Below are 56737 nucleotides of genomic sequence, written 5' to 3'. Positions count from 1 at the left end.
CCACTGTCGCGTATTCCATTATTACGGATTACGGCAGCATCAGCCAGACCTGGTCGAAATCAGTCCACTAATACCCCACGCGGACAATTATAATAATCATGTACAGCCATAAAAAGCCGTTCACCTGCCGAATTTCATCACTGCTGGTCATTCTCTGTGGCCTGGCACTGGCGATCTTTGCGCAGCAGGTTTTGGCTGATGATTATTTTAACCCGGCGCTGCTGGATATTGATAATCCGCAACAGGGTAAGACCGATCTGTCAGTTTATGAAAAAGGGCCGGGACAAGCACCGGGTAAATATCAGGTCGCCATTTTTATTAATAACAACAAAATTGATACCCGCGACGTCACGTTCTCATTACGAAAAGATTCACACGGCAACAGTGCGCTTCAGCCCTGCTTTAGCCTGAGCGACTTAAAAAGCCTGGGTATCAAAACCCGAAAATATCCGGCGCTGATGGTAAAAGGCCAGTGCGCTGATTTAACCGCCATCCCGGCAGCCTCCGCGTCGTTTCACGTTCGCAACCAGCAGCTGCTGCTCAGTATTCCACAGCTGGCCCTGGGCCAGGTTCCACGCGGCTATATCGACCCGAAAGAATTCGACGAGGGGATCACCGCAGGCATTCTCAACTACAGCGCAACCGCCAGCCAGAGCCATGCGCGTCAGCCGGGCGAGCAGGACAACAGCAGCCAGTACGTTAACCTGCGTCCCGGTTTTAACGTCGGTGCCTGGCGCGTACGCAACTACTCCACGTGGAATCGCAGCACCCAGGGCAAGGAAGAGCAGCAAAAATTCTCCTCCGTTTATACCTATGCCCAGCGCGATATCGTGGCAATGAAGAGCGATCTCACCGTTGGGCAAAGCTCCTCACCTTCTGATGTTTTTGACAGCGTGCCCTACACCGGCGTGGAGCTTAAATCCGACAGCGACATGCTGCCGGACAGCGAGAAAGGCTATGCGCCGATCATTCGCGGCACCGCACACAGCAATGCGCTGGTGATGGTTCGTCAGAACGGCTACGTCATTTATCAGAACACGGTTGCCCCCGGCGCGTTTGAAATTAACGATCTCTACCCCACCGGCAGCAGCGGCGATCTGCAGGTCACCGTGAAAGAGACCGACGGCAGCGAAAGCCATTTCGTGGTGCCGTATGCCTCCGTGCCGGTACTGCAGCGTGAAAAAAACCTGCGCTACAGCGTGACCGCCGGGCGGTACCGTTCTTACGACAAAGACGTCGAGAAGACGCCGTTTGCTCAGGGCAGCGCGATTTACGGCCTGCCCTATGGTTTCACCGCTTACGGCGGCGTACAGCAGAGCAGCCACTATCAGTCCCAGGCGCTCGGCGCCGGGAAAAACATGGGCGATTTAGGGGCCTTCTCCATCGACGTCACCCGCGCAAAAGCCCTGCTAAAAAAGCAGCAGTCCAGCAAGGGACAATCGTGGCGCATGCGCTACAGCAAAGATTTTGCCGGTTCAGGCACCAACTTCTCGCTCGCGGGCTATCGCTACAACAGCAAAGGATTTTACACCCTGGAAGACACCATGGAGTCTTACACCCGCTCTGACGACTGGTCTGCCCCTCAGCAGCGCCGCGCCCGCACCGAGGCCACCGTCGACCAGACGCTGCCTGAAGGCTGGGGATCTGTCACCCTGAGCATGGTGAAAGAGACTTACTGGAGCCAGAACCAGGACATGACCTCCATGAGCGTCAGCTACAACAACAGCTGGCACGGGGTGAGCTACAGCCTGAGCTACAGCATGAACAAGAACACCAACGACAGCGATGAAAACGGCGATGAGGTGACGAACGACAACCAGTTCTCGCTGAGCGTCTCCGTTCCGCTGGACCACTGGATGCATAACACCTGGGCCACCTACAACCTGAACAATACCAAAGACGGTACCACGCAGAATATCGGCCTGAACGGCACGGCGCTGAAGGAAGACAACCTGAACTGGAATATTCAGGAAGGTTTGAGCAGTACCGGCAGCGGTAGCTCGACCAGCATGAACGCCGATTACAAAGCGACCTATGGCGAAGTGAGCGCAGGTGTCAGTCAGGATAAGTACCAGCAGACCGTTAACGTTGGTTTGCAGGGCGGCGTGGTTGCCCACGCGAACGGGATCACCCTGAGCCAGCCGCTCGGTGAGACCATCGCGCTGGTGAAAGCACCCGGCACGCACGGGACGCATATCACTAACCAGACGGGCGTGGAGACCGATTTCCGCGGCTATACCGTCGTGCCGTTTGTTACCGCGTATCGCCATAACACCATCGCGCTGGATACGGAAACGCTGCCGGACGACGCCGACGTGACGCACGCGGCACAGGTGGTGACCCCAACGCGCGGCGCCGTGGTGCGTGCGAGCTTTACTACCCGCGTGGGCAATCGCGTGCTGATGACGCTCACCCACAACGGCAAACCGCTGCCCTTCGGCGCAACGGTAACCACGGAGGATAAGGACAGCGAGTTTATTGTCGGTAACGACGGACAGACGTACCTCTCGGGTCTGCCACAGCAAGGGCATCTCGCCGTCTCCTGGGGAGAAGATGTGAGCGAGCACTGCGTCGCTGACTATGCGCTAACGGATGAGAAAGAGAAAACCAGCATTATCAACGCTGCGGCGCAGTGTCATTGATGCATCCATCAGGCAAATATTATGCAAATGATTAAACAGTGCTTCTTCTTACTGGTTCTGGGAACCGCCGCGTTATTTATGCCGCATGCGAAAGCGACATGCACCACGCCGGATCTGCCCAAAATGATCAATGTGGCATCCATCTCCGTCCCGACGACGCTGGCGGTTGGCGAGACCATTCCCGGCACCGAACAGAGCACCCATGTCGCCGGTCATTGCGATCAGGCGGTAGAAAGCGGACTGGAAATTGTCTCATGCTATTACGGCACTGGCGCGGAAATCCCGGGTCTGAAAGGCGTCTACGATTCTGGCGTACCCGGAATTGGTGTTGCATTGATGAACGATCGGGGCCAACGCATCAGCGGAGCGGGAGGCGTAAACTGCATCTCAACGGGAACACCGGTCGGTTATGTCTCCAGTGACGGCAATCTCTCTTTTAACTTTGACGTTACGCTTGAGCTGGTCAAAACCAGCGATACGGTGACGTCAGGCACGCTGAATCAAAGTCAGACCCGTTTTGGGATTGGTGTTTATCACCACGATGGCATCGGCGATCCAAACTCTGTCTCCTACGCAGGGAACATCAATGTCCAGCAGGTGACCTGCTCCGTCTCGCCAAAAAGCCTGACCGTGGTGCTGGGCGATTTTCCCGTGAGCCAGTTTTTCTCAACCGGCCTGCTCACCGACGAAAAGGACTTTAACGTTAGCCTGAACTGTAATACGACGGTTCAGCCGGAGCTGAAGATCAGCAGCGCGAACGGCTATGTCCCCGGCTACGAAGGGGTCATTAAGCTGACCCCGGAAAGCGGCGTGGCAACAGGGGTGGGGGTATCTATCGTCTCCGATAACAAGATTCCGGCTTTTGATGAATACTTCACCACCTCAAGCCCCGCAAACGCCAACGAAACGCTAAACATTCCCTTCAAGGTACGCTACGAGCAGATAAGCGATACCGTCACCCCCGGACCGGCCAATACCGTCGCGACCATTACCGTTGCGTATAAGTAGGCTCACAATGAAGAGATATTTGATTTTCCTGACCCTCGGCCTGCTGGCCAACGCTTATGCGGAGGATATTCAGATAGAGATGACCGGCAACATTTACGCCAATACCTGCACGGTCGATAGCGCCAGCCAGAACCTGACGGTCAATCTGGGTCAGGCTGTGGCGGGTAATTTTAAGGACGTGGGGGATACCGGCGAGTGGAAAGCGTTTGATTTGACGCTGTCAAAATGCCCGTCAACCACCACGCTTGCGACGGCGACATTTATTGGCCAGGCCGACGGCGCGCACCCGAATAAATTCGCTAACACCGGTACGGCCGGTGGGCTGGCGCTGGAGCTGGCCGATCGCCCGGATAAGATGCTCATCGCCCCGCAGGCAAGCTTCAGCGTTCTGGTGAATCAGGACGATCATACCGCTGATTTCCCGCTTTCTGCCCGCTATTACGCCACCGCCCTGCCCGTTACCGCCGGCACATTCAGCAGCGTTGTTCAGGTTACGTTTATTTACCAGTAGGACCGCGCCTCTTAGCACGGATGCTTTTTGTACGCCCGGCAGAGGATTTTGCCGGGCGTTTTTTTACTTCCGGTACATCCGGTTGTTCAATCGGGAAAACGGGCAGCGCGTTCAGCAGCCGCTGACCGTAGTTTTTAGTGAGTAAACGCTTGTCATAAATTACCACCTCTCCCCAGCAGCCGTGGCTACGAATCAGACGCCCGACCTGCTGAATCAGGTTAAACGACGCCGCGGGTAAACTCTGCACCTCAAACGGAAAGCGGTTGAGGCTTTTCAGCCATTCGCCTTCGGTGATCACCACCGGGCTGTCGATAGGCGGGAAGGCGATTTTATGGATGTGAACCTGCGTCAGGTAGTCCCCTTTCAAATCCAGACCTTCAGCAAAGGACTGTAGCCCTACCAGCACGCTGCGCTCGCCGTTATCGATGCGCTTGCGGTGGGTTTCAACCAGCCGATAGCGCGGCTGATCGCCCTGCACCAGCAGGAGTAAACGCAGGTCGGTGACGTGCTCCAGGAAGCGCTGCATCGCGCGCCCGCTGGCAAACAGCACCAGCATGCCGGGGTACTTTTTACTCTCGACCTGTTCGCGGAAGTAGGCCGCCATTTCCGCAATGTGCTGCTCCTCGTTGTCGATGAGCGGCTCGAATTTCATGCGCGGAATAACCAGCTTGCCCTGTTCGCAGTGGTTAAACGGCGAGTCCAGCGCCACGAAACGGTCGCCCGCTTTCTCTTTCAGTCCGCTCATCTCCTGCAAACGAGAAAAACTGTTCAGGGAACGCAGCGTGGCGGAGGTGACAACCACGTGCGGCACGCTGCGCCAGATCAGCTTTTCCAGCTGATCGGCCACGCGGATGCCGACGCAGTGGAAAAAGAGGTGAACCTGCCCGTCCCGCACGTCGCGGGTGGCCCATTTGGTGACCGGCGCGCCGGACGCCTGCGCCATCGAGGCCAGCCGCCAGAGCTTGCTCTGCGCTTCAAACATCCCCAGCGAGCGGTTCATCTGCAGCAGAATGCGGTGCAGACGCACCACGTCATGCGAGCCGGTTTTCTCGCTCAGATCGTTTAAGAACATCTCCGCCAGGCCGCGCAGCTTTTCCAGATGCTTCGCCAGCTGCTGGCAGATCTCCATCACCTCTTCCGGTAGCTCTCCCATCGCAAAGCGGTGTTCAGCCTCCTGGGCTGCCGGAAGATAAAGATTCAGGATGTTGTTGAGCGATGAGATCAGGCCGTAGACCTCTTCGCAGTGGTCGCTCAGCCGCTCGGGCACCGCCAGCGGCGGCGTGGTTTTCGGGCGGAACTGCTCCATGCAGGTCGCCACCAGCTTGCAGAAGAGATCCAGCTGCAGGCGGAACCAGGGCGCCGTGATTTCGGCGCTCATCTCCAGCGCGTCCCGCGCCACGTCCGGCAGATGATGGCCTTCATCAAGCACCAGCAGCAGGTTTTTAGGTTCCGGCAGCACCGCTTCGCTCTCGAGCGCGGCCATCACCAGCGCGTGGTTTGCCACTACCACTTCCGCCTCCTGGATCTCACGCCGGGCGACAAAGAACGGGCACTCGCGGTAGTAGTGACAGTTGCGGTTCAGGCAGCTGGCTTTATCGGTGCTGAGCCTGCGCCACAGGTCGTCGCTGATGGCCTGGCTGGTGTGATCCCGCAGGCCGTCCCACTTATAGCCGTCGAGCTCGGCTTTGAGCTTTGCACACTGCTCCTGCTCGGCCTTATTGTTTGGCGTCAGCTCGTCATCCAGAAACGCGAGCAAGTCCTGTTGATTCGGCTCGCTGCTGGCCAGCGCCGCCAGGTTACGCGGGCACACGTAACGCCCGCGCCCAAAGGCTGCCGTAAACCGCAGGTCGGGGATGATTTTGCGCAACAGGGGTAAATCCTTGCTGAAGATCTGATCCTGCAGCGCCACGTTGGCGGTGCTGACCACCAGCGTTTTGTCCTCTTCCCTCGCGATCGCGATGCCGGGAATGAGGTACGACAAGGTTTTCCCGACGCCGGTCGGGGCTTCAATCGCCAGATGTCGCCCGTCGTCCCCGGCGAGCGTTTTTGCCACGTCAGCAATCATCTGCCGCTGCGGCGCTCGGGGGATAAAATCGGGGATCTGCTGTTGTAGCGCCTTATACCATGCGCCAATTTGCGCCTTGAGCGCAGCGGTTAAAGCCATTGGAAAACCTGAAATACTGTATAAACAGCCACTATTGTGGCACTTTCTCTTCGCTGCCGCAAAAAGAAAAGCCCGGCTTTACGACCGGGCTTCCAGATTACTGCGGGTTAGCAGGCTTGCGCGGGCGGCGTCGACGCTGCCCTTCTCCTGCTGGTTTCCCTTCGCCGCTGCGCCACGGGTTTTCACCCGCCGGTTTGCTGTCGTTGTTACGACGCGGCGGTTTGCCGGATGATTTTGGCGCACCACCCTCAGCACGACGCGGCTGCTGACCACGACCGCCGCCGCCCTGGCCACGTCCACCGCCACCCTGACGACCGTTCTGAATCGGCTCGGCTTTAATCGACGGGTCAACTTCGTAGCCCGGGGTTTCGATGCGCGGGATCTCTTTCTTCAGAAGGCGTTCGATATCGCGCAGCAGCTTGTGTTCATCTACGCAGACCAGAGAAAGCGCTTCACCGGTTGCCGCCGCGCGGCCGGTACGTCCGATGCGGTGAACGTAATCTTCCGGCACGTTTGGCAGCTCGTAGTTCACCACGTGCGGCAGCTCTTCAATGTCGAGGCCACGGGCGGCGATGTCGGTCGCCACCAGCACGCGGATGTCGCCGGATTTGAAGTCCGCCAGCGCACGGGTACGCGCGCCCTGGCTCTTGTTACCGTGGATCGCCGCGCTGCGGATACCGTCTTTATTCAGCTGTTCCGCCAGGTGGTTGGCACCGTGCTTGGTGCGGGTAAAGACCAGCACCTGCTGCCAGTTACCCTGACCGATCATCTGGGAGAGCAGTTCCCGCTTGCGCTTTTTATCAACAAAGTGAACGTGCTGCGTCACCTGCTCAGAGGCGGTGTTGCGACGCGCCACCTCCACTTCCAGCGGGTTATGCAGCAGCTTTTCCGCCAGCGCCTTGATCTCGTCGGAGAAGGTCGCGGAGAAGAGCAGGTTCTGACGACGCGCAGGCAGCTTGGCCAGCACGCGACGAATATCGTGGATGAAGCCCATGTCGAGCATGCGGTCGGCTTCGTCCAGCACCAGAATTTCAATGCTATCGAGCTTCACCGCGTTCTGGTGCTCCAGATCCAGCAGACGGCCCGGCGTTGCTATCAGCACGTCCACGCCGCCGCGCAGCTTCATCATCTGCGGGTTGATGCTAACGCCACCGAAAACCACCAGCGAGCGAATGTTGAGATAGCGGCTATAGTCACGCACGTTCTCGCCAATCTGGGCTGCCAGCTCGCGGGTTGGGGTCAGGATCAGGGCACGAACCGGACGACGGCCTTTGGCGTGCGGCTGGTTTTTTACCAGCAGCTCTAACAGCGGCAGCGTAAAGCCCGCGGTTTTACCGGTGCCGGTCTGGGCGCTCGCCATCAGGTCACGACCCTGCAGAACAGCGGGGATCGCCTGCTGCTGGATTGGGGTTGGCTCAACGTAGCCCTGCTCTGCGATCGCGCGCAGAATTTCCGGGTTCAGGCCAAGGGAATCAAAAGACATAAAAACTCCGAACCGCCCCGACCATCACAGGTGTAGTTTTCAGGGAGATATAACGAATAGGGGAGGACAAAAACCACAATGTCGCGAAGGAGCGGAGTGTAGCAGCTTTTGTGACGTGGCGCATAAAATATCCCTCAGCGTTCCCTCGACGTTAGCGTGAATCAGGCATAATCTTAATCAATCGATTGATTAATTTTTAATGCCGCCATGAATACGACACCCACAACAACCAAAGGTGAACAGGCCAAAAATCAGCTTATCGCCGCCGCGCTGGCGCAGTTTGGTGAGTACGGGCTGCATGCAACCACGCGCGATATTGCCGCGCTGGCCGGGCAGAACATTGCGGCGATTACCTACTATTTTGGCTCAAAAGAGGATTTATACCTCGCCTGCGCCGAGTGGATCGCCGATTTTATCGGCACGCAGTTTCACCCGCACGTTGAGGAAGCCACCGCGCTGCTCGGCCAGCCGTCGCCCGATCGCGCCGCCGTTCGCCAGCTTATTCTCAACGCTTGCCACAACATGATCCGCCTGCTGACGCACGACGATACGCTCAACCTGAGCAAGTTTATCTCCCGCGAGCAGCTCTCCCCGACAGTCGCCTACCAGCGGGTACACGATCGGGTGATTGCCCCGATGCATACCCATCTTACCCGGCTGATCGCCGCCTATACCGGGCGGGACGCCGGTGATACTGAGACAATTTTGCATACCCACGCCCTGCTGGGTGAAATCCTTGCCTTCCGTCTGGGCAGGGAAACCATCCTGTTACGCACCGGCTGGACACAATTTGATGAGGATAAAGCCGCGCAGATTGGCCAGGTCATCGCCTGTCATCTCGATCTGATCCTGCAAGGCTTAACGCAAAGGAGCCTGAAGTCATGAAAAAACCTGTCGCCATCATTCTGGTGGTTGTTGTTTTGCTTGCCGCCGGAGTCGGTGGATGGCTGTGGTATCAAAGCCATCAGGATAAAGGCCTGACGCTGTACGGCAACGTGGATATTCGCACGGTGAACATGAGCTTCCGCGTCGGCGGACGTCTCGCCTCGCTGAGCGTGGACGAAGGCGACGCCATTAAAACCGGGCAGACGCTGGGGATGCTGGATAAAGCGCCCTATGAGAACGCGCTGATGCAGGCTAAAGCGGGCGTATCCGTCGCCCAGGCGCAATATGACCTGATGCTGGCGGGCTATCGCGACGAAGAGATCGCCCAGGCCGCCGCCGCCGTTAAGCAGGCGCAAGCCGCCTATGACTACGCGCAGAACTTCTACGCGCGCCAGCAGGGGCTGTGGAAAAGCCGCACTATTTCCGCCAACGACCTGGAGAATGCGCGCTCGTCCCGCGACCAGGCGCAGGCGACGCTGAAATCCGCCCAGGATAAGTTAAGCCAGTACCGCACCGGTAACCGCGCGCAGGATATCGCCCAGGCGAAAGCCAGCCTTGAACAGGCGCAGGCGCAGCTGGCTCAGGCGGAGCTGGATTTGCGCGACACCACCTTAATCGCCCCGTCTGACGGCACGCTGATGACCCGCGCCGTGGAGCCGGGCAGCATGCTCAGCGCGGGCAGCACCGTGTTAACGCTCTCCCTGACCCGCCCGGTGTGGGTGCGCGCCTACATTGACGAGCCGAACCTCGGACAGATGCAGCCGGGCCGCGAGCTGCTGCTCTATACCGACGGCCGCCCGGACAAGCCGTATCACGGTAAAGTGGGCTTTGTCTCCCCTACCGCCGAATTCACGCCGAAAACCGTTGAAACACCGGACCTGCGTACCGACCTGGTGTATCGCCTGCGCATCATTGTCACCGATGCGGACGACGCGCTGCGTCAGGGCATGCCCGTCACCGTAAAAGTAGACAACGGGGAACGACATGAATGACGCGGTTATTCAGCTCAACAATCTGGTTAAACGCTTCGCGGGAATGGACAAACCGGCCGTCGCGCCGCTGAACTGCACCATCCAGAAAGGCTACGTGACCGGGCTGGTCGGCCCGGACGGCGCGGGGAAAACCACGCTGATGCGGATGCTGGCGGGGTTGCTCAAGTCGGATGAAGGAAGCGCCAGCGTGCTCGGTCTTGACCCGATCAAGGACGACGGCGCGCTCCACGCCATGCTCGGCTATATGCCGCAGAAGTTTGGCCTGTACGAAGACCTGACGGTGATGGAAAACCTGAACCTGTACGCCGACCTGCGCAGCGTCACCGGCGAAACCCGACAGAAAACCTTCGCGCGCCTGCTGGAGTTTACCTCCCTCGGCCCGTTCACCGACCGGCTGGCGGGCAAGCTCTCCGGCGGGATGAAGCAGAAGCTGGGGTTGGCCTGCACGCTGGTCGGCGAGCCGAAAGTGCTGCTGCTGGACGAGCCCGGCGTCGGCGTAGACCCGATTTCCCGCCGTGAACTGTGGCAGATGGTGCACGAGCTGGCGGGCGACGGGATGCTGATCCTCTGGAGCACCTCCTACCTCGACGAAGCGGAACAGTGTCGGGACGTGCTGCTGATGAACGAAGGCGAACTGCTTTATCAGGGCGAGCCGACGACGCTGACGCAGAGCATGGCCGGACGCAGCTTCCTGCTGCATAGCCCGCAGGAGTCCAACCGCAGGCTGCTGCAGCGGGTGCTCAGGCTGCCGCAGGTCAGCGACGGGATGATCCAGGGCCGCTCGGTGCGCATTATTCTCAAAAAAGAGGCCACCGCCGACGACGTTCGCCAGGCGCAGGGAATGCCTGAGATCGAGATAGAAGAGACCGCACCGCGCTTTGAGGACGCGTTTATCGACCTGCTGGGCGGCGCGGGTACGTCAGAGTCGCCGCTTGCCGCCATTCTGCATACGGTGGAAGGCACGCCGGGCGAAACGGTGATTGAAGCCAAATCCCTCACCAAAAAGTTCGGGGATTTCGCCGCCACCGATAACGTCAACTTTGCGGTTAAACGCGGGGAGATTTTTGGCCTGCTCGGGCCGAACGGCGCGGGAAAATCGACCACCTTTAAGATGATGTGCGGCCTGCTGGTGCCGACGTCCGGCAAGGCGCTGGTGCTGGATATGGATCTGAAGGTCAGCTCCGGCAAGGCGCGCCAGCATCTCGGCTATATGGCGCAGAAGTTTTCCCTGTACGGCAACCTGACGGTCGAGCAGAATCTGCGCTTTTTCTCCGGCGTGTACGGCCTGCGCGGGCGGGCGCAGAACGAGAAAATCCGGCGCATGAGTGACGCCTTCGCCTTAACCAACATTGCCTCCCACGCCACCGACGAGCTGCCGCTCGGCTTTAAGCAGCGGCTGGCGCTGGCCTGCTCGCTGATGCACGAGCCGGATATTCTGTTTCTTGATGAGCCGACTTCAGGCGTTGACCCCATTACCCGCCGCGAGTTCTGGCTGCACATCAACAGTATGGTGGAAAAAGGCGTGACCGTGATGGTGACCACCCACTTCATGGACGAGGCGGAGTACTGCGACCGCATCGGGCTGGTGTATCGCGGCAAGCTGATTGCCCACGGCACCCCGGACGACCTGAAAAACCAGGCCGCCGATGATGAGGTCCCGGACCCAACCATGGAGCAGGCGTTTATCACCCTCATCCACGACTGGGATAAGGAGAATGCCCATGCGCAGTAATGCCATTTCCTGGCGCAGGGTGCGCGCGCTGTGCGTTAAAGAGACGCGGCAGATCGTGCGTGACCCCAGCAGTTGGCTGATTGCGGTAGTGATCCCCCTGCTGCTGCTGTTTATCTTTGGCTACGGCATTAACCTGGACTCCAGCAAGCTGCGGGTCGGGATTTTGCTGGAGCAGCAGAGTGAAGATGCGCTGGACTTTACTCACGCCATGACCGGATCGCCCTACATTGACGCCACCATCAGCGATAACAGGCAGGAGTTGATCCAGAAAATGCAGGCCGGGAAAATTCGCGGTCTGATCGTCATTCCGGTGGATTTTGCCGCCAATATGGCGCGGGCAAATACCGATGCGCCGATCCAGGTGATTACCGACGGCAGCGAGCCGAACACCGCCAACTTCGTGCAGGGCTACGCGGAGGGGATCTGGCAGCTCTGGCAGATGCAGCGGGCGGAAGACCGGGGCGAGACGTTTGAACCGCTCATCGACGTGCAGACGCGCTACTGGTTTAACCCCGCCGCCATCAGCCAGCACTTTATCATTCCGGGCGCGGTGACGATCATCATGACGGTCATCGGCGCGATTCTGACCTCGCTGGTGATCGCCCGCGAGTGGGAGCGCGGCACCATGGAGGCGCTGCTTTCTACCGAAGTGACGCGGGTCGAGCTGCTGCTGTGTAAGCTCATCCCCTACTATTTCCTCGGCATGTTGGCGATGCTGCTCTGTATGCTCGTCTCGGTCTTTATTCTCGGCGTGCCGTATCGCGGCTCGCTGGTGGTGCTGTTTTTTATCACCAGCCTGTTTTTACTCAGCACGCTGGGGATGGGGCTGCTCATCTCCACCATCACCCGCAACCAGTTTAACGCCGCGCAGGTGGCCCTCAACGCCGCCTTTTTACCGTCGATTATGCTCTCCGGGTTTATCTTCCAGATAGACAGTATGCCTGCGGTGATCCGCGCCGTGACCTACATCATCCCGGCGCGATACTTCGTGAGCACGCTGCAAAGCCTGTTTCTGGCGGGGAATATTCCGGTGGTGCTGATTATCAACACCCTGTTTTTGATGGCGTCGGCGGTAATGTTTATCGGGTTGACGTGGATGAAAACCAAACGGCGGTTAGATTAACGCCGTGCAAATATTTCGCCCGGTGGCGCTACGCTTACCGGGCCTACGATTTGTAGGTCGGGTAAGCGCAAGCGCCACCCGACTGGAGGACGATGCGATGTTTCACCGATTATGGACGTTAATACGCAAAGAGCTGCAATCCCTGCTGCGCGAGCCGCAAACCCGCGCCATTCTGGTCTTGCCGGTGCTGATCCAGGTTTTACTGTTCCCGTTCGCCGCCACCCTTGAGGTGACCAACGCCACCATCGCCATTTACAACGAAGACAACGGCAAACATTCCGTCGAGCTGACGCAGCGCTTTGCCCGTGCCAAAGCCTTTACGCACATCCTGCTGCTGAAAAGCCCGCAGGCGATCCAGCCCACTATCGACACGCAAAAAGCGCTGCTGCTGGTGCGGTTCCCGGCGGATTTCTCCCGCAATCTGGATACCTTCCAGACCGCGCCGATGCAGCTGATTCTCGACGGACGTAACTCCAACAGCGCCCAGATCGCAGCGAACTATCTGCAGCAGGTGGTGAAGGATTACCAGCAGGAGCTGATGGACGGCAAACCGAAGCCCAACAACAGCGAGCTGGTGGTGCGCAACTGGTACAACCCGAATCTGGACTACAAGTGGTTCGTGGTGCCGTCGCTGATCGCCATGATCACCACCATCGGGGTGATGATCGTCACCTCCCTGTCCGTCGCCCGCGAGCGCGAACAGGGCACGCTGGACCAGCTGCTGGTCTCCCCGCTCGCCACCTGGCAAATCTTTGTCGGCAAAGCGGTCCCGGCGCTGATTGTCGCGACGTTCCAGGCCACCATCGTGTTGGGGGTAGGCATTTGGGCCTACCAAATCCCGTTTGCCGGTTCGCTGGCGCTGTTTTACTTCACAATGGTAATTTACGGGCTGTCGCTGGTGGGGTTTGGACTGCTCATCTCGGCGCTCTGCTCGACGCAGCAGCAGGCGTTTATCGGGGTATTCGTCTTTATGATGCCCGCGATTTTGCTCTCGGGTTATGTTTCGCCCGTCGAGAATATGCCGGTATGGCTACAGGATCTGACGTGGGTAAATCCGATTCGGCATTTTACGGATATCACCAAGCAAATCTATCTGAAGGATGCGAGTCTGGATATTGTCTGGGGAAGTTTGTGGCCGCTACTGGTCATCGCGGCCACGACGGGCTCAGTGGCGTACGCGATGTTTAGACGCAACATCGCGTAGCTTTTTCTCTTTGGTCAGCAGCGAGACGACCGCAGGCCCTGCGAGGATAGCCAGACCCGCCAGAGCCAGCAGCAGGTTGTTTTGCAGCACGCGCGACAGCAGCCACAGCACAATCATCGCCGCACCAAAATACCAGGTGGTGGTGAGCTCTTCGAGCACATCACCCACCTCGCGCCAGCGCGCTTCATGGTGGCGCTGTAAGAACAGCATCGACAGCACGGTGACGCCATAAAGGACGCATAGCCCCAGGCCAACACGCACCAGCGTGCCGCTCATCCAGCCCATCACCAGTACGGCCACGACCAGTAAATGCAACATTATCTGCCAGCAACTCAGGCCAGTTGCGACACGAACACGTTGTTGCCACTTCATGGCTTCTCTCCTGAAGGATTTTTCTCTGCTTAATCAGACTACCGCACTTTACGGAAAATTCCGTAACGCCGCATCTTTTTGTGACGCCGACTACACTTTATTTTCATTGGGATAGTCACTCAGGAAGGAGCTTATGACTCAAAAAATGCAGCATTTCTCGCTTAAGGTGCTGACGATAAACATTCATAAGGGCTTCACAGCATTTAATCGCCGCTTCATTTTACCGGAGCTGCGCGACGCGGTACGCACCGTCAGCGCGGATATTGTCTGCCTGCAGGAAGTGATGGGCGCACACGAAGTGCATCCGCTCCACTTTGAGAACTGGCCCGACACGCCGCACTATGAATTTCTGGCCGATACCATGTGGAGTGATTACGCCTACGGCCGCAACGCGGTCTACCCGGAAGGGCATCACGGCAACGCGGTGCTGTCCCGTTACCCCATTGAACATTACGAAAACCGCGACGTTTCCGTCGGGGAGAGCGAAAAACGCGGCCTGCTTTACTGCCGCATTACCCCGCCCGACCTCGAGCGACCAGTCCATGTCGGCTGTGTTCATCTGGGCCTTCGCGAAGCCCATCGTCAGGCGCAGCTGAAAATGCTGGCCGAATGGGCCAACGCGCTTCCCGAAGGTGAACCGGTGGTCGTGGCGGGCGATTTCAACGACTGGCGACAGCGGGCAAACCATCCGTTGAAGGTAGATGCCGGGCTGGAAGAGATTTTTACTCGCGCCAACGGCAGGCCTGCGCGCACCTTCCCGGTCCGTTTCCCGCTGCTTCGGCTTGACCGTATCTACGTGAAAAACGCCCACGCCAGCAGCCCGACCGCCCTGGCGCTCCTCAACTGGCGACATCTTTCCGACCACGCCCCGCTCAGCGCGGAGATCCACCTATGAAATGTTCCTGGCAGGAAGGCAACCGAATCACGCTGCTGGTCAACGGAGACGAGTACTACCCGGCCGTGTTCAAGGCGATTGATAACGCGCAGCAGAAGGTGATCCTCGAGACCTTTATCTGGTTCGAAGATAACGTCGGCAAGCAGTTGCACAGCGTGCTGCTGCGAGCCGCACAGCGCGGCGTCAAAATTGAAGTGCTGCTTGATGGCTATGGCTCGCCGGATCTCAGCGATGCGTTTGTGAATGAGTTGACCTCCGCGGGCGTGGTGTTCCGCTACTACGATCCCGGCCCTCGCCTGTTCGGCATGCGTACCAACCTTTTCCGGCGGATGCACCGCAAAATTGTGGTGGTGGACGAGACGGTGGCGTTTGTCGGCGGCATTAACTACTCCGCTGAGCATATGTCCGACTACGGCCCGGAAGCCAAGCAGGACTACGCCATTCGCATTGAAGGCCCGGTGGTGCAGGACATTTTACTGTTTGAGCTGGAGAACCTGCCGGGTAAAGAGGCCGTTCGCCGCTGGTGGAGACGTCGCCATCGCCCTGAAGAGAACCGGAAGCCCGGCGAAGCGCAGGCCCTTTTCGTCTGGCGGGATAACGGCGAACACCGGGACGACATTGAACGTCATTATCTCAAGATGCTCGCCAACGCGAAGCGCGAAGTGATTATTGCTAACGCCTACTTTTTCCCGGGCTATCGTCTGCTGCACGCCATGCGCAATGCGGCGCGACGCGGGGTACGCGTGAAGCTGATTGTGCAGGGCGAGCCGGATATGCCAATCGTCAAAGTCGGCGCGCGGCTGCTGTATAACTACCTGGTGAAGGGCGGCGTACAGATCTACGAATATCGCCGCCGACCGCTGCACGGCAAAGTGGCGCTGATGGACGATCACTGGGCCACCGTGGGCTCCAGTAACCTCGATCCGCTGAGCTTATCGCTCAACCTTGAAGCCAACCTGATCATTCACGATCGCCAGTTTAACCAGACCCTGCGGGATAACCTGCAGGCGTTGATCGTTAACGACAGCGTGCGCGTGGACGAATCCATGGTTCCTAAACGTACCTGGTGGAACCTGGGCATCAGCGTGGTGGTGTTCCACTTCCTGCGACACTTCCCGGCGATGGTCGGCTGGCTGCCCGCGCATACGCCAAAGCTGGCGCAGGTGGACCCGCCGGTTCAACCCGAAATGGAAACTCAGGACCGCATTGAAGCGGAAGACGGAGGGAAAACCTGATGTCGAAATCGCATCCTCGCTGGAAGCTGGCAAAGAAAATCCTCACCTGGCTGTTCTTTATCGCCGTCGCGGTACTGCTGGTGGTGTACGCGCAAAAAGTCGACTGGGAAGAGGTGTGGAAAGTCATCCGCAACTACAACCGGATGGTGCTGCTGGGCGCCGTGGGGCTGGTTATCGTGAGCTACCTGATGTACGGCTGTTATGACCTGCTGGGCCGCGCCTACTGCGGCCACAAGCTGGCCAAGCGCCAGGTGATGCTGGTGTCGTTTATCTGCTACGCCTTTAACCTGACGCTGAGCACCTGGGTCGGCGGCATTGGCATGCGCTACCGCCTTTATTCGCGCCTTGGCCTGCCGGGCGGGACCATCACGCGTATTTTCTCGTTAAGCATCACCACCAACTGGCTGGGCTATATTCTGCTCGGCGGGGCGATCTTCACCATCGGCGTGGTGCAGCTGCCCGCGCACTGGTATATCGACGAGGCCACGCTGCGCATTCTGGGCATCGTGCTGCTGCTGATCATCGCCGTTTATCTGTGGGCCTGCGCCTTTGCTAAACGCCGCCATATGACCATCAAGGGGCAAAAGCTGGTATTGCCCTCATGGAAGTTCGCGGTACTGCAAATGGTGGTCTCCAGCGCCAACTGGATGGCGATGGGGGCCATTATCTGGCTGCTGATTGGCGAGGACGTGAATTACTTCTTCGTGCTGGGCGTGCTGCTGGTGAGCAGTATTGCGGGCGTGATTGTGCATATTCCGGCGGGGATCGGCGTGCTGGAAGCGGTATTTATTGCCCTTCTGGCCGGGGAGCATGTCACTCAGGGAACGATTATCGCCGCCCTGCTGGCGTACCGCATGCTGTATTACTTCCTGCCGCTGGCGCTGGCAACGGTCTGTTATCTGGCGCTGGAGAGCCGGGCGAAGAAGCTGCGGGCGAAGAATGAGAGGATGTTAGCGAAGTGAACAAGTCGGGTGGCGGCTTTGCCTTACCCGACCTACGGTTCGCGTTTCGTAGGCCGGGTAAGGCGAAGCCGCCACCCGGCAAAACAATCCTAGCGACGGTTGCCGAAAATCCGCAGCAGCATCAGGAACAGGTTGATGAAGTCCAGATACAGCGTCAGCGCGCCCAGAATTGAGTATTTGCGCAGGTTTGAACTGTCGCGTACGTCGATCTGCTCGCCGATGTTTTTCAGCTTCTGGGTGTCATACGCCGTCAATCCAACGAAGATCACCACCCCGATATAGGTCACAGCCCACATCAGCGCGTCGCTCTTCAGCCACAGGTTCACCAGCGATGCCAGCACAATCCCAATCAGCCCCATAAACAGCATGTTGCCGAAGCCGCTCAGGTCACGTTTGGTGGTGTAACCGTACAGGCTCATCACGCCGAACATCCCGCCGGTCACCACGAAGGTGCTGGCGATGGAAGAGTAGGTGTAGACGATGAAAATACTGGAAAGCGTCAGCCCGGTCAGCGCCGAATAGAGCATAAACAGCGTGGTCGCCATTCCGGCACTCAGCTTTTGCACCAGGCCAGAAAGCACAAACACCAGCGCCAGCTGCGCGATAATCAGCCCAAAGAAGGTGATCTTGCTGGAGAAGATAAACATCATCAGCTCCGGCGTGTTCGCCGCATACCACGCGATAAACGCGGTAAGCAGCAGGCCAACCGTCATCCAGCCGTACACCTGAGCCATATACGTCTGCAGGCCGCTACGGGTCTGCTGTACTATTGAATCGGAACGCGGAAATCGGTCCATGATTCACTCCTGATTAAGTTTAAGTAGACACACACGTTAAGATTAACACATCCACGTAAACCGACTACCAACGGCTGGCGGCTTGTTTATCGCTGTCACGCGATTCTACCCAGCGGTCACCTTCCGGCGTGGCTTCGCGCTTCCAGAACGGCGCTTTGGTTTTGAGGTAATCCATAATGAACTCCCCTGCCGCAAACGCGCTGCCGCGGTGTGCGCTGGTCACCCCGACAAAGACAATTTCCTCGCCGGGCCACATCTCGCCGATGCGGTGAATCACCGTGACGCGGCCAAGCGGCCAGCGGCTCCGCGCCTCGTCGACAATCTCCGCCAGCGACTTCTCGGTCATCCCCGGATAGTGCTCCAGCGTCAGCGCCTTCACGCTGTCACCCAGGTTGTGGTTGCGCACTTTGCCGGTGAAGGTGACGACCGCGCCGTCTTCATCGCGTTCCGCCAGCCAGCTGTATTCGGTTCCCACGTTAAAACGCTCGGGGCTCACCAGAATTCGTGTTTCAGCCATCTTAGCCCCCCGTCACCGGTGGGAAGAAGGCCACTTCATCGCCTTCCTTCAGCGGATGGGTGAACTCCACCAGCGTCTGGTTAACGGCGGCCAGCAGCTTGCCTTCGTCCAGCGCCAGCGCCCAGCGGTCGCTTTGTGCCGCCAGATGCGCGCGCAGGGCAGCGACGTTTTCGAAGGACGCATCCAGCGTCAGGCTGTCGGTATTCACCAGCTCGCGCACCTGCGCAAAAAAGAGCACCTTAATCATGGCTGTCCACCTTAAAATCACCGGATTTGCCGCCGCTTTTTGCCAGCAGGCGCACCGGGCCAATCACCATATCTTTCTGCACCGCTTTACACATATCGTAGATGGTCAGCGCCGCCACGGAGGCCGCCGTCAACGCCTCCATCTCCACGCCGGTTTTGCCGGTTAAGCGGCACAGTGACTCAATGCGCACGCGGCTCTGCTCCGGCTGCGCCTGCAGGTTCACTTCCACCTTGCTCAGCATCAGCGGATGGCACAGCGGAATGAGATCCCAGGTGCGCTTGGCGGCCTGAATACCCGCGATGCGCGCGGTGGCAAAGACGTCGCCCTTATGGTGGCTGCCGTCGATAATCATCGCCAGCGTTTCCGGCAGCATGGTGACGAACGCTTCCGCGCGCGCCTCGCGTACCGTTTCAGCTTTGGCGGAAACATCCACCATATGCGCTTCGCCGGCGGCGTTAATGTGGGTCAGTTGTGACATAGCTTATTTCTTTAAATGGGGATGGAAATTACACGGACGGGTACGGGCATCGAGCTGCGGGGCGATGATGTTTTCCCACGCGGTGCGGCAGGCTTTGGTCGAACCCGGCATGGCGAAAATCAGGGTTTTGTTAGCCACCCCGGCAACGGCGCGCGACTGGAGCGTAGAGGTACCAATCTCTTCAAAGGAGAGCATGCGGAACACTTCGCCGAAGCCTTCCACCTCGCGGTCGAACAGCGGGATCAGCGCTTCGGGGGCCTGATCGCCTGCGGTAAAGCCGGTGCCGCCGGTGATCAGCACCACCTGCACCTCATCGCTGGCAATCCACTGCGAAACCTGAGCGCGAATGGCGTAGCGGTTCTCCTTCACGATCGCTTTATCGACGATGCTATGCCCCGCGTCATGGGCCGCCTCGCGCAGCCAGTGGCCGGAGGTATCATCCTCTTCGCCACGGCGGTCGGAAACGGTAAGAATGGCAATGCGTGTCGGGATAAATTCTGCGCTTACCTGACTCATCTTCTAATTCCTTCTTAAGCCTGATTACCCGCCGATGTAAGACAGGTTCTGAGTAATGCCGGTATTGCCCTGATGCAGGAAGTGGGTCTGTTTTTTATGCGTCAGCGCTTCAGAAATGCGTGCTTCAAGCGCGTCCTGCTGCGCATCGTCTTCCAGCAGATCGCGAAGGTCTACGCCGCCGTCGCCGAACAGGCAAAGATGGAGCTTGCCAACGGAGGAGACGCGCAGGCGGTTGCAGCTGGCGCAGAAGTCCTTCTCATAGGGCATGATAAGCCCTATCTCACCTTCGTAATCCGGGTGGCAGAAGACCTGCGCCGGGCCGTCGCTGCGCTGGCGGATCTGGTGGATCCAGCCGCGTTTCAGCAGCGCGTCGCGCAGCACCATGCCGGAGATGTGATGGCGACGGAACAGCTCGCTCCCCTCACCCGTTTCCATCAGCTCGATAAAACGCAGCTGTATAGGGCGGGATTTGATCCACGCCAGGAAGGTATCGAGCTGATGATGGTTCACATCACGCATCAGTACCGTGTTGACTTTGACCTTCTCGAACCCGGCCGCAAATGCCGCGTCGATACCGTCCATGACCTGCTGGAATTTATCCTGGCCGGTAATGGCATGGAACTGACGGGCGTCCAGGCTATCGACGCTGACGTTGATCGCCGTCAGCCCCGCATCGCGCCAGTTCGCCACGTCACGCGCCATGCGGTAACCGTTGGTGGTCACCGCAATCTGGCGGATACGTTCGTTTTCACGCACGGCGGCGATGATGTCGGGAAAATCACGGCGCAGAGAGGGTTCACCGCCGGTCAGACGCACTTTTTCGGTGCCGAGCTCAGAGAAGGCGCGCGTGACGCGGCGCACTTCATCCACGGAGAGAAAGCCGTTATTGGTGACGCTGCCCGGTTTGTAGCCATCGGGCAGGCAGTAGGTGCAACGGAAGTTGCACACATCGGTAATCGACAGACGTAAGTAATAAAACTTACGCGCGAAAGCATCAGTAAGTTGTGAAGCCATGTACACCTTTCCAGATCGGGAGGCACAGTCATTTCTTTCTGTACCCTGGTGGCAAATTCGCCACGGCCAGAGCGCCATATCTTTCGACACAGGCACAAGGGCTAGAGTGTATGTTTTCAATTTTGAAAACGTGGTTAGGACGATAGTAGCGCGGAAATTCTGACGGCGCCATTATCGCTTTACGCTATATAATTATCTATATAGCGTATCAATCCTGCATTTTCGCTACAGAATACCTAAAAACCGCATTTTCACATTGATATACGTCATTTTGCATCGGGTGAGGCATCGTCTTTTAGGGGTAGTTAGGTTACTGTTACGCGATCGAACGTGATAAGGAATACGTATGCGCAATCGCACTTTTGCGGATCTTGACCGAGTGGTCGCTCTTGGCGGCGGGCACGGCTTAGGCCGGGTTATGTCCTCTTTGTCCTCACTCGGCTCAAGGCTGACAGGGATAGTGACCACCACCGATAACGGCGGCTCAACCGGGCGCATTCGTCGTGCCGAAGGCGGCATTGCCTGGGGAGATATGCGCAACTGCCTGAACCAGTTAATTACCGAGCCAAGCGTCGCGTCGGCGATGTTTGAGTACCGTTTTGGGGGTAATGGCGAACTTTCCGGGCATAACCTCGGAAATCTGATGTTAAAGGCGCTTGATCACCTGAGCGTACGGCCTCTGGAAGCCATCAACTTAATCCGTAATCTGCTCAAAGTGGACGCATTCCTGATCCCCATGTCTGAACAACCGGTTGACTTGATGGCAATCGACGCTGAAGGGCATGAAGTTTACGGCGAGGTGAATATTGACCAGCTCCTCCTGCCGCCAATGGAGTTGATGACCTATCCGAGCGTGCCCGCCACGAGGGAAGCGGTAGAGGCCATCGGGGAAGCGGATCTTATCCTGATCGGTCCGGGCAGTTTTTATACCAGCCTGATACCCATTCTGCTGGTGAAAGAGCTGGCGCAGGCGCTGCGCCGTACCCCAGCCCCGATGGTGTACATCGGTAACCTGGGACGTGAACTGAGCCCGGCGGCGGCGAGCCTGTCGCTGTCAGACAAACTCAATTTGATGGAGCATTACGTCGGCAAGAAAATCATTGACGGCGTAGTCGTGGGCCCAAAAGTGGATGTGTCAGGGATTGGCGATCGTCTGGTGGTGCAGGAGCCGCTGGAGGCCAGCGATATCAAGTATCGCCACGACCGTCATCTGCTGCGCGAGGCCCTGGAGAAGGCGATTCAGGCGCTGGGCTAGCAACCCCCCCGGTGGCGCTGCGCTTACCGGGGCTACAAAAGACGCTAACCCCGTAGGCCCGGTAAGCGCAGCGCCACCGGGCAAAACCCACTCACGATGCCGCGATGAAAAGATCCCGCAGCTGATGAAGCTGGTCGCGGATCTGCGCCGCCTCTTCGAACTCCAGGTTCTGCGCGTGCTGCATCATCTGCCCTTCCAGCTCGTGGATTTTCTGCTGCAGCGCTTTCGGCGTCAGCACGACGGTATCTTCTTCCACCACTGAACGCGCCTTGCCGCGACCTTTCGCTTTGGTTTTGGCAATGTTCTGACCCAGCGCCAGAATATCCACCACCTTCTTGTTCAGCCCCTGCGGCGTGATGCCGTGCTCTTCGTTGTAGCGCTGCTGTTTCTCGCGGCGGCGCTCCGTTTCACCGATCGCTTTCGCCATCGACGGGGTGATTTTGTCGCCGTACAGAATCGCTTTACCGTTGACGTTACGCGCCGCACGGCCGATGGTCTGGATCAGGGAGCGTTCAGAACGCAGGAAGCCCTCTTTATCCGCATCCAGAATCGCCACCAGCGAGACCTCCGGCATATCCAGACCTTCTCGCAGCAGGTTGATCCCCACCAGCACGTCAAACTCGCCCAGACGCAGGTCGCGGATAATCTCCATGCGCTCCACGGTGTCAATATCCGAGTGCAGATAGCGCACCTTCTCGCCGTGCTCTTCGAGATATTCGGTGAGGTCTTCCGCCATACGCTTGGTGAGCGTGGTCACCAGCACGCGCTCGTTGATGGCGGAACGGACCCGAATTTCCGAGAGCAGATCGTCCACCTGCGTGGCCACCGGACGAACTTCAATAATGGGATCGAGCAGACCCGTTGGACGCACTACCTGATCGACAACGTCTTCACCGGATTTCTCCAGCTCGTAGTTGCCCGGCGTGGCCGAGACGTAAATGGTTTGCGGCGCCAGCGCCTCAAACTCTTCAAACTTCATCGGACGGTTATCCAGCGCTGACGGCAGGCGGAATCCGTACTCCACCAGCGTCTCTTTGCGCGCGCGGTCACCGCGGTACATCCCGCCGATCTGCGGGATTGTAACGTGGGATTCGTCGATCACCAGCAAACCGTCTGCCGGAAGGTAATCAAACAGCGTCGGCGGTGGCTCGCCAGGCCCGCGCCCGGAGAGGAAGCGCGAGTAGTTTTCAATGCCGGAGCAGTAGCCCAGCTCGTTCATCATCTCAAGGTCGAACTGGGTGCGCTGGCTCAGGCGCTGCTCTTCCAGCAGCTTATTGTTCGCCAGAAGCACCTTACGGCGCTCGGCCAGCTCCACTTTGATCTCTTCCATCGCCTGCACGATACGCTCGCGCGGCGTCACGTAGTGCGTTTTCGGGTAGATGGTGAAGCGCTGGATCACCGACTCAACGTGTCCGGTCAGCGGGTCGAAGAGCGACAGGCGTTCAACCTCTTCGTCAAACAGCTCGACGCGCAGCGCCATATCGTCTGATTCCGCCGGGAAGATGTCGATCACCTCGCCGCGTACGCGGAAGGTGCCGCGCTGGAACGCCTGATCGTTACGGGCATACTGCAGCTCCGCCAGACGACGGACGATGGCGCGCTGATCGATGATCATCCCCTGCGTCAGGTGCAGCATCATCTTGAGATAGAGATCCGGATCGCCCAGACCGTAGATCGCGGAAACCGATGCGACGACGACCACGTCGCGACGCTCCAGAAGCGCCTTAGTGGCCGACAGACGCATCTGCTCGATGTGTTCGTTCACCGAGGCATCCTTCTCAATGAAGGTGTCAGAGCTCGGCACGTAGGCTTCAGGCTGGTAGTAATCGTAGTAGGAGACGAAATACTCCACCGCATTTTCCGGGAAGAACTCTTTCATCTCACCGTAAAGCTGCGCGGCCAGGGTTTTATTGGGTGCCAGCACCATCGTTGGGCGCTGGAGATCCGCAATCACGTTGGCAATGGTGAACGTTTTACCCGAGCCGGTTACCCCCAGCAGCGTCTGGTGCGCCAGCCCGTCTTCCAGCCCCTCCTCCAGACGACGGATCGCCTCAGGCTGATCGCCAGATGGACGGAAAGCAGAATTCAATTTGAACGGTTTACTCATGGGCGACAACCTGATGACGTTAAAAGCGGCAGGTGAGTAATTTTACTCCTTGTTGCCAGGAATGCCAGTAAAAAACACTGGATGAAAAACCAGTAGCATGTCAGGATATTTAGAGTAGCGCCTGAATGATTAGCGCGATAGCGGCCAAAATTTGGGCTGTGACAATATAAAACACCAGTCAGGTCAGGTTATCCCCAGAACTTTTTCTTTTTTAACATTTGTCAAGCCAGGTAATGATAGTTTTGTGGCAACGGGTGACACTTTCATGACGGGAATTGCTTTTATCTAAGCAATTAAATAATAAACGATATTTTCTAAAGCCGCGTTTCGCGCCAATTTGGGCGTAAGCCGCGTCTTCTCTCGCTTATCGCGTGTTTTCTAACTCTAATGCACATGGTTATCCACAGGAATAGTGGATAACTGCTTCCAGCCCATGCAGACTGGCGCTCGGCAAATTCCCGGTTTTTCCCACGAGACGGCTGCAAAAAATTTTTATAGCTATTTTTTGATGATTAACAGTTGCGTCATTCATAACCAACCGATGGGATCTTGCTCACATTTTAATCATTTCGGGTTCTGCACCACAACTCAACACCGCCAGCACTGTCGATGTGCAATCCGGTTTTTTATAAACCGCTTTCCGGTGATTTATTCCTAAAAAAGCCGTTTTTTTAAACACTTTTCGGTTTCTGGCAGGGGTTTTGCAGATTCAAACTCGAGCCTCACCTACACACATTTTAAGGAGAGAAAGATGTTGAGTCTGCGTGCTGTGAATCAGTTTTACGGAAGCCAACATACGCTATGGAACGTGAATTTGGATTTTCCGCAAGGGATGTGTACAGGCGTCGTTGGCCTGCCGGGGATGGGGAAAACCACCCTCATGAATTGCATCGCCGGGAGAGTGCCCGTTGAAAGCGGCAGCATCATCTGGCATGAGGCGGGCGCGCCGCCGCGCGATTTGCTTAACCTGCCGCCAGAACAGCGCTCAGGACCGGGGATAGGCTATGTCCCGCAGGACAGACGGATCTTCTCCCAGCTAACGATTGAGGAAAATCTGCATATCGCCATGCGGGCGATGGGGAAACCCAACCCGGAAGCGAAAAGTGACGTTTATGACCTGTTTCCGGCGCTCTACACACTGCGACAGACCCGCGCCAACACGCTCTCTCCGGACGACCAGTACCAGCTGGCGCTGGCTAATGCGCTGGTGAACCGTCCGCACCTGCTGATCCTCGATGAGCCCCTGCACGGCGCAGGACACAGCTTCGCCCAGAGACTGGGGCAGCTGCTGCTGCGCTTGAACCGGGAGTTAGGTATGACGGTGCTGCTAGCGGAGCAGCAGCTGTCGTTTATCCGTCGGGTGGCGGACCGTTTCTGTATGCTCTATCGAGGGCGTAACGTGGCGCAGGGCCACGTTAACGAACTGGATGACGAGCTTATCGCGCACTGGATGTCGCGGGAAGCAAGACGCTGAGATCGAGATAACGCCCGGTGTCGGCATTTTCCGCGCCGTCAGCAAGCCAGGGAATTTCTCCGAGGCACGGGGCGGGAAGAACGCGCCTGAGCGTCGCCAGATATTCCTGGTGTCGTTTACCCGGTGCAACCACGTCGTTGGCTATCCAGCCCGCCAGCGTCAGCCCGGCCTGCTGTACGGCCTGCGCGGTCAACATGGCGTGATTGATGCAGCCCAGCTTAACGCCGACGACCAGAATGACCGGAAGCTGCTCGGCCTTCACCCAGTCAGCAAACGTCTGCGTGTCCGAAAGCGGCGTAAACCAGCCCCCTGCACCTTCCACCAGCACCCAGTCGGCCTGACTTTCCAGCGTCCGCAACCCGGCTGAAAGCACGGCGAAATCAATCGGACGACCTTCGTCAGCGCTGATAATGTGCGGCGAGGTCGGCTCGGCAAAGGTGTACGGATTGACCGCTGAATAGGCGAGTTCACGCGTGCTGTTTCGCTGGAGCGCCAGCGCGTCGGTGTTGCGTAACCCTTCCGCCGTCATCTCGCTGCCAGAGGCGACGGGCTTATACCCGGCGGTGGTTTTTCCCTGTAAACGGGCAGCCTGCAGCAGGGCCGCGCTGGCAACCGTTTTGCCCACTTCCGTGTCCGTGCCGGTAACAAAATAACGTTCAGTCACGTTCGATAATCCCATGAAAAAGTTGATAAGAGAGCGGGAAATGACCCCGCTGCTGCGGCCAGGCCAGCTCCAGACGCTGCAGCTGGCCCCGGGTCAGCGGTTTTTTCTCCCGCCCGGCATGCAGGTGCGTAGCCCCGATGCCCTTCAGCGAGCGCATGGCGCTGAGCGCATCGCTAAAATTGAGGGTGATGGTCTGCACCGTGCTGCGGTAGCGCCAGCCTGCCAGCGCCTGCGTCACCTGGTCATGCGATAAAAAACGGTTCGCGTGCGGCTGCTCATCCACCGCTTTCCACGCCTGATTCAGCTCCGGCAGCGAACTTTCCAGCAGGGTGGTAAAGGCCACCTTCCCGCCCGGTCGCGCCACGCGATATAGCTCGCGCAGGGCATGCGGCAGGCTGCTGCACCACTGGACCGCCAGATGACTCCAGACCAGATCGAACTGCGCATCCGCCAGCGGAATCGCCTCGATATCGGCCAGCAGATAGCGATCCGCTGCCTCCCTCTGGCGCGCCTCGTCGAGCATCTGGTCTGAGAGGTCGATAGCCGTGACCAGGCTTCCCGCCCCGCGCCAGTAGCGGCTGTTGCTGCCGGGACCACAGCCGGCGTCCAGCACCTGCGGAAAACGGTTCTCGCCAAGCGCGGCCAGAAGCCCCTCCGCGCTCTGACGCTGCAGTTCATCGTGCTGCGAATAGCTCTGCGCGGCCCGGCCAAATGCCGCCGCAACGGCCTGTTTATTCACCGGCATCATGAAGCACCTCCAGCAGCGTCTGGATATCCGGTGATTCATGAGCCGCCGTCAGGGTTAAGCGTAGCCGCGCGGTGCCCGGCGGGACCGTTGGCGGGCGGATGGCGGTCACCCATATGCCGCGCTCGCGCAGCGCCTGTGCCAGCGCCAGCGCGCGGCCGTTTTCGCCAACAATCACCGGCTGGATAGCGCTCTGCGAATCGGGACTGTGGAAGGGCAGCGCCGCTAACCCCTGGCGGAAGCGGGAGATATGCTCCGCCAGCCGCTGGCGACGTTCATCCCCTTCTGCGCTGCGGATCACCGCCAGCGACGCAGACAGCGCCACGGCCTGCGCCGGGGGCATGCTGGTGCTGTAAATCAGGTGTCGGGCAAACTGCAGCAGATAGTCGGCGACGGACTCGCTGCACAGCACGGCGGCGCCGCTGACGCCAAAGCCCTTGCCGAAGGTGACGATCAGCAGCTCCGGCTTCACGTTTTGCAGATGCGCGCTACCGCGTCCTTCGTCGCCCATCACGCCAGTGCCGTGGGCATCGTCCACCAGCAGCCAGGCGTTTTGCCGTTTTGCAGCCTCGTGCAGCGCGGCAAGCGGCGCGCTGTCACCGTCCATGCTGAACACCCCTTCGGTGATCGCCAGCTGCTGTCCGTCGCAGGGTTTATCCAGCAGCGCGGCGAGCTGCCCCGCATCGTTATGGGCAAAGCGGCGCAGCTGCGCCGGGCTTAAGTTTGCCGCCTCCAGCAGCGAAGCGTGGCTCAGGCGGTCGGCGACTATGCGGTCCTCTTTTTCCATCAGCGCGGTAATAACCGCCTGATTGGCGGCAAAGCCGGAGATAAACAGCAGCGCGCGCGGGTAGCCAAGCCAGTCGGCAAGCGCTTCCTCCAGCGCCTGATGCGCCGCGGTGTATCCGCTGACGTGTCCCGAGCCGCCGCTGCCCACGCCAAACCGCTCCGCGCCCTGCTGCCAGGCGCGAATGATGGCCGGATGCTGGCTCAGCCCGAGATAGTCGTTGCTGGAGAAGTTACAGAACTGCCGCCCGTCGTGGGTCAGAAAACGGCCTGCGCCGTTCTCCACTACCCTGCGAACGCGAAACGCCTCTGCCGCCCGGCGTTCGTCCAGCGCGGTATTAATGCGTGCCTGCCAGGTCATACGGTTGCCGCGTTGTAGAACTGGTCGGTGTCGGCGTTGAAAATCTGCTGCTCCAGCTGCTGCTGCTGCTCGTTATCGCCCGTCAGCACCTCGGTCTGGTGCGGATTCAGCCCCAGCTTGCGGAACAGCTGAACGTCTTTGTCCTCTTCCGGGTTCGGCGTGGTCAGCAGCTTGCAGCCGTAGAAGATGGAGTTGGCACCGGCCATAAAGCACATCGCCTGGGTCTGCTCGTTCATCTGCTCGCGACCGGCAGAGAGGCGCACGAAAGAGGTCGGCATCATGATGCGCGCCACCGCGATGGTGCGAATAAAATCAAACGCATCCACGTCGTCGTTATCCGCCAGCGGCGTGCCTTTGACCTTCACCAGCATGTTGATCGGCACGCTCTCCGGCGGGGTCGGCAGGTTCGCCAGCTGCAGCAGCAGGCCCGCGCGGTCTTTCACCGTCTCACCTAAGCCCACGATACCGCCGGAGCAGACCTTGATCCCCGCATCGCGCACTTTATCCAGCGTGTCCAGACGCTCCTGATAGGTCCGTGTGGTGATGATGTTGCCGTAAAACTCCGGCGAGGTGTCGAGGTTGTGGTTGTAGTAGTCCAGCCCCGCCGCGGAGAGGCGCTGCGCCTGCTCGTCGTTCAGCGTGCCGAGCGTCATACAGGCTTCGAGGCCCATCTCCTTCACGCCCTTCACCATCTGCTCCAGATACGGCATGTCGCGATCGTGCGGGTTCTTCCACGCCGCGCCCATGCAGAAGCGGGTCGAGCCGGCGTTTTTCGCCTTACGCGCCGAGTCGAGCACCTGCTCCACTTCCATCAGCCGCTCGGATTCCAGGCCGGTTTTGTAGCGCGCGCTCTGCGGGCAATATTTGCAGTCTTCAGGACAGGCACCGGTCTTGATCGACAGCAGCGTGCTGACCTGAACGTGGCGAGGATCGAAGTGCTGACGATGCACCTGTTGGGCTTCGAACATCAGCTCAAGGAAAGGTTTGTTAAATAATTCAGTGACTTGCGACATCGTCCAGCGTGCGTGGTGAGCCATGGGGCTTCTCCAAAGGGTTTTGTTAATTTTCGGTTCGGTTTATACTCGTAAACCTAAAACTTTTCAAAATGGTTTACAAGTCGATTATGACCCAGGACGATCTCGCCTTCGACAAGCAGCATATCTGGCACCCTTACACTTCCACTACCCGCCCCCTTCCCGTCTATCCGGTGGCCTCGGCCCACGGCTGCGAGCTGCACCTCGCCAGCGGCGAACGGCTCGTTGACGGGATGTCCTCCTGGTGGGCGGCCATTCACGGGTACAACCACCCGCGCCTGAATGCGGCGATGAAGGCGCAGATTGACCAGATGTCGCACGTGATGTTTGGCGGAATCACCCATCAGCCCGCGGTGGATTTATGCCGCCGCCTGGTGGCGATGACGCCTGCATCGCTGGAGTGCGTGTTCCTGGCGGATTCCGGCTCGGTGGCGGTGGAAGTGGCGATGAAAATGGCGCTGCAGTACTGGCACGCGAGGGGCGAAACGCGCCAGCGGTTCCTCACCTTCCGCAACGGCTATCACGGGGATACCTTCGGGGCGATGTCGGTGTGCGATCCGGATAACTCCATGCACAGCCTGTGGAAGGGCTATCTGCCGGAAAACCTGTTTGCCCCGGCACCCCAGAGCCGCTTCGACGGCGAGTGGAACGAGATGGACATGGTCGGCTTCGCGCGGCTGATGGCGGCGCATCGCCATGAAATCGCCGCCGTGATCCTGGAGCCGATTGTGCAGGGCGCAGGCGGAATGCGGATGTACCACCCGGAATGGCTGAGGCGCATTCGCAGGATGTGCGACCGCGAAGGCATTCTGCTGATTGCCGATGAGATCGCCACCGGCTTTGGCCGCACCGGCAGGCTGTTTGCCTGCGAGCATGCGGGCATTGCGCCGGATATTCTGTGTCTGGGTAAAGCGCTGACCGGCGGCACCATGACGCTCTCCGCCACGCTCACGACCCGTCACGTTGCCGACACCATCAGCGACGGCGAGGCGGGCTGCTTTATGCACGGCCCGACGTTTATGGGCAACCCGCTGGCCTGCGCCGTCGCAAGCGAAAGCCTCGCCATTCTGGAGAGCGGCGAGTGGCAGAAGCAGGTTGCGGCAATTGAAGCGCAGCTGAAAGAGGATCTGAGCGCCGCCTCGGGCGCGAATTTCGTGGCGGACGTGCGCGTGCTGGGCGCCATCGGCGTGATTGAAACCACCCATCCGGTGAATATGGCGGCGCTGCAGCGCTTCTTCGTTGATCAGGGCGTCTGGGTGCGGCCTTTCGGCAAGCTTATCTACCTGATGCCGCCGTACAGCATTACGCCGGAGCAGCTGCGTAAATTAACCGACGCGGTTGTAACAGCCGTTAACATTCCTGCGCATTTCACGATGTAACCCTATGCATTACACTTGCTGAACGAGCGATCAACGAGGGTAAACCGTATGAAAATCATCAGTAAAGATCTGCGCGACGGTGAAAAACTGCCGGAACGTCACGTATTCAACGGCATGGGGTATCAGGGAGACAATATCTCCCCGCACCTGGCGTGGGACGAGGTTCCGGCCGGAACCAAAAGCTTTGTCGTGACCTGCTACGACCCGGATGCGCCTACCGGCTCCGGCTGGTGGCACTGGATTGTGGCGAACCTGCCTGCCGACACGCGCGTCCTGCCGCAGGGCTCCGGCTCTGACCTGGTTGCCCTGCCTGAAGGTGCCATTCAGACGCGCACCGATTTTGGTAAAGCGGGCTACGGCGGCGCAGCGCCGCCAAAAGGGGAAACCCACCGCTATATCTTCACGGTGCACGCGCTGAATGTGGAGAAGATTGAGGTCGACGAAGGGGCGAGCGGCGCGATGGTAGGGTTTAACGTGCACTTCCATTCACTCGGGAGCGCGTCGATTACGGCGATGTATTCCTAAAAAAAAGCCGGGTGGCGGCTACGCCTTACCCGGCCTACATTTCGTACCCGTAGGCCCGGTAAGCGCAGCGCCACCGGGCATAAAATCACAGCACCGAAGGCAACAACCCCACCAGCCGTCCTTCCTCCAGAAGCTGCATCGCCTTATCAATATCCGGCGCAAAGAAGCGGTCGTCATCGTAGTGCTTAACGTGCTCGCGCAACGCATGACGCGCCTGCTCCAGCAGCGGGCTGGATTTTAGCCCTTCTCGCAGATCGATACCCTGACTTGCCGCCAGCCATTCCACCGCCAGCACGCCGCGGGTGTTGGCGGCCATTTCCCAGAGACGACGCCCGGCAGCCGGTGCCATCGAAACGTGATCTTCCTGGTTTGCAGACGTTGGCAGGCTGTCCACGCTGTGCGGGTGCGACAGGGCTTTGTTCTCGCTTGCCAGCGCTGCGGCCGTCACCTGAGCAATCATAAAGCCCGAGTTGACCCCGCCGTTACGCACCAGGAACGGTGGCAGCTGGGACATATGTTTATCCATCATCAGCGCGATACGGCGCTCGGACAACGCGCCGACTTCGGCAATCGCCAGGGCGATATTATCCGCCGCCATCGCTACCGGCTCGGCGTGGAAGTTACCGCCGGAGACCACCTCGTTTTCCTGGGCGAACACCAGCGGGTTATCGGACACCGCGTTGGCTTCCACCAGCAGCACCTCCGCCGCCTGGCGCAACTGCGTCAGGCACGCGCCCATCACCTGCGGCTGGCAGCGCAGGGAATACGGATCCTGAACCTTGTCGCAGTTATGGTGTGAATCGGCAATTTCGCTGGTGTCGGTAAGCACGTGACGGTACATCGCGGCGGCATCAATCTGCCCACGCTGACCGCGCACCTCGTGGATGCGGGCATCGAACGGGCGACGCGAGCCCAGCACGGCTTCGGTGGTCAGCGCGCCGCACACCACCGCCGAGGCAAACAGATCTTCCGCTTCAAACAGGCCGCGCAGCGCGAAAGCGGTCGATGCCTGCGTGCCGTTCAGCAGCGCCAGCCCCTCTTTCGCCGCCAGCGTAATGGGTGTTAAGCCGGCTTTTTTCAGCGCCTCTTTCGCAGGCAGCCACTCGCCCTGCCAGCGCGCTTTGCCTTCGCCCAGCAGCAGCAGCGACATGTGCGCCAGCGGCGCGAGATCGCCGGATGCCCCAACAGAGCCTTTTGCCGGGATCCACGGATAGACTTCCGCATTGACCAGCGCCATCAGCGCCTGAATGACGCTCAGGCGAATGCCTGAAAAGCCGCGCGCCAGGCTGTTGATTTTGAGGACCATCATCAGACGGACAATCTCATCGTCAAGCGGCTGGCCGACGCCCGCCGCGTGCGACAGCACCAGCGAACGCTGTAAGTTTTCCAGATCGTGCGTCGCGATGCGGGTCTGCGCCAGCAGCCCAAAGCCGGTGTTAATCCCGTAGGCGGTGCGCCCTTCAGCCACAATGGCTTCCACACAGGCAACGCTGTCATTAATGGCCGCGTGCGCGCTTTCATCCAGCGAAAGGGTGACCGGTTTACGCCAGACGTTACGCAGCTGTTTGAGCGTCAGCGAGCCGGGAGTGAGTGTTAATGCGTTCATTCATGCTTTCCTTGTGTGGCAGGGATCATCGGCAGGTTAAGGCCCTGCTCTTTGGCACAATCAATGGCAATCTCATAACCCGCATCCGCGTGACGCATCACGCCGGTTGCCGGGTCGTTGTGGAGTACGCGAGCGATACGCGCGGCGGCTTCATCGGTTCCGTCGCAGACGATGACCATCCCGGAATGCTGGGAGAAGCCCATCCCCACGCCGCCGCCGTGGTGCAGCGATACCCAGGTCGCGCCGCTGGCGGTATTGAGCAGAGCGTTCAGCAGCGGCCAGTCGGAGACCGCATCCGAGCCGTCGCGCATGGCTTCCGTTTCGCGGTTCGGGCTGGCGACGGAGCCGGAGTCCAGGTGGTCGCGGCCAATGACGATCGGCGCGGAAACTTCACCGCTGCGCACCATTTCGTTGAAGGCCAGACCGAGTTTTTGCCGCCACTCCAGCCCTACCCAGCAGATACGCGCCGGCAGACCCTGGAAGTTAATGCGCTCGCGGGCCATATCCAGCCAGCGGTGCAGGTGTTCGTCATCGGCGACGATCTCCTTCACTTTGGCGTCGGTTTTGTAGATATCCTCCGGGTCACCGGACAGGGCAACCCAGCGGAACGGGCCGATACCGCGGCAGAACAGCGGGCGAATATAGGCAGGAACGAAGCCCGGGAAGTCGAACGCGTTATTTACGCCCATCTCTTTCGCCATCTGGCGGATGTTGTTGCCGTAGTCAAAGGTCGGAATGCCCATCTGGCTAAAGGCCAGCATGGCGGAGACGTGCTCGGCCATGGAACGTTTCGCGGCAAGCACGGTGCCTTCCGGATCGGTCTCCGCTTTTTGCTGATATTCTTCCCACGTCCAGCCCTTTGGCAGGTAACCGTGCAGCGGGTCATGAGCGCTGGTCTGGTCGGTGACCAGATCCGGGCGCACGCCGCGGGCGACGAGCTGCGGGAGAATATCCGCCGCGTTGCCGCACAGGGCAATCGACACGGCTTTCCCTTCGGAGGTGTATTTTTTGATGCGCGCCAGCGCATCGTCCAGATCGGTTGCCTGTTCATCGACGTAGCGGGTACGCAGACGGAAATCAATGCGGCTCTGCTGGCACTCAACGTTGAGCGAGCACGCGCCGGCAAGCGTGGCGGCCAGCGGCTGCGCGCCGCCCATGCCGCCGAGACCCGCGGTCAATACCCAGCGGCCTTTGAGCGAGCCGTTATAGTGCTGGCGACCGGCCTCTACAAAGGTTTCGTATGTGCCCTGCACGATCCCCTGGCTGCCGATGTAGATCCAGCTCCCCGCGGTCATCTGGCCATACATCGCCAGCCCTTTTGCGTCCAGCTCGTTGAAGTGTTCCCATGTGGCCCAGTGCGGCACGAGGTTAGAGTTGGCGATCAGCACGCGCGGCGCGTTTTTGTGCGTTTTAAATACGCCTACCGGCTTGCCGGACTGTACCAGCAGGGTTTCGTCGTGTTCGAGTTCGGTCAGGGATTTTACAATTGCGTCATAGCATTCCCAGTTGCGCGCGGCGCGGCCTATGCCGCCGTAGACCACCAGCTCGTGGGGGTTTTCCGCCACCTCAGGATCAAGGTTGTTCATCAACATGCGCAGCGGGGCTTCGGTGAGCCAGCTTTTGGCGGTGAGCGTGGTGCCGCGCGCGGCGCGGACATCCTGCTGGCGGTATTTACCTGACGACATTGTGTGCTCCTCATAGGGGACAGATGATGCATTTAGATATACTTGTATAGACAAGCACACACAAGGTCGGATTTAACAAAAAAGATACAATTTTGTTATATTGCGTTAGCGATCACGCTTATAAAACTTATGACATGAAGTGGCCCTGCAGCCGGTAGCGATTCCCCGGGAAAAGCAGCCGGGCATGCGACACAATGTGCGACGAGGACCAGGTCCGACGGCGGATCAGCAGGCACGGATCGTGCTCTTTAATGCGCAGCCGCTCGCACTCCTGCGGGGTGGCGCGCACGGCTTCCACAATGTGCTCCCCTTCCGTGAGCGGTGCGACGAGTGAGAGATAGGCGTGCGGCGTGGTCTGGGTGTAATCCTGATTCAGATAGTCCGGTATCCGTTCAGCGTTTACGCAGCGATCTTCAATCTGCACCGGAATGTCGTTTTCGAAATGCACCATCACGGAGTGGAAAATGCGGCTTCCCTCCTTGACGTTAAGCTCTGTGGCCTGCTCGGCGCTGGCCTGGGTCTCTTCGAGCACCAGCACCTCACAGCGGTGCTGATGATTACGCGCGGCAATCTCGTCCGCAATGCTGCGGATTTCAAACAGCGCCGACTGTCCTTTCGGTTCCGCCACAAACGTCCCCACGCCCTGCAGGCGCACCAGAAGCCCTTCGTCGGTCAGCTCGCGCAGCGCCCGGTTGACGGTCATCCGGCTAAAACCGAACTGCGCCACCAGCTCGGCCTCCGAGGGAATGCGATCGTGCGGTCGCCAGACGCCGGTGGCGATTTTTTCGCTGATCGCCTGCTTCACCTTTTCGTAGAAAGGCGCGGGAGGGCTCGACTGCGGCAGAGGTGAGCGTGAAAACATCGTGACTCCTTGAATAGTGTTATGCCCACCAGTGAGCAATTTGCCAGGCCAGACGGGCGGCAAGCTTTGCGCCCTGTCCGTCCCGATCGTACTGCGGGTTAAACTCTACCAGATCGGCGGCCTGTAGCTTACCGCTGCGGCAGATTTGTTCGATAACCGGCAGAAGATCCAGCGCCGGTATGCCTAACGCGGCCGGGGCGGACACGGCAGGCATTTCGCTGGCGGGCAGGACGTCCAGATCGATCGTCAGATAGATACGATCGGTCTGCGCCAGTACCTTTTCCAGCGCGGATAGCGCATCGCGCCTGAAATGGAGATCTTCCACCAGCGTGACGTTCAGGCGTTCGGCCTCATCCCACAGCGCCAGCGTGTTCGCCGCCCGGCTCACGCCAAAGCAGGCGTACTGAAATTCCCGCCCGCGCTCATCGCAGTAGTTTGCCAGCTGGCGAAACGGCGTTCCCGACGTCGCGCGGTCGGCCCTGCGCAGGTCAAGATGGGCATCAAGATTGATAATGACAACCCGCTCGGTCGGGAAGGCGTTCAGCACGCCGCGACCGTGCGCCCACGCGGTCTCATGACCGCCGCCAAAGACCAGCGTACGCATCCCGGACTGCTGGCAAGCCGTTACGGCGTCGCTTAACGCCTGCTGTGCCGCTTCCAGCTCGTCGCCTTCAACGTACACCGAGCCCATATCCGCCAGCCGTTCGTGCCCCTGATGGCTTGCCATATTCGCCAGCGCTTTTCGCAGCATATCCGGCGCCTGCACGGCACCGGGCCTGCCCTGATTGCGTTTTACCCCTTCATCACATTCAAAGCCCATCAGCGCGATGCCGGATGGAAGCGGCGTGAACTGTCCCTGCTGCTTTATCGTCTGGAAAATGCGTGTGGCATTGCTGGCCTCGGAGCTGTCGTCGCGCCCCTGCCAGACCGTTTCGGCTACCGGCCGCCATAACCTCATACTGCCTCCCCACGGAAAATACGTTGATACAGCGGGTTGCGTCCCGGCTCGTAGACCATCTCTACCGGATGGCGAGCATCCCAGACAATGAAATCAGCGACAAACCCTGCCCGCAGCTGCCCGTGGGTTGCGCCACGGCCCAGCGCCTGCGCGGCATGCCGCGTGACGCCAGCCCAGGCTTCTTCAGGGGTCAGACCAAACTGGACGCAGGCCATGTTCATCGCCAGGTGCAGGCTCGCAAACGGGCTGGTGCCGGGGTTATAGTCGGTGGCGACCGCCATCGGCACGCCCTGTTTTCTAAGCTGTTCAACCGGCGGGCGCTGGCGCTCCTGAAGAAAATAGAACGCACCCGGCAACAGGACGGCAACCGTGCCGCTTTCCGCCATTGCCTGAACGCCTGCGCCGTCAAGATACTCAATATGATCGGCGGAAAGGCCCTTATACTGGCTGACCAGCGCCGCGCCGCCCTGATTCGACAGCTGTTCGACATGCCCTTTCACCGGGATACCCAGCGCGGCGGCGGCCTTGAAGAGGCGTTCGGTTTGCGACGGGGTAAAGCCGACGTTTTCACAAAACACGTCGACTGCTTCATATAACTCTTTCTGCCACAGCGTGGGCAGTATCTGCTCGCAGACCAGCGTGAGGTAGGCATCGGGATCCTGCCGGTATTCCGGCGGAACCGCATGAGCCGCCAGCAGCGTTGGGCTGATATCGATCGGGTTATTAAGGCCCAGCTTGCGGGCAACCTGCAGCATCTTCTCTTCGGCCTCGGCGTTGAGCCCGTATCCCGACTTGATTTCAACCGTAGTGACGCCTTCATTCATCAGCCGCTGAAGCCGCTGCTGCGCCAGCTGAAGCAGGGCTTCGGGCGAACTGCTGCGCGTCGCCGTCACGGTAGCATTAATCCCGCCCCCCTGCGCGCTGATGGTTTGATAAGAGACGCCGTTCAGACGCTGCTCCCACTCCGCCGCGCGATCGCCGCCAAATACCAGGTGGGTATGGCAGTCAATCAGGCCTGGCGTGACCAGACGTCCCTGAAGGTCGACACAGCGAGGGTGTCCGGCAGGAATATCAGATTCAGGGATCACGGCCAGAATAGTGTGGCCGCGCACGACCAGGGCATGATGCTCTTTCAGTCCATAAGGCTCAGGTACGTCCAGCGCCATCGTAGCCAGCCGCGCATTTCGCCATATCACATCGTCGGGATGAATCTGCTGCATGGGTATTCCACTTGTCATGGGTTGTATAGACATTTATTTGCATCCACCGTCTACTGTCAACCGCCTTGAAGGAAAATGTTATTTATTTGTGATCACTTACCTGCCGCTCCGGGGCTAAAAATGCAACTTTTACCCTTTTTATCTTCCCGTTTCGCTCAACTTAGTATAAAAAAGCAGGCTATTTCGTCTATCCCGTAAAGACTTGCATACCCAGGAGCTTCACCTTGAACATTTCCAGGATTTCCCGTCTGGCGTTAGCACTCGCCTTTGGCGTGACCTTATCCGCATGCAGTTCAACTCCGCCGGATCAGCGACCTTCTGAGCAGGCTGCGCCCGGTACCGCCTCCCGCCCGATTTTGTCCGCTGATGAAGCGAAGAACTTCGATCGTGCGCATTACTTCTCAGCGATGGATCCTAACGCTGCGCCGTGGACACCCTCTTCTATTAACCTGCCTAAACAGCCTGACTTCGTGGTCGGCCCGGCAGGTGCGCAGGGCGTAACGCATACCTCTATTCAGGCTGCGGTTGATGCTGCCATCACTAAACACAGCGCATCTCGCCAGTACATCGCGATCCTGCCTGGTGAATATGAAGGCACCGTGTATGTGCCGGCGGCCCCAGGCAGCATTACGCTTTACGGTCTGGGCGAAAAAGCGATTGACGTAAAAATTGGTCTGGCGATTGATTCCGAAATCGACAGCAACACCTGGCGCCACCTGGTGAACCCGGCCGGAAAATATATGCCGGGTAAACCAGCCTGGTACATGTTTGATAACTGCCAGAGCAAGCGTTCCGCCACCATTGGCGTGATGTGCTCAGCGGTGGTCTGGTCGCAGAATAACGGTCTGCAATTGCAGAACCTGACCATTCAGAATACCCTGGGTGACAGCGTTGACGCGGGTAACCACCAGGCCGTGGCGCTGCGCAGCGATGGCGACAAGGTACAGATTAACAACGTCAACATTCTGGGCCGTCAGAACACCTTCTTCGTGACCAACAGCGGCGTGCAGAACACCCTGCAGAATAACCGCCTGACCCGTACCCTGGTGACCAACAGCTACGTTGAAGGTGACGTGGATCTGGTGTCCGGTCGCGGCGCGGTGGTGTTTGATAACACCGATTTCCGCGTGGTGAACTCACGTACCCAGCAGGAAGGCTACGTGTTTGCGCCGGCAACCCAGTCTAACCTCTTCTACGGCTTCCTGGCCGTGAACAGCCGCTTTAACGCTGCCGGTGACGGCGTGGCGCAGCTGGGACGCTCCCTGGACGTGGACTCTGCCACTAACGGCCAGGTCGTGATCCGCGACAGCGTGATCAACGAAGGCTTCAACATGGCGAAGCCGTGGGCTGATGCCGCGATCTCCAAACGTCCATTCTCCGGCAATACCGGTGCGGTGGATGATAAAGGGAACGTGCAGCGCAACCTGAACGACGCTAACTTCAACCGCATGTGGGAATACAACAACCGCGGTCTGGGTAGCAAAGTGGTTGCTGAGCCGAAACAGTAAGCTGTTTTGCCGGGTGGCGGCTTCGCCTTACCCGGCCTACATAACCCGTAGGCCCGGTAAACGCAGTGCCACCGGGCATAAAAAACCTCGCATTCGCGAGGTTTTTTTGTTTTAAGCCGCTTAGTGAGCGTTAACGACGACCCACATTGGCCCCTGGCCGACGGCGTAACGTCCTTTCTCTTCCAGCAGTCCCTGCTCGCCTTTAATTTCATACAGCGCGATGTGGTGGGATTTCTGCCCCGCCGCAATCAGGTATTTACCGCTGTGATCGATATTAAAGCCGCGCGGCTGGGTTTCCGTTGGCTGGAACCCTTCAATCGCCAGCACGCTGCCGTCTTCAGAGACGCTAAACACGGTAATCAGGCTGGAGGTACGGTCACAGGCGTACAGATGGCGGCCATTTGGCGTAATGTGGATATCCGCCGCCCAGCGGGTATCGGAGAAGTCAGACGGCATCATATCCAGCGTTTGCACGCACTCAATCTGGCCGTTAGGATCTTTCAGCTCCCAGACGTCCACCGAGCTGTTCAGCTCATTGACCACGTAGGCGTACTGCTGGTTCGGATGGAAGACCATATGACGCGGACCCGCGCCTTCAACGGTAGTCACTTCGGCAGGGTTCTGCGCCACCAGGTGACCATCGTCGCTCAGGGTGAACAGGCAGATACGATCCTGCTTCAGCGCAGGCACCCACAGCGTGCGGTTATCCGGCGTGATATTCGCCGAGTGGCAGCCTTCAAGCCCTTCCACTACATCCACGGTGTCGACCGGAATGCCATCTTCCAGACGCGTTACGCTGACGCAGCCCGCGTTATAAGAGCCGCTGAAGACAAAGTTGCCTTTACGATCGGTAGAGATATGGGTTGGGCTTCCCGGCAGTGGTGCTTCGGCAGTGTACGTCAGCGCGCCATCGTCCGGAGAAATGCGATAGGCCAGCACGCGAAACTCCGGGCGCACACCCACGTACAAGAAACGTTTATCCGGGCTGATGACCATCGGTTGCACCTGGCCTGGCACATCAACAACCTGAACCAGCGTGAGCGTCCCTTCGGTATTTAAACGCCAGACGTGGATCTGCTGGCTTTCAGGACTGGCGGTATAAACGGTTTGTTTCATGAATATTCACTCCTCACTGCGCATGAAAGTAATTAACTTTTGACGGTGAATGCTGAATTGTCGACAGGAATTTTGAAGCGTTCGCCTCTCGGTGTACCATCCCATCAAAACGTAAATTCAATATTAACCCGGGAAAACAGATGACCTCGCGTGTGATTGCTCTGGATTTAGACGGTACCTTACTGACGCCGCAAAAAACCCTTCTCCCCTCCTCCCTTGAGGCGCTTAAACGCGCGCAGGAAGTGGGATATCAACTCCTTATCGTAACGGGTCGACATCACGTTGCCATTCACCCTTTTTATCAGGCACTGGCGTTAGATACACCTGCAATTTGTTGTAATGGCACTTATTTGTATGATTATCAGGCAAAAAAGGTTTTAGCCTCCGACCCGCTGCCGGTTCCCCAGGCGCTGCAACTGATTGATCTGCTGGATGAGCATGCCATTCACGGCCTGATGTACGTGGACAACGCGATGGTGTACGAGCGCCCTACTGGCCATGTGGTGCGCACCAGCAACTGGGCGTTGTCCCTGCCTGAAGCGCAGCGTCCGGTCTTTACCCAGGTTTCCTCCCTGCGTCAGGCAGCCCAGGACGTTGAGGCTATCTGGAAATTCGCCCTGACGGATGAAGACACCACCAAACTGAATACCTTCGCAAAACACGTGGAGCAGACGCTGGGTCTGGAGTGCGAATGGTCCTGGCATGACCAGGTGGATATTGCCCGCAAAGGCAACAGCAAAGGCAAGCGACTGACGCAGTATGTGGAATCTCAGGGCGGGTCGATGCAGGATGTGATCGCCTTCGGCGACAACTACAACGACATCAGCATGCTGGAAGCCGCCGGAACCGGCGTGGCGATGGGCAATGCCGACGACGCGGTCAAAGCGCGCGCCAGCGTGGTGATTGGCGACAACACCACCGACAGCATCGCGCAGTACATTTATACCCACCTGCTGTAATCAGGCGGTGATCGAGACGCTCTTAATTTGCGCGTAAAGCCACAGGCCGGGTTTGATCCCTAACTCATCCCTGGCCCACGGGCTGATGCGCGCCCAGAGCGTCCTGCTGCCGACTTCAAGCTTCACTTCCACCTGCCCGTTATCATCAAAACACTTCGCGACTTTGGCGCGCAGAATATTTCGAATACTGGTTTGCAGCGGCGGCTGCAGCACCAGCGAGACGTCCGACGCCTGGATGCGAATTCTCAAAGCGGACTGTAACGGTTTATCGATCTTATTGACCCAAAGATGCTGGTCGCCCAGCGCCAGGGCAGTCATCGCGTAGTGTGGGTGGTGTTCCAGAACGCTCACTTTCAGGATGCTGCTCTGCTGCTCCCGGGGTAACCACGGGTGCATGACGCTGCTGCCCCACACCTCTTCCAGGTTGCCAAACGCCTTAACGCTGCCCTCTTCCAGCACCAGCACCTTGTCGGCCAGATGGAGGATTTCGTCCAGCGAATGGCTGACGTAGAGCATCGGAATATTAATTTCGCGCGTCAGGCGCTGTAGATAAGGCAGAAGCTCGCGTTTACGCGGAATATCGAGCGAGGCCAGCGGTTCGTCGAGCAGCAGCAGTTCCGGTGCGGTCAGCAACGCGCGGCCAATGGCCACACGCTGTTTTTCTCCGCCGGAGAGCGAGGATGGCAGCCTGTCGAGCAAAGGCTCAATGCCTAAAAGCGTCACCAGCTTGTCAAACTGCCCGGCCATGCTTTTCGCCATGCCGTAACGCAGGTTGCCGCGCACGCTGTAGTGCGGGAACAGGCGCGCGTCCTGGAAAACATAGCCGATGCGGCGCTTATCCGGCGAGAGGTAAATTTTGTTCTCCACGTCATTCAGGACGCGGTCATTCAGGACAATACGGCCAGACTGCGGGCGGGTCAGGCCGCTGATGGCATTAATCAGCGACGTTTTTCCCGCTCCCGACACGCCAAAGATGGCGGTGATGCCGCTTGCAGGCAGCGTCTCGTTAAGCGTCAGAGTATGGTTTCCCAGCGTCTGGGTAAAATGGAGTTCCAGCATGCTTATTTCCCCATCCGCTCGCGGCTGAGCCGCGCCAGCCATTCAGACACCATCAGCGATGCCAGCGCCAGCACAATTGAAATAATACACAGCCGCGCCGCCGCGCCTTCACCGCCCGGCGTTTGAATCAGGGTGTACATTGCCGAGGGAATGGTTCGCGTCTCGCCGGGGATGTTCGACACAAACGTGATTGTCGCGCCAAACTCGCCCAGCGAGCGGGCAAAGGCCAGCACCGTGCCGACGATAATGCCCGGCAGCGTCAGCGGGAGCGTGATGGTCAAAAAGACGCGCCAGCGCCCTGCGCCCAGCGTGCGGGCAGCCTGTTCTAGCTTCATGTCCACGCCTTCCAGCGCGAGGCGTATCGCCCTCACCATCAGCGGGAATGACATCACCGCTGCCGCCAGTACCGCACCTCGCCAGCTGAACGCAAACGTCAGCCCAAACCAGTCGTAGAGCTTCTCGCCGATAAAACCGCGTCGCCCCATCGAAATCAGCAGCAGGTAACCGACCACCACGGGCGGCAAAACGAGCGGAAGATGAAGCACGCTGTCGAGCAGCGTTTTGCCGGGAAACTGACAGCGAACCAGTAGCCAGGCAAAGAAGATCCCAAAGGGCAAACTCAGCGCAACCGCAAGGGAAGAGACTTTAAGGCTCAGCAGCACAGCCTGCCATTCAGGATCGGTTAATATCATCAGTGAGTCGTAAATCCATAACGTTTAAAGATCGCGGACGCCTCCGGGCCCTTCAGGTAATCGCGGAAGGCGGTCACGGTCGCATTTTTGTGTCCATCAACAATCGCAACAGGATATTCCACTTTCTTGTGGGAGTCTTCCGGGAACGTTGCGACCACTTTTACCCCTTTACTGGCAACGGCATCAGAGCCATACACAATGCCCAGCGGGGCTTCGTTGCGTTCCACCAGCGCCAGCGCGCCGCGTACGTCTTCCGCCGGGGCCAGCTTCGGTGACAATGTCTCCCATGCGCCCAGCTTTTGCAGCGCTTCTTTGGCGTAAATCCCGGCCGGAACGTGCTCCGGGTCGCCCACCGCCAGACGGCCACCGTTCAGCAGGCTCGTCCAGTTGGTCTCTTTGTTAATGCTGATGTCCGCCTGCACGCTGGCTTTTGGCGCCACAACAACCAGGCTATTCCCCAGCAGCGTTTCGCGGGTTGTCGCATCAATCGATTTCTTCTCCGCCGCGTAATCCATCCACTTCTGGTCAGCCGAAATGAACAGATCCGCCGGTGCGCCCGCTTCAATCTGGCGCGCCAGCGTCGAGGAAGAGGCAAACGAGGAGACTACCTCAACGTTTTTCTCTTTTTTATACGCCGCCGCGATATCCTGCATTGCATTGGTCAGCGACGCCGCCGCAAAGACCGTGATTTTCCCCTCATCCGCCAGCGCGTGTCCGGTAAGTGAAAGCGTCAGCGTTGCCCCTGCGAAAAGGCGTACCCATGTACGTGCCATCTGTAACTCCTGTGAGTAGCGTTATATACACATTAATATAACGATATCGTCAGGGAGATCCCAGCGTTTAATCGTACCGCTGAAGGGGTAAACCGGTGTGATGCGTTAAATATTATCGGCGAAAATGGGAAAATCTTGAGAGCAAAACGCCCGGACTCGCCGGGCGTTTTGTGGGGAATCAATGCTGCTTTTTAGCCTGGTCTCTGTGACCAATGTTCGAAAAGACGTTGAACACTTCACCCAGGCCGTAGATGGCACCGAGGATGATGGCCATCACTACTGGTACCATGATCACGGCGAATACCAGACTTTTCAACAACTCTAACATGGTTTTCTCCAGATATTGTGAATGGGTCATTCTACCTTGAAAAGCGAGAAAAACATCCCCTTTTGTGCGGTACCCTTTGCGCCCTGCCCCATTTGGGTCACAATACCCTTTTTGCCAGGACACTGTTATGCAGGCCGAAATTCTCCTCACTCTACGACTTCAGCAAAAGCTTTTCGCCGATCCGCGACGTATCGCCCTGCTTAAACAAATAGAACAAACGGGCTCGATTAGCCAGGGGGCGAAAAATGCCGGGATTAGCTATAAAAGCGCCTGGGATGCCATCAACGACATGAATACCCTGAGCGAGCAACCGCTGGTGGACAGAGCCACAGGCGGCAAAGGCGGCGGTGGTGCAATCGTGACGCGCTATGGCCAGCGTCTTATTCAGCTTTACGACCTCCTGGGCCAGATCCAGCAAAAAGCGTTCGATGCGTTAAGCGACGACGATAACGTGCCGCTGGACAGCTTGCTGGCCGCCATTTCCCGCTTCTCGTTGCAAACCAGCGCCCGCAACCAGTGGTTTGGTACGGTGACGGCGCGCGATAATCTCCAGGTACAGCAGCATATTGAGATCCTGCTTGCCGATGGCACCACCCGTCTGAAAGCCGCAATCACGGCGCAGAGTGCAGAGCGCCTTGAGCTGGATGAAGGTAAAGAGGTGCTGGTGCTGCTGAAAGCGCCGTGGGTCAATATCACGCGCCATCCCGACACCGCAAAGACAGCCGATAACCAGCTCCAGGGCGCAATTAGCCATATCGAACGCGGCCAGGCGCACTGCGAAGTGATGATGACCCTCGCAGACGGGCAACCGCTTTGCGCGACGATACCGCTTAGCGAAGCGGAAGGTTTAGAAGAAGGTACTGTCGTCACCGCCTGGTTCAACGCGGACCGGGTGATTATCGCCACATTGTGCTGAGCGCATTGACAATCGCGCCGACAGTGCGTATCCCTGATATCTATTGCTGCAAAAACAGGGATAAATCATGTCATCATTGCATATTTCGCAAGGCACGTTTCGCCTTAGCGATACCCGAACGCTGACGATTGCTGATTTGACGATACGCGCGGGTGAAAGCTGGGCGTTTGTCGGCACTAACGGCAGCGGTAAATCCGCGCTGGCCCGCGCGCTGGCCGGCGAGCTCCCCCTCCTCAAGGGCGAATACCGGGGCGACTTTACGCGCCTGACGCGCCTGTCATTTGAACAACTGCAAAAGCTGGTAAGCGACGAGTGGCAGCGCAACAACACCGATTTACTCAGCCCTGGCGAAGAAGATACCGGCCGTACGACGGCGGAAATTATTCAGGATGAGGTGAAAGATCCTGCCCGCTGCCAGCGCCTGGCAGAACGGTTCGGCATCACCGCCCTGCTGAACCGGCGCTTTAAATACCTTTCTACCGGCGAGACGCGAAAAACGCTGCTTTGTCAGGCGCTGATGAGCGAGCCAGAGCTGCTTATCCTCGACGAACCGTTCGACGGCCTTGACGTGCAGTCCCGTGCGCAGCTGGCGTCCCTGCTGGAGTCGCTCAATCAGCAGGGCTATACCCTGGTGCTGGTGCTTAACCGCTTCGATGAAATTCCGGATTTTATCCAGCACGCGGGCGTACTGGCAGACTGTAACCTGACCGAGACCGGTGAAAAAACAGCGCTGCTTAAGCAGGCGCTCATCGCTCAGCTCGCGCACAGTGAACAACTTGATGGTATTACCCTTCCGGAACCTGACGCCCCTTCGGCCCGCCACGCGCTTGATCCCGATCAGCCGCGCATCGTGCTGCGCGATGGGAGGGTCTCTTATGACGATCGCCCGATCCTTAACCGTCTTAGCTGGACGGTCAATCCCGGCGAACACTGGCAGATTGTCGGACCTAACGGCGCGGGAAAATCCACGCTGCTTAGCCTGATAACCGGCGATCACCCGCAGGGCTATAGCAACGATCTGACGCTGTTTGGTCGGCGTCGCGGCAGCGGCGAAACCATCTGGGATATTAAAAAACATATCGGCTATGTCAGCAGCAGCCTGCATCTGGATTACCGGGTCAGTACCACGGTACGCAACGCGATCCTTTCCGGCTATTTTGATTCCATCGGTATTTATCAGGCGGTATCGGACAAACAGCACAAGCTCGCACAGCAGTGGCTGGATATCCTGGGCATGGACAACCGGGTCGCTGACGCGCCGTTCCATAGCCTGTCGTGGGGGCAGCAGCGTCTGGCCCTGATCGTTCGCGCCCTGGTGAAACACCCTACGCTTCTGATCCTCGACGAACCACTGCAGGGACTCGATCCGTTAAACCGACAGCTTATCCGCCGCTTTGTGGACGTGCTGATTAGCGAAGGCGAAACGCAGCTGCTGTTCGTTTCACACCATGCCGAAGACGCGCCCTCCTGCATCACGCATCGCCTGGAGTTTGTTCCGGACGGTGAGGGTTATCGCTACCTTCTCAGCAACGTTGACTAACTCAGGAGGGCTCTGCCCTCCTCTTTTTCAGATAACTTGCATCAATACATCGCTATCTCTTTGATCTACAATGCCCCACAGCGGCTGAAAATCGGACTTTAAAAACAGTGTAAACGATTCCACTATTTTATCCCATGTCACACTTTTCGCGACTCTGTTATGCTATGGTTATTACATACCATAAGCCCAATGGAGCGAAATATGCGAGTTCTGGTAACAGGTGGTAGCGGTTACATAGGTAGTCATACCTGCGTGCAACTGCTGCAAAACGGTCACGACGTCATCATCCTCGACAACCTGTGCAACAGTAAGCGCAGCGTACTGCCTGTGATTGAACGTCTTGGCGGTAAACAACCCACTTTCGTGGAAGGCGACATCCGCAACGAAGCGCTGATGACCGAGATCCTTCATGACCACGCCATCGAAGCGGTGATCCACTTCGCGGGTCTGAAAGCGGTCGGTGAATCCGTTGCGAAACCGCTCGAGTATTACGACAACAACGTCAACGGTACGCTGCGTCTCATCTCCGCCATGCGTGCGGCCAACGTCAAAAACTTCATCTTTAGCTCCTCCGCCACCGTCTACGGCGATCAACCCAAAATCCCTTATGTTGAAAGCTTCCCGACCGGTACGCCGCAAAGCCCGTACGGCAAAAGCAAGCTGATGGTGGAGCAGATCCTGACCGACCTGCAAAAAGCCCAGCCGGAGTGGAGCATCGCGCTGCTGCGCTACTTCAACCCGGTCGGCGCGCATCCGTCCGGCGACATGGGTGAAGACCCGCAGGGCATCCCGAACAACCTGATGCCGTATATCGCCCAGGTTGCCGTCGGTCGCCGCGACTCGCTGGCGATTTTTGGCAACGACTACCCTACCGAAGACGGCACCGGCGTGCGTGACTACATCCACGTGATGGATCTTGCTGACGGCCACGTGGCGGCCATGCAGCAGCTGGCCAACAAGCCGGGCGTGCATATTTACAACCTCGGCGCCGGGGTCGGCAGCAGCGTGCTGGACGTGGTCAACGCCTTCAGCAAAGCCTGCGGCAAGCCGGTGAACTACCACTTCGCTCCGCGTCGTGATGGCGACCTGCCTGCTTACTGGGCCGATGCCACCAAAGCCGACAAAGAGCTAAACTGGCGTGTAACGCGCACGCTTGATGAAATGGCACAGGATACCTGGCACTGGCAGTCACGCCACCCGCAAGGCTATCCGGACTAAGGATATGTCATGACGCAATTTAATCCCGTCGATCACCCGCATCGTCGTTTTAACCCGTTAAGCGGGCAATGGATTTTGGTTTCTCCGCATCGCGCCAAGCGCCCCTGGCAGGGGGCGCAGGAGACGCCTGCAAAACAGACGCTGCCACAGCACGATCCGGACTGCTTCCTCTGCCCGGGCAACACGCGCGTAACGGGAGATAAAAACCCGGACTACAAAGGCACCTTCGTCTTCACCAACGATTTTGCCGCCCTGATGACCGACACCCCGGACGCGCCGGAAAGCCACGATCCGCTGATGCGCTGCGAAAGCGCGCGCGGCACCAGCCGCGTGATCTGCTTCTCGCCCGATCACAGCAAAACGCTGCCAGAGCTGAGCGTGGACGCGTTGAAAGAGGTGGTCAGCACCTGGCAGGCACAGACCGCAGAGCTGGGGCAGAGCTATCCGTGGGTGCAGGTGTTCGAAAACAAAGGCGCGGCCATGGGCTGCTCTAACCCGCACCCGCACGGCCAGATCTGGGCAAACAGCTTCCTGCCTAACGAAGCCGAGCGTGAAGACCGTCTGCAGAAAGCGTATTACGCGGAAAATAGTTCGCCTATGCTGGTGGACTACACGCAGCGCGAGCTGGCCGACGGCAGCCGCACCGTGGTGGAAACCGAACACTGGCTGGCCGTCGTCCCTTACTGGGCCGCCTGGCCGTTTGAAACGCTGCTGCTGCCGAAGGCGCACGTCCAGCGCATCACCGATCTCAGCGACGCGCAGCGCGACGACCTTGCCCTGGCGCTGAAAAAGCTGACCAGCCGTTACGATAATCTCTTCCAGTGCTCCTTCCCGTACTCCATGGGCTGGCACGGCGCACCGTTTAACGGCGAAGAGAATCAACACTGGCAGCTGCACGCCCATTTTTATCCGCCGCTGCTGCGCTCTGCGACGGTGCGTAAATTTATGGTGGGCTATGAAATGCTGGCGGAAACCCAGCGTGACCTGACGGCGGAACAGGCGGCAGAACGTCTGCGTGCCGTTAGCGACGTCCACTATCGCGAATCAGGAGTCTAAAAAATGAGTCTGAAAGATAAAACACAATCCCTGTTTGCTGAGAAATTTGGCTACCCTGCCACCCACGTTATTCAGGCGCCTGGTCGCGTTAACCTGATCGGTGAACACACCGACTATAACGACGGTTTTGTGCTGCCGTGCGCCATCGACTACCAGACCGTCATCAGCTGCGCGAAGCGCGACGACCGTAAAGTCCGCGTGATTGCGGCGGATTACGATAATCAGACGGACGAGTTTTCCCTTGATGCCCCGATAGTGACGCACGACAGCCAGCAGTGGTCTAACTACGTGCGCGGTGTGGTGAAACACCTTCAGAAGCGTAACAAGAACGTTGGCGGCGCGGATTTAGTTATCAGCGGCAACGTGCCGCAGGGTGCGGGCTTAAGCTCCTCTGCGTCTCTGGAAGTCGCCGTTGGCACCGTCTTCCAGCAGCTTTATCACCTGCCGCTGGACGGCGCGCAAATTGCGCTGAACGGTCAGGAAGCAGAAAACCAGTTCGTGGGCTGTAACTGCGGCATTATGGACCAGCTGATCTCCGCGCTGGGCAAAAAAGAGCATGCCCTGTTAATTGATTGCCGCTCGCTCGGTACCAAAGCCGTTCCCCTGCCGAAAGGCGCGGCTGTGGTGATCGTCAACAGTAACTTTAAACGCACGCTGGTGGGTAGCGAATACAACACCCGCCGCCAGCAGTGCGAAACCGGCGCCCGCTTCTTCCAGCAGCCTGCCCTGCGCGACGTAACGCTCAATGAATTTAACAAAGTGGCGCACGAGCTGGATCCGGTCGTCGCCAAACGCGTTCGTCACGTGCTGACGGAAAATGCCCGTACCGTTGAAGCCGCATCCGCGCTGGCGAAAGGCGATCTGAAACGCATGGGTGAGCTGATGGCGGAATCTCACGCCTCCATGCGCGATGATTTTGAAATCACCGTTCCGCAGATCGACACCCTGGTGGACATCGTCAAGGCCACCATCGGCGACAAAGGCGGCGTGCGCATGACGGGCGGCGGTTTTGGCGGCTGCATCGTTGCGCTGGTGCCAGAGGAGCTGGTTCCTGCCGTACAGGACGCTGTGGCGAAGCAGTACGAAGCAAAAACGGGTATCAAAGAAACCTTCTATGTTTGCAAAGCATCACAAGGAGCCGGACAGTGCTAAATGAAACGCCTACACTCGCACCGGATGGCCTGCCGTATCGCCTGTTAACCCTGCGCAACAGCGCGGGGATGGTCGTTACGGTGATGGACTGGGGTGCAACCCTTCTTTCTGCCCGCGTACCGATGCCGGACGGCAGCGTGCGCGAGACTCTGCTTGGCTGCGCCTCGCCTGAACAGTACATCAATCAGTCCGCCTATCTGGGCGCGTCCGTTGGTCGCTATGCTAACCGCATCGCGAAGAGCCGTTTTGAACTCGACGGCGTGCAGTACGCCCTGCTTCCAAGCCAGGGTGAGAACCAGCTGCACGGCGGTCCGGACGGGTTTGATAAACGCCGCTGGAAAATTGTTCGTCAAAACGACGGGGAAGTGCTGTTCTCGCTGGATTCGCCTGATGGCGATCAGGGCTTCCCGGGGAACCTTACCGCGTCCGCGCGCTTTACGCTAACGGACGACAGCCGTATCGCGATTGAATACCGTGCGACGGTCGACAAGCCGTGTCCGGTCAACCTGACCAATCACGCGTACTTTAATCTGGACGGTAACCAGTGCGACGTGCGTAACCACAAGCTGCAGATCCTGGCGGATGCGTATCTGCCGGTTGACGAGATGGGCATTCCGCATCAGGGCCTCAAAGACGTGAGCGGCACCAGCTTTGACTTCCGCAGCGCGAAATCTATCGCCCAGGATTTCCTGAGCGATGACGATCAGCGTAAGGTAAAAGGCTACGATCACGCTTTCCTGCTGCAGGCCAAAGGCGATGTGAAACAACCTGCCGCGCAGGTCTGGTCTGCGGATGAGAAGCTGCAGATGACGGTTTATACCACTGCCCCTGCCCTGCAGTTTTACTCAGGCAACTACCTCGGCGGCACGACAGCGCGCGAACACGATGAGTACAGCGACTGGCAAGGCCTGGCGCTGGAGAGCGAGTTCCTGCCGGACAGCCCGAATCATCCGGAATGGCCACAGCCGGACTGCGTGCTGCGCCCGGGTGAAGAGTACGTTAGCGTTACTGAGTATCATTTCATTCCGCGCGCTTAATGGCCGGCGGCGCTACGCTTGCACGGGCCTACGGGTAGGCCGGATAAGCGAAGCGCCATCCGGCAAAAAACGCCAGCCCTCACAACGAGGGCTTTTTTCTGCGCGCCTTGCTGAAAATAGCGCCGATCGCAGACAAAATCATAACCCTGGATTCACAAGCATCTTACACTCAGAGACTATTTTCGCTATGGTTAGGGTTAAGCGTTGCTGGTGGCACCGCCACGGCAATATAATGAGAATTGTTATCATTCTAAAAATGCTTGAGGAGTAAGAGATGGCTATTACTAAGCTGGTTCTGGTGCGTCACGGCGAAAGCCAGTGGAACAACGAAAACCGCTTTACCGGTTGGTACGACGTTGATCTGTCCGAGAAAGGCGTAAGCGAAGCAAAAGCAGCGGGTAAACTGCTGAAGGAAGAAGGCTTCAGCTTTGATTTTGCTTACACCTCTGTGCTGAAACGTGCCATCCATACCCTGTGGAACGTGCTGGACGAACTGGATCAGGCCTGGCTGCCAGTTGAGAAGTCATGGAAACTGAACGAACGTCACTACGGTGCGCTGCAGGGCCTGAACAAAGCGGAAACCGCTGAGAAATATGGCGACGAGCAGGTTAAACAGTGGCGTCGCGGCTTCGCAATCACCCCACCAGAGCTGACCAAAGACGACGAGCGCTACCCGGGCCACGACCCGCGTTACGCGAAACTGACCGACGCTGAGCTGCCAACCACCGAGAGCCTGGCGCTGACCATCGACCGCGTTGTGCCTTACTGGAACGAAACCATTCTGCCACGCCTGAAAAGCGGCGAGCGCGTGATCATCGCCGCTCACGGTAACTCCCTGCGTGCGCTGGTGAAATACCTGGACAACATGGGTGAAGACGAAATCCTCGAGCTGAACATCCCAACCGGCGTACCGCTGGTGTATGAGTTCGACGAAAACTTCAAGCCAATCAAACACTACTATCTGGGTAACGCAGAAGAAATCGCGGCGAAAGCAGCGGCTGTCGCGAACCAGGGTAAAGCGAAGTAATTTTCGCCAGACATAAAAAAAGCGCGGAGCATTCCGCGCTTTTTTATTTCTGCATTCGCATTAACCGCGACGCGCTTTTACCGCGTTCGCCAGCTGACGCAGGATCGTATCGGTATCTTCCCAGCCGATACAGGCATCGGTGACGCTCTTACCGTAGACCAGCGGTTCGCTGCCTTCCAGGTTCTGGTTACCTTCAACCAGATGGCTTTCGATCATCACCCCAATCACCGCCTTCTCACCGCCAGCAATCTGCTGGCAGACGTCTGCCCCCACTTCCATCTGCTTTTTAAACTGCTTGCTGGAGTTGGCATGGCTGAAATCGATCATCACCTGCGGTGGCAGGCCGGCTTTTTCCAGCCCGACCTTCACTTCTGCCACGTGTTTCGCACTGTAGTTTGGCTCTTTGCCGCCGCGCAGAATGATATGGCAGTCGCCGTTACCGCTGGTGTTAACGATGGCGGAATGACCCCATTTGGTTACGGACAGGAAGCAGTGCGGCGCGCCCGCTGCGTTGATGGCGTCGATAGCCACCTTCATGGTGCCATCCGTGCCGTTTTTGAAACCCACCGGGCAAGAGAGACCGGACGCCAGCTCGCGGTGCACCTGAGATTCAGTGGTGCGGGCACCAATTGCGCCCCAGCTCATCAGATCCGCCAGGTATTGTGGCGTGATCATATCCAGAAACTCACCGGCCGCAGGCAGGCCGCTGTCGTTGATCTCCAGCAGCAGTTTGCGCGCAATGCGCAGACCGTCGTTGATTTGGAAGCTGTTATCCATATGCGGATCGTTAATCAGCCCTTTCCAGCCCACGGTGGTACGCGGTTTTTCAAAGTACACGCGCATCACGATTTCCAGCTCGTCCTTCAGCTCTTCACGGAGGGTGAGCAGGCGGGCGGCATACTCTTTCGCGGCTGCAGGATCGTGAATAGAGCACGGGCCAATCACCACCAGAAGACGATCGTCATTACCTTTCAGGATCTTATGGATCGCTTTACGAGCATGAGAAACCGTATTTGCGGCATTTTCAGTGGCGGGGAATTTCTCAAGGAGCGCTACAGGAGGTAATAACTCATTGATCTCTTTAATACGTAAATCGTCGTTCTGATAATTCATTTTCTTTCCAGCTCTGCCATATCTTTAGTAATGAAAGCAATCCTTTCAATCTATCTTGTCGACCAGAAAGTGTAAACACGGTTTTACACTTCACGCAGATAATTCCTGGAATTCGCCTAAAAATCGCCACAAAATAGCGAAAAATGAGATCTAACCTAAGCTTTTTAACTGTAACAACCAATTTTAAACGCTTAAACGCGATTCCCTACTGACGTAAGTCCGTAAGGCGGAATCTTTCGCCTCTGAAAAAGATGCACTGTTGGAGAATGTTATCCAGCGTAACGACAAGAACAGGAGCACCATGATGAAAATGACGAAACTGGCACCCCTCTTCCTGACCGCCACACTCACTCTGGCCAGCGGCAGCGTCCTGGCCGCGGAAACGGGCACATCAGACAGCAACGGTGATGCGAATGCCGCTGCGGCAGCAGGCCAGCCCGCACCTGATGCGAAACAGAATATCGCCCCGAATAATGTCGACAACAGCCAGATCAATACCGGTAATACCAACACCGGCGGCACCATGCTGCATCCCAACGGCAGCGGTTCCGGCACCATGAATCATGACAATATGAGTTCGGACGAGGTTCATAAGAACTCAATGTGCAAGGACGGCAAATGCCCCGATCCTAATGACAAAGTAGGAAACGACGCGAATACCAAAACCGATGGCACCACCCAGTAACGGGGGGTTCGGGAAGAAAAAGGAGAGCCCTGGCTCTCCTTTCTTTTTGGAGTAACCTATTAAAAACGCTACACTAAAAACAATAACACATCAGGAAAGCAGACATGGCGCACTCCCATTCCCACTCCCACTCTCCCGGCAACGACAACGCTAAACGACTGATGCTGGCCTTTGGCGTCACGGCAACGTTTATGGTTATCGAGGTCATTGGCGGCCTGATTTCCGGCTCTCTGGCGCTACTGGCGGATGCCGGACACATGCTGACCGATGCCGCAGCACTGCTCTTCGCCCTGCTGGCGGTGCAGTTTGCGCGTCGTCCTCCGAATGCGCGCCATACCTTCGGCTGGTTGAGGCTGACCACCCTGGCCGCGTTTGTTAACGCCATTGCGCTGGTGGTCATTACCGTTCTTATCGTCTGGGAGGCCGTACAGCGCTTCAGACACCCGCAGCCAATCGCCGGCGCGACAATGATGGTGATTGCCGTGGCAGGGCTGCTGGCAAATATCCTGGCCTTCTGGATTTTGCACCGCGGCAGTGGAGAAAAGAACCTCAACGTACGCGCTGCGGCTCTGCATGTTCTGGGCGATTTGCTCGGCTCAGTAGGGGCGATTGTCGCCGCGCTGGTGATCCTCTACACCGGCTGGACGCCTGTCGATCCGATTCTGTCCGTGCTGGTGTCGTGTCTGGTCTTGCGCAGCGCCTGGCGGCTGCTGAAGGAGAGCGTGAATGAACTGCTTGAAGGGGCACCGGCATCGATGGAAATTGACGAGCTCAAGCGCAACCTGCGCCGTACTGTCCCGGAGGTCCGCAACGTTCATCATGTTCACGTCTGGCTGGTGGGGGAAAAACCGGTCATGACGCTGCACGTTCAGGTCATTCCGCCGCACGATCACGATGCGCTGCTTGAACGCATCCAGCACTTTCTTGAACATCACTACGAGATTGGCCACGTCACCATCCAGATGGAGTATCAGCCCTGTAACGGTCCGGACTGCCACCTTAACGAGGCGCAGTCCGGACATTCACATCAGCATCACCACTAGCTGGAAAGCGCGTGAGAACCCCGCTCACGCGCGCTCTTAATCCACATCCGGCTGCCGTTCAGCGCAATGAAGGTCAGCAGCAGATATTCCAGCGACATCGCATAGACGCCCTGCAGGGCGAAGATCGCCACGCTGATCACGTTGATGATGACCCACAGCAGCCAGTTCTCAACGTATTTACGGGTCATCAGGATCATCGCCGCAATCGACAGCACCATCATGCAGGAATCCCAGAACGGGAAGGCATCCGGCTGGAGGACAGGCATCGTCACGTTCAGGCCGAAACCGGACATGACCGAGACGGCAACGCGGGTCAGGAACGCAAAGACCGGGTTGATATAGGCGGTCATTAAGCCAATGGCGACCACGCAGGCGACAAACCAGGCGATGGCTTTCGGTAAGGGCAGCCAGCGGATCTGCAGCTCTGCCTCCTGCTGGCTGTTCTGACGCGACCACGCGTACCAGCCGTAGATATTGGCGGCGAAGAAGAACAGCTGTAAAAGCAGGCTGGCGTACAGCTGGATCTGGAAGAAGATAATCGCAAACAGCGTAACGTTAATCAGCCCGAACGCGTAGTTGCTGATCTTCTCCAGGCTTGCCAGCCAGATACAAAGTAACCCCGCCAGCGTGCCAACGGCCTCAATCCATGACAGGTCATAGCCACCTGCACCAATCGGTATATGAACCAGAATGTTTTGTGTGCTAAAAAAATCCATCTTTTCCCCGGGGCGTTTTGAATTAAGTACGTAGTGTAGCTGCAAAATCCAGCATGCGGTTAAGCGGAATCAACGCACCTTCACGCAGAGCGGCATCCACATGGATTTCATGTGCTGCACCGCCCGTCTCGAGCCCTTCGGCAATGGCCTTCAGGCCGTTCATCGCCATCCACGGGCAATGCGCACAGCTGCGACACGTTGCGCCCTCACCCGCCGTTGGCGCTTCAAGGAGCTCTTTCTCCGGCACGGCCTGCTGCATCTTGTAGAAGATACCGCGATCGGTCGCCACGATGAGCTGCTTGTGAGGCAACGTCCTGGCCGCGTTGATAAGCTGGCTGGTTGAGCCCACGGCATCGGCCATGTCGACAATCGACTGCGGTGATTCAGGGTGAACAAGAATAGCGGCGTCAGGATAGAGCGCCTTCATGCGCGCCAGCGCCTGGGTTTTGAATTCGTCGTGCACAATACAGGCACCCTGCCAGCAGAGCACGTCAGCCCCCGTCTGCTTCTGGACATAATTTCCAAGATGACGGTCAGGCGCCCAGATAATCTTCTCACCCAGGCTGTCCAGATGTTCAATCAATTCCACGGCGATGCTCGACGTGACCACCCAGTCTGCGCGCGCTTTTACCGCCGCGGAGGTATTGGCGTAAACCACCACGGTGCGGTCAGGATGGGCGTCACAGAATGCCGTAAATTCGTCAATCGGACAGCCGAGATCCAGTGAACACTCCGCGTTAAGCGTGGGCATCAGAATGGTTTTTTCAGGGCTGAGAATTTTTGCCGTTTCGCCCATAAAACGCACGCCTGCAACCAGCAGCGTGGAAGCGGGATGTCTTGCACCGAAGCGTGCCATCTCCAGTGAGTCAGAAATACAGCCCCCGGTCTCTTCCGCCAGCTGCTGAATTTCCGGGTCTGTGTAGTAATGGGCCACCATCACCGCATCTCGTTCTTTGAGAAGACGCTTGATCTTCTCGCGGTAGAATTGCTTTTCATCCTGGCTCAGCGGGACAGGCTTTGGCGGAAACGGATAGATTGCGGCTTCAGGATCAAACATCACACTCATTATGGCTTCTCGTTTTACGGGCTTAACAATATTGCCTTTCTTTTGCATGAGATAGCAAAACGCGTGGCAATTGTGTTTTGTATACTAAACAAGATAGCGAATATGAGCGGAAAAGTCACCGGAAATAGGTGCGGATAGCATTTGTCGGGTGGCGGCTTCGCCTTACCCGACCTACAAAAACTGCAGATAGCAAAAAGGCGCCTTTAGGGCGCCTTTCTACACTGGTGGGTCGTGCAGGATTCGAACCTGCGACCAATTGATTAAAAGTCAACTGCTCTACCAACTGAGCTAACGACCC

At 58.2% G+C, this 56737-nt stretch carries 54 protein-coding genes, 1 tRNA gene and 1 riboswitch (1 of these 56 running past the window's edge); of the genes, 27 read left to right on the top strand and 28 right to left on the bottom strand.

The genetic code is table 11. The features are described from left to right. The 4 genes in view from L370_RS08450 to L370_RS08465 are tightly spaced (at most 27 nt apart) and all read left to right on the top strand, a layout consistent with a single transcriptional unit that may run on beyond the window. On the top strand, positions 1–71 hold the 3' portion of the coding sequence (locus tag L370_RS08450) for a fimbrial biogenesis chaperone (RefSeq protein WP_023334991.1). Its footprint begins 604 nt before the window's first position; only the last 71 of its 675 coding nucleotides appear in the window; its start codon lies beyond the left edge, outside the window; the stop codon is at positions 69–71. Positions 72–98: 27 nt separating this feature from the next. After that, positions 99–2642 carry a fimbria/pilus outer membrane usher protein gene (locus L370_RS08455; RefSeq protein ID WP_023334990.1) on the top strand — a complete coding sequence of 848 codons (2544 nt, stop codon included), beginning with the start codon at positions 99–101 and terminating at the stop codon, positions 2640–2642. A gap of 21 nt (positions 2643–2663) precedes the next feature. After that, positions 2664–3650, top strand: coding sequence for a fimbrial protein (locus tag L370_RS08460; RefSeq protein WP_023334989.1), 987 nt, complete (start codon positions 2664–2666; stop codon positions 3648–3650). A 7-nt stretch (positions 3651–3657) separates the two neighbouring features. Next, on the top strand, positions 3658–4161 hold the full coding sequence (locus L370_RS08465) for a fimbrial protein (RefSeq protein ID WP_023334988.1): 504 nt from the start codon (positions 3658–3660) through the stop codon (positions 4159–4161). Here L370_RS08465 and dinG read toward each other — a convergent pair. Together dinG and rhlE are read right to left on the bottom strand one after the other, a co-directional pair. Further along, a complete protein-coding gene (gene dinG / locus L370_RS08470; RefSeq protein WP_023334987.1) occupies positions 4148–6325 on the bottom strand; it encodes an ATP-dependent DNA helicase DinG in 2178 nt (725 codons plus the stop codon). The genes L370_RS08465 and dinG overlap by 14 nt on opposite strands. A gap of 97 nt (positions 6326–6422) precedes the next feature. Further along, positions 6423–7808 (bottom strand): ATP-dependent RNA helicase RhlE, encoded by a 1386-nt coding sequence (gene rhlE / locus L370_RS08475; RefSeq protein WP_023334986.1) that lies wholly within the window; start codon positions 7806–7808, stop codon positions 6423–6425. Positions 7809–8015: 207 nt separating this feature from the next. On the opposite strand from rhlE, the gene cecR reads away from it, so the two are divergent. The 5 genes from cecR (at position 8016) to L370_RS08500 (ending at position 13744) form a co-directional block, all read left to right on the top strand. After that, positions 8016–8693 carry a transcriptional regulator CecR gene (cecR, locus tag L370_RS08480; RefSeq protein WP_023334985.1) on the top strand — a complete coding sequence of 226 codons (678 nt, stop codon included), beginning with the start codon at positions 8016–8018 and terminating at the stop codon, positions 8691–8693. Beyond that, complete coding sequence (hlyD, locus tag L370_RS08485) at positions 8690–9685, top strand: secretion protein HlyD (RefSeq protein ID WP_023334984.1); 996 nt, start codon at positions 8690–8692, stop codon at positions 9683–9685. The genes cecR and hlyD overlap by 4 nt, the downstream gene beginning before the upstream one ends. Then, a complete protein-coding gene (locus L370_RS08490; protein ID WP_023334983.1) occupies positions 9678–11417 on the top strand; it encodes an ATP-binding cassette domain-containing protein in 1740 nt (579 codons plus the stop codon). Before hlyD ends, L370_RS08490 begins: the two co-directional genes overlap by 8 nt. Continuing rightward, positions 11407–12540 carry an ABC transporter permease gene (locus tag L370_RS08495; RefSeq protein ID WP_023334982.1) on the top strand — a complete coding sequence of 378 codons (1134 nt, stop codon included), beginning with the start codon at positions 11407–11409 and terminating at the stop codon, positions 12538–12540. Before L370_RS08490 ends, L370_RS08495 begins: the two co-directional genes overlap by 11 nt. A 97-nt stretch (positions 12541–12637) precedes the next feature. Next, positions 12638–13744 (top strand): ABC transporter permease, encoded by a 1107-nt coding sequence (locus L370_RS08500; protein WP_023334981.1) that lies wholly within the window; start codon positions 12638–12640, stop codon positions 13742–13744. Here the strand turns inward: L370_RS08500 and L370_RS08505 are convergent. Next, positions 13706–14116, bottom strand: coding sequence for a YbhQ family protein (locus L370_RS08505; protein ID WP_023334980.1), 411 nt, complete (start codon positions 14114–14116; stop codon positions 13706–13708). The genes L370_RS08500 and L370_RS08505 overlap by 39 nt on opposite strands. 133 nt (positions 14117–14249) lie before the next feature. Between L370_RS08505 and L370_RS08510 the strand changes: the two genes are divergently transcribed. From L370_RS08510 to L370_RS08520, 3 genes are read left to right on the top strand one after another with little or no spacing between them, the layout of a single operon-like run. Further along, positions 14250–15011 carry an endonuclease/exonuclease/phosphatase family protein gene (locus tag L370_RS08510; protein WP_023334979.1) on the top strand — a complete coding sequence of 254 codons (762 nt, stop codon included), beginning with the start codon at positions 14250–14252 and terminating at the stop codon, positions 15009–15011. Continuing rightward, positions 15008–16246 (top strand): cardiolipin synthase ClsB, encoded by a 1239-nt coding sequence (clsB, locus tag L370_RS08515; protein WP_023334978.1) that lies wholly within the window; start codon positions 15008–15010, stop codon positions 16244–16246. The genes L370_RS08510 and clsB overlap by 4 nt, the downstream gene beginning before the upstream one ends. Next, positions 16246–17208 (top strand): lysylphosphatidylglycerol synthase domain-containing protein, encoded by a 963-nt coding sequence (locus L370_RS08520; protein WP_023334977.1) that lies wholly within the window; start codon positions 16246–16248, stop codon positions 17206–17208. The genes clsB and L370_RS08520 overlap by 1 nt, the downstream gene beginning before the upstream one ends. An 89-nt stretch (positions 17209–17297) precedes the next feature. On the opposite strand, the gene L370_RS08525 is transcribed toward L370_RS08520, so the two are convergent. From L370_RS08525 to moaA, 6 genes are all read right to left on the bottom strand, one after another. Further along, a complete protein-coding gene (locus tag L370_RS08525) occupies positions 17298–18005 on the bottom strand; it encodes a Bax inhibitor-1/YccA family protein (protein WP_023334976.1) in 708 nt (235 codons plus the stop codon). Between the two features lie 64 nt (positions 18006–18069). Further along, positions 18070–18522, bottom strand: coding sequence for a molybdopterin synthase catalytic subunit MoaE (gene moaE, locus L370_RS08530; RefSeq protein ID WP_023334975.1), 453 nt, complete (start codon positions 18520–18522; stop codon positions 18070–18072). Between the two features lies 1 nt (position 18523). Beyond that, positions 18524–18769: a molybdopterin synthase sulfur carrier subunit gene (moaD, locus tag L370_RS08535; RefSeq protein WP_023334974.1), complete on the bottom strand. Its 246-nt coding sequence runs from the start codon at positions 18767–18769 to the stop codon at positions 18524–18526. After that, on the bottom strand, positions 18762–19247 hold the full coding sequence (gene moaC / locus L370_RS08540) for a cyclic pyranopterin monophosphate synthase MoaC (protein ID WP_023292962.1): 486 nt from the start codon (positions 19245–19247) through the stop codon (positions 18762–18764). Before moaC ends, moaD begins: the two co-directional genes overlap by 8 nt. Positions 19248–19250: 3 nt before the next feature. Beyond that, positions 19251–19763, bottom strand: coding sequence for a molybdenum cofactor biosynthesis protein B (moaB, locus tag L370_RS08545; RefSeq protein WP_023334973.1), 513 nt, complete (start codon positions 19761–19763; stop codon positions 19251–19253). Between the two features lie 24 nt (positions 19764–19787). Continuing rightward, entirely contained in the window at positions 19788–20777 is a 990-nt protein-coding gene (gene moaA / locus L370_RS08550; protein WP_023334972.1) for a GTP 3',8-cyclase MoaA, read from the bottom strand. Next, a riboswitch (molybdenum cofactor riboswitch) is annotated at positions 20765–20898 on the bottom strand. Its footprint overlaps the gene before it by 13 nt. 225 nt (positions 20899–21123) lie before the next feature. Between moaA and yvcK the strand changes: the two genes are divergently transcribed. After that, positions 21124–22032 (top strand): uridine diphosphate-N-acetylglucosamine-binding protein YvcK, encoded by a 909-nt coding sequence (gene yvcK / locus L370_RS08555; RefSeq protein WP_023334971.1) that lies wholly within the window; start codon positions 21124–21126, stop codon positions 22030–22032. A 91-nt stretch (positions 22033–22123) separates the two neighbouring features. On the opposite strand, the gene uvrB is transcribed toward yvcK, so the two are convergent. Beyond that, positions 22124–24139, bottom strand: coding sequence for an excinuclease ABC subunit UvrB (uvrB, locus tag L370_RS08560; RefSeq protein ID WP_023334970.1), 2016 nt, complete (start codon positions 24137–24139; stop codon positions 22124–22126). A gap of 751 nt (positions 24140–24890) precedes the next feature. Here uvrB and L370_RS08565 point away from each other — a divergent pair. After that, entirely contained in the window at positions 24891–25613 is a 723-nt protein-coding gene (locus L370_RS08565; RefSeq protein ID WP_023334969.1) for an ABC transporter ATP-binding protein, read from the top strand. Here L370_RS08565 and bioD read toward each other — a convergent pair. Genes bioD through bioB form a run of 4 tightly spaced genes read right to left on the bottom strand, consistent with a single transcriptional unit; the run spans position 25576 to position 29203 of the window. Next, positions 25576–26277, bottom strand: coding sequence for a dethiobiotin synthase (gene bioD, locus L370_RS08570; RefSeq protein ID WP_181012993.1), 702 nt, complete (start codon positions 26275–26277; stop codon positions 25576–25578). The genes L370_RS08565 and bioD overlap by 38 nt on opposite strands. Then, a complete protein-coding gene (gene bioC, locus L370_RS08575; protein ID WP_023334967.1) occupies positions 26270–27025 on the bottom strand; it encodes a malonyl-ACP O-methyltransferase BioC in 756 nt (251 codons plus the stop codon). Before bioC ends, bioD begins: the two co-directional genes overlap by 8 nt. Continuing rightward, on the bottom strand, positions 27009–28166 hold the full coding sequence (bioF, locus tag L370_RS08580; RefSeq protein ID WP_023334966.1) for an 8-amino-7-oxononanoate synthase: 1158 nt from the start codon (positions 28164–28166) through the stop codon (positions 27009–27011). The genes bioC and bioF overlap by 17 nt, the downstream gene beginning before the upstream one ends. Beyond that, positions 28163–29203 carry a biotin synthase BioB gene (gene bioB / locus L370_RS08585; RefSeq protein WP_023334965.1) on the bottom strand — a complete coding sequence of 347 codons (1041 nt, stop codon included), beginning with the start codon at positions 29201–29203 and terminating at the stop codon, positions 28163–28165. Before bioB ends, bioF begins: the two co-directional genes overlap by 4 nt. Before the next feature lie 68 nt (positions 29204–29271). On the opposite strand from bioB, the gene bioA reads away from it, so the two are divergent. Further along, the gene (bioA, locus tag L370_RS08590) at positions 29272–30579 is read left to right on the top strand and encodes an adenosylmethionine--8-amino-7-oxononanoate transaminase (protein WP_023334964.1); all 1308 of its coding nucleotides are present in this window, start codon (positions 29272–29274) and stop codon (positions 30577–30579) included. Positions 30580–30627: 48 nt separating this feature from the next. Next, complete coding sequence (locus tag L370_RS08595) at positions 30628–31104, top strand: kinase inhibitor (protein WP_023334963.1); 477 nt, start codon at positions 30628–30630, stop codon at positions 31102–31104. A gap of 85 nt (positions 31105–31189) precedes the next feature. On the opposite strand, the gene hutH is transcribed toward L370_RS08595, so the two are convergent. From hutH to hutI, 5 genes are all read right to left on the bottom strand, one after another. Next, positions 31190–32710, bottom strand: a complete 1521-nt coding sequence (hutH, locus tag L370_RS08600; protein WP_023334962.1) for a histidine ammonia-lyase — start codon at positions 32708–32710, stop codon at positions 31190–31192. Then, on the bottom strand, positions 32707–34395 hold the full coding sequence (gene hutU / locus L370_RS08605; protein ID WP_023334961.1) for a urocanate hydratase: 1689 nt from the start codon (positions 34393–34395) through the stop codon (positions 32707–32709). Before hutU ends, hutH begins: the two co-directional genes overlap by 4 nt. A 127-nt stretch (positions 34396–34522) precedes the next feature. Then, positions 34523–35257 (bottom strand): histidine utilization repressor, encoded by a 735-nt coding sequence (locus L370_RS08610; protein WP_023310841.1) that lies wholly within the window; start codon positions 35255–35257, stop codon positions 34523–34525. 19 nt (positions 35258–35276) lie between these two features. Beyond that, positions 35277–36215 (bottom strand): formimidoylglutamase, encoded by a 939-nt coding sequence (hutG, locus tag L370_RS08615; protein WP_023334960.1) that lies wholly within the window; start codon positions 36213–36215, stop codon positions 35277–35279. Then, a complete protein-coding gene (gene hutI, locus L370_RS08620; RefSeq protein ID WP_023334959.1) occupies positions 36212–37435 on the bottom strand; it encodes an imidazolonepropionase in 1224 nt (407 codons plus the stop codon). Before hutI ends, hutG begins: the two co-directional genes overlap by 4 nt. 224 nt (positions 37436–37659) lie before the next feature. On the opposite strand from hutI, the gene L370_RS08625 reads away from it, so the two are divergent. Then, positions 37660–38943, top strand: a complete 1284-nt coding sequence (locus tag L370_RS08625) for a putative acyl-CoA thioester hydrolase (protein ID WP_023334958.1) — start codon at positions 37660–37662, stop codon at positions 38941–38943. 120 nt (positions 38944–39063) lie between these two features. On the opposite strand, the gene pgl is transcribed toward L370_RS08625, so the two are convergent. Beyond that, positions 39064–40059, bottom strand: coding sequence for a 6-phosphogluconolactonase (pgl, locus tag L370_RS08630; RefSeq protein WP_023334957.1), 996 nt, complete (start codon positions 40057–40059; stop codon positions 39064–39066). Between the two features lie 140 nt (positions 40060–40199). Between pgl and L370_RS08635 the strand changes: the two genes are divergently transcribed. Next, on the top strand, positions 40200–41018 hold the full coding sequence (locus L370_RS08635) for a pyridoxal phosphatase (protein WP_023334956.1): 819 nt from the start codon (positions 40200–40202) through the stop codon (positions 41016–41018). Here the strand turns inward: L370_RS08635 and modC are convergent, their stop codons facing one another. From modC to L370_RS08655, 4 genes are all read right to left on the bottom strand, one after another. Beyond that, entirely contained in the window at positions 41019–42077 is a 1059-nt protein-coding gene (gene modC / locus L370_RS08640; RefSeq protein WP_023334955.1) for a molybdenum ABC transporter ATP-binding protein ModC, read from the bottom strand. It abuts the gene before it with no gap. 2 nt (positions 42078–42079) lie between these two features. Beyond that, positions 42080–42769, bottom strand: coding sequence for a molybdate ABC transporter permease subunit (modB, locus tag L370_RS08645; RefSeq protein ID WP_023334954.1), 690 nt, complete (start codon positions 42767–42769; stop codon positions 42080–42082). Then, positions 42769–43542, bottom strand: a complete 774-nt coding sequence (modA, locus tag L370_RS08650; RefSeq protein WP_023334953.1) for a molybdate ABC transporter substrate-binding protein — start codon at positions 43540–43542, stop codon at positions 42769–42771. The genes modB and modA overlap by 1 nt, the downstream gene beginning before the upstream one ends. 178 nt (positions 43543–43720) lie before the next feature. Then, positions 43721–43870 carry an AcrZ family multidrug efflux pump-associated protein gene (locus L370_RS08655; RefSeq protein ID WP_008501118.1) on the bottom strand — a complete coding sequence of 50 codons (150 nt, stop codon included), beginning with the start codon at positions 43868–43870 and terminating at the stop codon, positions 43721–43723. Between the two features lie 127 nt (positions 43871–43997). Between L370_RS08655 and modE the strand changes: the two genes are divergently transcribed. The 7 genes from modE (at position 43998) to gpmA (ending at position 51816) form a co-directional block, all read left to right on the top strand. Beyond that, positions 43998–44786, top strand: coding sequence for a molybdenum-dependent transcriptional regulator (gene modE, locus L370_RS08660; RefSeq protein ID WP_023334952.1), 789 nt, complete (start codon positions 43998–44000; stop codon positions 44784–44786). Between the two features lie 67 nt (positions 44787–44853). Further along, on the top strand, positions 44854–46326 hold the full coding sequence (gene modF / locus L370_RS08665; protein ID WP_023334951.1) for a molybdate ABC transporter ATP-binding protein ModF: 1473 nt from the start codon (positions 44854–44856) through the stop codon (positions 46324–46326). A gap of 201 nt (positions 46327–46527) precedes the next feature. After that, a complete protein-coding gene (gene galE / locus L370_RS08670) occupies positions 46528–47544 on the top strand; it encodes a UDP-glucose 4-epimerase GalE (protein WP_023334950.1) in 1017 nt (338 codons plus the stop codon). Between the two features lie 9 nt (positions 47545–47553). After that, positions 47554–48600, top strand: a complete 1047-nt coding sequence (gene galT / locus L370_RS08675) for a galactose-1-phosphate uridylyltransferase (RefSeq protein WP_023334949.1) — start codon at positions 47554–47556, stop codon at positions 48598–48600. Positions 48601–48603: 3 nt separating this feature from the next. Next, positions 48604–49752, top strand: coding sequence for a galactokinase (galK, locus tag L370_RS08680; RefSeq protein WP_023334948.1), 1149 nt, complete (start codon positions 48604–48606; stop codon positions 49750–49752). Continuing rightward, positions 49746–50789, top strand: a complete 1044-nt coding sequence (gene galM, locus L370_RS08685) for a galactose-1-epimerase (RefSeq protein WP_023334947.1) — start codon at positions 49746–49748, stop codon at positions 50787–50789. Before galK ends, galM begins: the two co-directional genes overlap by 7 nt. A gap of 274 nt (positions 50790–51063) precedes the next feature. After that, a complete protein-coding gene (gpmA, locus tag L370_RS08690) occupies positions 51064–51816 on the top strand; it encodes a 2,3-diphosphoglycerate-dependent phosphoglycerate mutase (RefSeq protein WP_023310804.1) in 753 nt (250 codons plus the stop codon). Positions 51817–51876: 60 nt separating this feature from the next. Here the strand turns inward: gpmA and aroG are convergent, their stop codons facing one another. After that, the gene (gene aroG, locus L370_RS08695) at positions 51877–52929 is read right to left on the bottom strand and encodes a 3-deoxy-7-phosphoheptulonate synthase AroG (protein ID WP_023334946.1); all 1053 of its coding nucleotides are present in this window, start codon (positions 52927–52929) and stop codon (positions 51877–51879) included. A 304-nt stretch (positions 52930–53233) separates the two neighbouring features. Between aroG and L370_RS08700 the strand changes: the two genes are divergently transcribed. Beyond that, entirely contained in the window at positions 53234–53614 is a 381-nt protein-coding gene (locus L370_RS08700; protein WP_023334945.1) for a YbgS-like family protein, read from the top strand. Positions 53615–53718: 104 nt separating this feature from the next. Further along, positions 53719–54657 carry a CDF family zinc transporter ZitB gene (gene zitB / locus L370_RS08705; RefSeq protein ID WP_023334944.1) on the top strand — a complete coding sequence of 313 codons (939 nt, stop codon included), beginning with the start codon at positions 53719–53721 and terminating at the stop codon, positions 54655–54657. Here zitB and pnuC read toward each other — a convergent pair. From pnuC to L370_RS08720, 3 genes are all read right to left on the bottom strand, one after another. After that, a complete protein-coding gene (pnuC, locus tag L370_RS08710) occupies positions 54654–55373 on the bottom strand; it encodes a nicotinamide riboside transporter PnuC (RefSeq protein ID WP_023334943.1) in 720 nt (239 codons plus the stop codon). The genes zitB and pnuC overlap by 4 nt on opposite strands. Before the next feature lie 22 nt (positions 55374–55395). Further along, entirely contained in the window at positions 55396–56439 is a 1044-nt protein-coding gene (gene nadA / locus L370_RS08715) for a quinolinate synthase NadA (protein WP_008501105.1), read from the bottom strand. Positions 56440–56661: 222 nt separating this feature from the next. Next, positions 56662–56737, bottom strand: a tRNA-Lys gene (locus L370_RS08720).

Origin of the sequence: Enterobacter sp. MGH 24 (assembly GCF_000493015.1) — a bacterium.
Classification (GTDB): Bacteria; Pseudomonadota; Gammaproteobacteria; order Enterobacterales; family Enterobacteriaceae; genus Enterobacter.
This window is presented reverse-complemented; position numbering and strand designations above follow the sequence as displayed.

What these genes read in the sequence shown, in the direction of transcription:
- moaC (WP_023292962.1), bottom strand. Translation starts at nt 19,247, where the DNA reads ATGTCACAACTGACCCACATTAACGCCGCCGGCGAAGCGCATATGGTG.
- modB (WP_023334954.1), bottom strand. Translation starts at nt 42,769, where the DNA reads ATGATATTAACCGATCCTGAATGGCAGGCTGTGCTGCTGAGCCTTAAA.
- L370_RS08490 (WP_023334983.1), top strand. Translation starts at nt 9,678, where the DNA reads ATGAATGACGCGGTTATTCAGCTCAACAATCTGGTTAAACGCTTCGCG.
- gpmA (WP_023310804.1), top strand. Translation starts at nt 51,064, where the DNA reads ATGGCTATTACTAAGCTGGTTCTGGTGCGTCACGGCGAAAGCCAGTGG.
- L370_RS08510 (WP_023334979.1), top strand. Translation starts at nt 14,250, where the DNA reads ATGACTCAAAAAATGCAGCATTTCTCGCTTAAGGTGCTGACGATAAAC.
- dinG (WP_023334987.1), bottom strand. Translation starts at nt 6,325, where the DNA reads ATGGCTTTAACCGCTGCGCTCAAGGCGCAAATTGGCGCATGGTATAAG.
- L370_RS08495 (WP_023334982.1), top strand. Translation starts at nt 11,407, where the DNA reads ATGCGCAGTAATGCCATTTCCTGGCGCAGGGTGCGCGCGCTGTGCGTT.
- hutH (WP_023334962.1), bottom strand. Translation starts at nt 32,710, where the DNA reads ATGAACGCATTAACACTCACTCCCGGCTCGCTGACGCTCAAACAGCTG.
- L370_RS08565 (WP_023334969.1), top strand. Translation starts at nt 24,891, where the DNA reads ATGTTGAGTCTGCGTGCTGTGAATCAGTTTTACGGAAGCCAACATACG.
- hlyD (WP_023334984.1), top strand. Translation starts at nt 8,690, where the DNA reads ATGAAAAAACCTGTCGCCATCATTCTGGTGGTTGTTGTTTTGCTTGCC.
- hutI (WP_023334959.1), bottom strand. Translation starts at nt 37,435, where the DNA reads ATGCAGCAGATTCATCCCGACGATGTGATATGGCGAAATGCGCGGCTG.
- L370_RS08595 (WP_023334963.1), top strand. Translation starts at nt 30,628, where the DNA reads ATGAAAATCATCAGTAAAGATCTGCGCGACGGTGAAAAACTGCCGGAA.
- modF (WP_023334951.1), top strand. Translation starts at nt 44,854, where the DNA reads ATGTCATCATTGCATATTTCGCAAGGCACGTTTCGCCTTAGCGATACC.
- galK (WP_023334948.1), top strand. Translation starts at nt 48,604, where the DNA reads ATGAGTCTGAAAGATAAAACACAATCCCTGTTTGCTGAGAAATTTGGC.
- bioC (WP_023334967.1), bottom strand. Translation starts at nt 27,025, where the DNA reads ATGATGCCGGTGAATAAACAGGCCGTTGCGGCGGCATTTGGCCGGGCC.
- cecR (WP_023334985.1), top strand. Translation starts at nt 8,016, where the DNA reads ATGAATACGACACCCACAACAACCAAAGGTGAACAGGCCAAAAATCAG.
- bioB (WP_023334965.1), bottom strand. Translation starts at nt 29,203, where the DNA reads ATGGCTCACCACGCACGCTGGACGATGTCGCAAGTCACTGAATTATTT.
- aroG (WP_023334946.1), bottom strand. Translation starts at nt 52,929, where the DNA reads ATGAATTATCAGAACGACGATTTACGTATTAAAGAGATCAATGAGTTA.
- moaE (WP_023334975.1), bottom strand. Translation starts at nt 18,522, where the DNA reads ATGGCTGAAACACGAATTCTGGTGAGCCCCGAGCGTTTTAACGTGGGA.
- L370_RS08700 (WP_023334945.1), top strand. Translation starts at nt 53,234, where the DNA reads ATGAAAATGACGAAACTGGCACCCCTCTTCCTGACCGCCACACTCACT.
- uvrB (WP_023334970.1), bottom strand. Translation starts at nt 24,139, where the DNA reads ATGAGTAAACCGTTCAAATTGAATTCTGCTTTCCGTCCATCTGGCGAT.
- moaB (WP_023334973.1), bottom strand. Translation starts at nt 19,763, where the DNA reads ATGAGTCAGGTAAGCGCAGAATTTATCCCGACACGCATTGCCATTCTT.
- hutU (WP_023334961.1), bottom strand. Translation starts at nt 34,395, where the DNA reads ATGTCGTCAGGTAAATACCGCCAGCAGGATGTCCGCGCCGCGCGCGGC.
- modC (WP_023334955.1), bottom strand. Translation starts at nt 42,077, where the DNA reads ATGCTGGAACTCCATTTTACCCAGACGCTGGGAAACCATACTCTGACG.
- L370_RS08465 (WP_023334988.1), top strand. Translation starts at nt 3,658, where the DNA reads ATGAAGAGATATTTGATTTTCCTGACCCTCGGCCTGCTGGCCAACGCT.
- L370_RS08525 (WP_023334976.1), bottom strand. Translation starts at nt 18,005, where the DNA reads ATGGACCGATTTCCGCGTTCCGATTCAATAGTACAGCAGACCCGTAGC.
- rhlE (WP_023334986.1), bottom strand. Translation starts at nt 7,808, where the DNA reads ATGTCTTTTGATTCCCTTGGCCTGAACCCGGAAATTCTGCGCGCGATC.
- galE (WP_023334950.1), top strand. Translation starts at nt 46,528, where the DNA reads ATGCGAGTTCTGGTAACAGGTGGTAGCGGTTACATAGGTAGTCATACC.
- clsB (WP_023334978.1), top strand. Translation starts at nt 15,008, where the DNA reads ATGAAATGTTCCTGGCAGGAAGGCAACCGAATCACGCTGCTGGTCAAC.
- L370_RS08455 (WP_023334990.1), top strand. Translation starts at nt 99, where the DNA reads ATGTACAGCCATAAAAAGCCGTTCACCTGCCGAATTTCATCACTGCTG.
- L370_RS08505 (WP_023334980.1), bottom strand. Translation starts at nt 14,116, where the DNA reads ATGAAGTGGCAACAACGTGTTCGTGTCGCAACTGGCCTGAGTTGCTGG.
- bioF (WP_023334966.1), bottom strand. Translation starts at nt 28,166, where the DNA reads ATGACCTGGCAGGCACGCATTAATACCGCGCTGGACGAACGCCGGGCG.
- L370_RS08655 (WP_008501118.1), bottom strand. Translation starts at nt 43,870, where the DNA reads ATGTTAGAGTTGTTGAAAAGTCTGGTATTCGCCGTGATCATGGTACCA.
- L370_RS08460 (WP_023334989.1), top strand. Translation starts at nt 2,664, where the DNA reads ATGCAAATGATTAAACAGTGCTTCTTCTTACTGGTTCTGGGAACCGCC.
- galT (WP_023334949.1), top strand. Translation starts at nt 47,554, where the DNA reads ATGACGCAATTTAATCCCGTCGATCACCCGCATCGTCGTTTTAACCCG.
- nadA (WP_008501105.1), bottom strand. Translation starts at nt 56,439, where the DNA reads ATGAGTGTGATGTTTGATCCTGAAGCCGCAATCTATCCGTTTCCGCCA.
- L370_RS08520 (WP_023334977.1), top strand. Translation starts at nt 16,246, where the DNA reads ATGTCGAAATCGCATCCTCGCTGGAAGCTGGCAAAGAAAATCCTCACC.
- modA (WP_023334953.1), bottom strand. Translation starts at nt 43,542, where the DNA reads ATGGCACGTACATGGGTACGCCTTTTCGCAGGGGCAACGCTGACGCTT.
- moaD (WP_023334974.1), bottom strand. Translation starts at nt 18,769, where the DNA reads ATGATTAAGGTGCTCTTTTTTGCGCAGGTGCGCGAGCTGGTGAATACC.
- moaA (WP_023334972.1), bottom strand. Translation starts at nt 20,777, where the DNA reads ATGGCTTCACAACTTACTGATGCTTTCGCGCGTAAGTTTTATTACTTA.
- modE (WP_023334952.1), top strand. Translation starts at nt 43,998, where the DNA reads ATGCAGGCCGAAATTCTCCTCACTCTACGACTTCAGCAAAAGCTTTTC.
- pnuC (WP_023334943.1), bottom strand. Translation starts at nt 55,373, where the DNA reads ATGGATTTTTTTAGCACACAAAACATTCTGGTTCATATACCGATTGGT.
- zitB (WP_023334944.1), top strand. Translation starts at nt 53,719, where the DNA reads ATGGCGCACTCCCATTCCCACTCCCACTCTCCCGGCAACGACAACGCT.
- yvcK (WP_023334971.1), top strand. Translation starts at nt 21,124, where the DNA reads ATGCGCAATCGCACTTTTGCGGATCTTGACCGAGTGGTCGCTCTTGGC.
- L370_RS08500 (WP_023334981.1), top strand. Translation starts at nt 12,638, where the DNA reads ATGTTTCACCGATTATGGACGTTAATACGCAAAGAGCTGCAATCCCTG.
- L370_RS08610 (WP_023310841.1), bottom strand. Translation starts at nt 35,257, where the DNA reads ATGTTTTCACGCTCACCTCTGCCGCAGTCGAGCCCTCCCGCGCCTTTC.
- pgl (WP_023334957.1), bottom strand. Translation starts at nt 40,059, where the DNA reads ATGAAACAAACCGTTTATACCGCCAGTCCTGAAAGCCAGCAGATCCAC.
- bioA (WP_023334964.1), top strand. Translation starts at nt 29,272, where the DNA reads ATGGTTTACAAGTCGATTATGACCCAGGACGATCTCGCCTTCGACAAG.
- hutG (WP_023334960.1), bottom strand. Translation starts at nt 36,215, where the DNA reads ATGAGGTTATGGCGGCCGGTAGCCGAAACGGTCTGGCAGGGGCGCGAC.
- L370_RS08635 (WP_023334956.1), top strand. Translation starts at nt 40,200, where the DNA reads ATGACCTCGCGTGTGATTGCTCTGGATTTAGACGGTACCTTACTGACG.